Raw genomic sequence first — 57,340 nt, forward strand, 5'->3', positions numbered from 1 at the left:
GGGGGGGGGGGGGCCGGTGTGGGATTCGGGGTGGCGCCGGGCCCGGGGGTGGGCTGCCCGGTGGGGCGGCCGGTGGGGACCGGCGTCGTACCGGGGGCGGCGGAGCACGCGACCGCGTCGATGAGGCAGCCCGTCGGGTCGCCCGCCGCGCCGCCGTCCGCGCCGGTGACGAAACCGACGCCGACCGAGGCACCGGGCGCCAGATCCCGGTTCCAGCTCTCGGGCTCCACCGTCACGTGCCGCCCCTCGACGGTGTGCCGGCCGTTCCACAGCGAGTTCAGACGCGTACCGGCGGGCAGGTCGAACTCCAGCTTCCATCCCGAACGCGTCACCCCGGTGGTGTTGGTGACGACGTACTGGCCGGTGTACCCGCCCGCCCAGGCGCTGGTCCGGGTGTACGCGGCGCTGACGCCGGCGGCCTGCGCCGTGCCGGTGAAGGCGAACGCCGCACCCGCGGCCACCGCCGCCGCGACCAGCGCGCCGACCGCCTTCGCCCTGCCGCCGGCCCTGCGCCGGTGCGTGGTCGTTCCCATCGATGTGCCTGCCTCGTGTCCGGGTGGGGGGTGGGTGCGGCAGCACGCTAGCCGCCACCCACCGGACAAACCGCCCCCCAGGCACGGGACTCGGGGATCTTAGGCTCCGCTTAAGGAAGCCATGGGCGTGGATTAAAGGTGGGTGCCGGGGCGGGGGCGGGGTGCGGCTCGCTGGCCGCGTCGGCCGCGCCGTCCGCGTCGTACGCCCGGCCCCGGGCGGCTGCCGTCGAAGCCGAGCCGGACCCGCACCTCCGTACCGCCCAGGACGGAGCGGCCGATGCGGACGTCGCCGCCCGTCGACTCGGCGACCCGGCGCACGATGTCCAGTCCGAGCCCCGTCGAGCCGTCCCGGGCGCCGCTGTTGCCGCGGGCCAGGGCTGCGCGCGGGTCGGCGATGCCGGGCCCGGCGTCCGAGACGAGGACGATGACGGCGTCGTCGCCGTTGTGGACGTCGACCGAGAAGGCGGCACCCTCGGGTGTGTGCCGGAAGACGTTGCCGAGCAGCGCGTCCAGCGCCGCGGCCAGGTCGGGGCGGGCGACCGGGACCCGTACCGCCCGCTCCACGCCGGCCAGCCGCACCCTGCGGCCCTCGTCCTCGGCGAGCGCCGACCAGAACGCCATCCGGTCGCGGACCACCTCGGAGACGTCGCAGCCGCCGCCCGGCCCCGCCGCCCGCGTCTGCGGCCGCGCCTCCCGCGCGGTGCGGATGATCGTGTCGACCTCCCGTTCCAACTGCTCGACGGCCGCCCGCGTCTGGTCGGCGGCGGGCCCCTCGCCGAGGGAGGCGGCGTTCAGACGCAGCACCGTGAGCGGGGTGCGCAGCCGGTGCGACAGGTCGGCGGCCAGCTCCCGCTCGTTGGCGAGGAGCCGCACGACCTGGTCGGCCATCGAGTTGAACGCGACGGCCGCCGCCCGCAGTTCGGCCGGCCCGTCCTCCGGTACGCGCGCGCCGAGCCGCCCCTCGCCGAGGTCGTGGGCGGCGCGGGCGAGGCGCTGCGCGGGCCGCACCGTCCGTACGCCGAGCCGGTCGGCGACGGCGACCGACCCGATGACGAGCGCGACGCCGACCCCGGCGAGCACCAGCCAGGCCGTGGTGAGGCCGCGGGTCAGCTCGCCCTCGGGGACGAACACCTCGACGACGGCGATCTGCCCGGTGCCGAGCGCGGTGGGCTGGAGCAGGACCGAGCCGCCGGCCACGTCCGTCACCGAGGCGCGCGGCACCCGCCGTACGGTGTCCAGGTCCGCGGCCGTGGCCCGCCCCGCGCCGATCCGCACGGCGCTCGCGGCGGGCCGGCCGGGCGGGGCGGGTACGTGGACGGCCATGCGGCCGTCGGCGCCCGCCTGGGTGGAGGCGACGGCCCGCTCCAGCGCGGCCCGGTCGGTGGTGATGGAGAGGGTGGGGCCGATCGCGGCGGCCTGCCGCTCGGCGTTGCCGAAGGCCCGGTCGCGGGCCAGCTCCTGGGTCACCATCCCGAGGGGGACGGCGAAGGCGATGACCACCATCGTCGTGACCGCCAGCGCCACCTTGACCAGCGCCCACCTCACCGGGGCGGCTCCAGCTTCACCCCGACGCCCCGCAGGGTGTGCAGGTAGCGGGGGCGGGCGGCGGTCTCGCCCAGTTTCCGGCGCAGCCACGACAGGTGGACGTCGATGGTCTGGTCGTCCCCGTACGCCTGCTGCCACACCTCGGCGAGCAGCTCCCGGCGCGGGACGACGACGCCGGGCCGCCCGGCGAGGAAGGCGAGCAGGTCGAACTCCCGGCGGGTCAGGTCCAGGTGGCGGCCGTCGAGCTCGGCGCGGCGGCGCAGCGGGTCGACGGCGAGACCGCCCACCCGGAGCACCGCGTCCGGGACGCCCTCCCCGGCGCCGCCCCGCGCGCGCCGCAGGACGGCGGCGATCCGCGCGGACAGGTGCTCCACGGAGAACGGCTTGGTGAGGTAGTCGTCGGCGCCGTCGTTGAGGAGCCGGACGATCCCCGCCTCGTCGTCCCGGGCCGTCGCGATGATCACCGGTACGTCGGTGACGCCGCGCAGCATCTTGAGCGCCTCCGCCCCGTCCAGGTCGGGCAGACCGAGGTCGAGGATGACCACGTCGAACCGGTTGTGGGCCACCTCGCGCAGCGCCTCCAGGGCCGTGCCGACGCTCCGCACGGTGTGGGAGGCGTCGGTCAGGTGCCGGATGAGGGCGGAGCGCACGAACTGGTCGTCCTCGACCACGAGCACACTTGCCATGGGCGGCACCGTACGCCATCAGGCGGAATGAGGGGGACCGGTGTTGACGCCGTGGCGGCGTGGTGCAGTATGGCCCCGATGCGAAGAGGACTCGTCCAGGCCCTGGCGTGGTCGTCCGCCACGGGCGCGGCGGTCACTCTCTCGTGGTGGGGCGTGCACACGGTGCTGGCGGGGAGCGTGTACGACCGGCCGAGCGCCCTGCCGCTCGCCGCGCCGGGTGACGACGCCCCGGCCACCGCGCCGCCGGCGCCGCCGCGTTCGGCGTCCCGGCCGGGCCCGGGAGCCCCCGCGCCGTCCGCCTCCACCTCCGCCTCCTCGTCGCCGTCCGCCCCGGCGGGCCGCCCGTCGGGGCGGCCCCCGTCGTCGGCGCCCGCGGACCCGGGCGGCTCGCCGTCCGCCCGGCGGCCCGCCCCCGCACCGTCGGCATCCGCGCCGGGTACGGCGACGGGCACGGTCCGCAGCTACGCCGTCGACGGCGGGCGGGTGGCGTTCGACCTGGGCGAGACGTCGGCCGAACTCGTCTCGGCGACCCCGGCGTCCGGGTGGCGGATGCAGGTGTGGAAGCACGACTCCTGGATCCGCGTCACGTTCACCCGGGACGGCCGGGAGGTCTCCGCGTTCTGCGTCTGGCACGACGGCCCGCCCCGCGTGGAGATCGACGAGCGCGACACGTAGGCGGGGCGGGGGTACGGACACCGGGCCGGGTACGCAACGGCACTTGCACCGGCCGCACCCGCCGGCACCCGCCGCGTGCACCGGCGGGGACGGGCACCGGCACCGGGACCGGCCGGTCGTACGGCCCGGGCGCGTACCGGCCGCGGGGCCGTCCGGGCGTCCGTCAGCCCGCCGCGCCGAAGACCTGCGTCCACCACGGGCCGCCCGAGGCGTCGTGCCGGCCGACGCCCAGCTCCTTGAACGAGCAATTGAGGATGTTCGCGCGGTGGCCGGGGCTGTTCATCCACGACTCCATGACGGCCTCGGGGCTCTGCTGGCCGCGGGCGATGTTCTCGCCGTACGTGCTCCACCGGTACCCGGCGGCGGTGATGCGGTCGCCGGGGTCGGTGCCGTCCGGGGAGCTGTGGTCGAAGTAGTCGCGGGCGTCCATGTCCTCGGAGTGCCGCAGGGCGGCCGTGTCGAGCAGGCCGTTTCGGGAGACCGGGCCGCAGCCGGCGCGTGCGCGCTCGGCGTTGACGAGCGCGGTCACCCGGTCGCCGGACGACCCGTCGCCGCCCGAGGGCCGGGTGGCGCTGTACCGGCGGCCCGTTCCCCCGGAGCCGTCGGTGTCGTCGCGCCCGGGGGCGGGGGTGGTGGCGCGCGCGGGCGGGGTGGCGGCGCGGCCGGGCGCGGCGGAGGGGCCGGCCGGCGCCGAGGGCTTCGCCGAGGCGGACGCCGACGCGGACGCGGAGAGGGACGGGGAGGGGGACGCGGAGGACGGCGCCGCCGACGCGCTCGGGCTCGGCCCGGTCGGGGCCGCGGGTGGGAGGGAGCCCACCGCGACGGACCGGGCGCCGCCGTCCCCGGGCAGCGCCGACTGCACGCGCACGGCGTCGGCGTCGCCGTCCCCGGGCAGCAGTACCACCCCGGTCACCGCGCCCGCGCCGACCAGCAGCGCCACCGCGGCGCCCGCGGCCGTACGGCGGCGGCGCGCCCGTGCGGCGCCGCGCTGCGCCGCCCGGCCGCCGACGACGACCGCCGGACCGGCCCCCGGACCGGCCGCCCGGCCGTGCGCCGTACCCGCCGCCGGGGCTCCCGCCGCGCTGACGGCCGGGGTGGCGGCGGTGGTCTCCGCGAGGGACGGGCCTCCACCGCCCGGCAGCGCCGCCAGCAGCCCGGCCGCCACCGGCACGAGGCCGAGCCCGGCGAGCAGGCCCTCGGCGGGCACCAGCCCGGCCTCGTACCCGGAGCAGACCGTGCAGTCGCGCACGTGCCGCGCCAGCCGCTTGCGCCACAGCGCCGACGGCGCCCCGTCCCAGGGGCCGAGCACGTCGTCGAGGAGCACGCACCGCGGCACCGCCGCCAGGGCGCGCACCACCAGCCGTGCCGTCTCCAACCGGCCCTTGGTGCGCTGCACCCGTACGGCGGTGTGCTGCGGCGACAGCTCCAGCGCGGCGGCCACCTCGGCGCGGGTGAGGCGGCCCGCCGCCTCCAGCCACCACAGCGACAGCAGCTCCCGGTCGTCGGGGTCGAGCCACCGCGTCGCCTCGGCGACCTCGCGGCGCTGACCGGACAGGCCCAGCCGGACGATGGTCAGGTCCACGAAGTCCGCGCCGGGGTCCGCGACCTGCTGGACCCGGTCCGGTTCCACCGCCACCGCGCCGGTCCGCCGCGCCGCGTGGTGGGCGCGTATCGAGTTCATGGTGATGGCCACGAGCCACGGCCGGAAGCGGTCGGGGTCACGCAGGGCGTCGAGTCCCCTCAGGGCCCGGATCAGCGACTCCTGGACGACGTCGTCCACGTCGGCGTGGCCGTTCAGGGCCCGTCCGACGATGTTGTAGACGAGGGGGAGGTAGGCGGCGATCAGCCGGTCCTGCGCCCATGACTCCCCCTGCTGCGCCGCTTCGACCACCGCGGCTTCCCGTTCCCTGTGCACGTCGCGCCCCTCACTGTCCCCGGGCGGCGCCCGGTCCTCGTTCGTCTGGCACGAGGGGAGACCCGGCGGCGGGGCGCGGATAACAGAAATGACGGGAACCGCGAAAACCCGTCCGGAAACCGAACCGACGTGCAGGGGCGGCCCGTCCGGGACGCCGGGCCCGGGGCCCCGTCGGCGCCCGCGGACGTCATGCCGTGCGTGGGACAGGGCGGGAGTACGACCGGGCACGATGGGCGAGGAGCCGTCGACGTGGGGCGAGTTGCTGCTCCACGCCGCCGTCGCGGCCCTCCCCACCGCCGTCGGCCGGGGCGTCGGTCCTCTCCCCCGTCGGCTGGCGACGTGGCCGACGGCACCGCTGCGGCTCCGTCGGCGGGCGCGGTCCGCCGACCGCCGGCCCCTTCCGTCCGAGGGTTGCTGTCGTCGGTGCGGACCTCACTTCCGCAAGTGCTGCGTCGACGAGGCAGCGGTCAGGGCAAATGCGGTTCACGCGGGCCGGGTACGACGGAGAAGGCGTCGCCCCGAGCGGAAGCGGTGCCCTCTCCTCACGTTTCGCCCACGTCTCCTTGCGGGCCGGCACGACGGATCAGCACTGCGGGAGCCCGGACAGGCCGTGCTCCCGCAGTGCGCCACCGGACGCAGATGACTTCTCCCGCAGCCGGTCGACTCACTCGCCCCGTCGTGAGGTGAGCTTGGCCCAGGCATACTCGAAGGCGATGGTGGCGCCGAGGACGAGCAGCACGGCCCAATACCAGGCGAGGTCAAGCAGTACGGCCGCGATCAGTACCGTGAAGAAGATGATGGCCCAACCCCACCACGGCCTGGGGTATGACGGCTTGCTCACGATTTTCCTTACGTTCGATCCCGAGTTGCCCGGCCGCTCCGGGTGCTTGACCCTACTTGCAGTTTCCGCTGCTGACCTTGGTGAGCTTGCTGTTACGAGGCAGGATCTTGGTCTGGTAGCACGTTCCGGCGTGGAGGCTCTTGTCCTTGATCTGGCTTCGGAGGAAGGCCCCCCAGTCCTTGACCGTCTTGTACCCGACAGCAGAGCAGATGGCCGTCGCAGCTCGCTTCAATCCAATGTGCGGAATCTTGTCCAGGACTGAGCAGCCGGCAAGGTTGGCGAAGTACCCGACGCTCCCCGCCGCGATCGCGTAGGACTTCCACTCGTAACCCCACGCGTTGAAGTACGCACCCACACCAAACGTGATCTTGGGATCTGCGACCACGGGAAACGTGGTGTCCTCAGACGTCTGCACCGTCTGGACGAGAGTGTTCCCTTCCAGCCGGTAACTGGTATCAATGGGTCGGCCGGTGGCGTCCTTGGCCCACGGCGCGTCGACCGTGGCGATCACCTCACCGATGCCGTCGACCTCCTGGCGGGCCAGAAGGTACCCTCCGTCCCCATCGTCGACCAGACGCACGTCATCCCCCAAGACCAGCGGGAAGCGCTGTTCCTGGGAGGCCGTGGAGTCCTTCAGGGTGACGAGCGTGCGGACGCCGCCATCGGAGGTCGCCTGGACGGCAAGGTCGGTTGCGTGGGCGACGTCCTTGTAGACAACGGTTCCGGACTCCGACGTCATGGCGGTGGCGCTTTCGGATGCTCCCTGGAGCGTCAGCGACACAGCATCGCCGGACGAGGCCTTGGCCTCAATCCGGCCTTCTGCGGTCGGCGGCATGATCACCGTCACACTGCCTTCGCCGGCACCGGTAACTGCCTTTGCGGCGAAGGACCCTTCGACGACCGGTTTGGTCACGTCGACGACTCCAGTCGCCTTCTCGACAACCAGCGCGGACGATCCCGTGCCCGCCGAGCGGACGGAGTCGGCCGAGGCGGGAGAGGCAGTCACGATGAGCACCCCTGCCGAAAGCGCCGATATCCCGTTCAGAAGCATGGAAGAGCGTGCAGACGCGCGCATCTTGTTTACCCCCCACAAGGAAACTTTCGTAACAACGAGGCCGCTTGGTCAGAGCGGCGGACGCCATGGTAGACATCGGGGGCACCGAAGTGATCACAGATTGAGCAAGATCAGAGGTTCGCTCAGCGTTCGGCAGTACCGCTTACGGCAAGGCGGGGTGGTCGATCCGCGATCCGCTCCACGATCGCCCGTGCCTCCGACAGCACCCGCCGCATCGACACCTGCTGCTCGTACCCCGCACCGACGGCATGGAGTTCCTTGAGCGCCTGACCGTCCACACCGCGGCCGACCGCTCCGGCAAGGGCCGCCTCCACCGACCACGCCCCCTCACCGACTGGCCGCCGCTGGGGCCGTCGCGAACGGGCTGAAGCGGCCGGACCGGTCACCTGGCCCGGAACGCGGCGGTCACCACCGTGCGGACACGGCAGAAGTCCGGTTCCCGGGAGCCACCCGACCACCGGCGACGAGCGGCCGGATCTAGGCGTCGAAGGCCGACGGCGGGGGCGGCGGGGAGGGCTTGGCGGAGGCGTCGGTGGTGGGGGTGGCGCCGCCGGTGAAGTCGGTGAGGGCGCGCCCGTGTTCGACCCGGCCGGGGTGCGGGTCGGTGGCGACGCGGCGGGTGAACTCCGCGACGGGCAGCGGGACGTCGGCCGCGACGAGGACCGCGTTGCCGAAGCGACGGCCCCGCAGCACGACGGGGTCGGCGGCGAGCGCCAGTTCGGGGAAGACGGCCGCCGCGGTCGCGATCTGGCCGCGCAGATGGGCCAGGGGCGGCCCGTCGGCGATGTTCGCGGCGTAGTGGCCGCCCGGCTTCAGCACGCGCCGCACGTCGGCCAGGAACTCGGTGCTGGTGAGGTGCGCGGGGGTGCGGGCGCCGCTGAAGACGTCCGCGACGACGAGGTCGGCCCACCCGTCGGGGAGCCGGCCGAGGCCGGCGCGCGCGTCGCCGCCCCGCACCCGTATCCGCGCGGCCGGGTCGAGGGGCAGGGCGCGGCGGACGAACTGCACGAGCGGCGCGTCGATCTCGACGACCTGCTGCGTGGAGCGGGGCCGGGTCGCCGCGACGTACCGGGCGAGGGTGAGGGCGCCGCCGCCGAGGTGGACGGCGTGCAGGGGGCGGCCGGCGGGGGCGGCGAGGTCGATGACGTGGCCGAGGCGGCGCTGGTACGCGAAGTCGAGGTGGGCGGGGTCGTCGAGGTCGACGTGCGACTGGGGTGCGCCGTCCAGCAGCAGCGTCCAGGCGCGGGCCCGCTCGCGGTCGGGGACGAGTTCGGCGAGCCCGCCGTCGACGGTCTCGCTCAGGGTCTCCGGGGCCGCCGTACGCCCGCGCCGCTCTCTGTTCCTCGCCACAGGACCATTATCGGCCGCCCCCGCTTCCCCCCGCCCCGCGGGCCGGGGACGGGGGGCGGGGGGGCCGGGGCGGGGCGAGGGTGGCGTCAGGGCACGCGCCGCGTCTCCGGGGGGTTCTCCCGGATCAGGTCCAGCAGGCCGGGGAACCGGGTTTCCAGGTCGGCCCTGCGGAGCTGGGCCATGCGGCTGTTGCCACGGTCGACCTGACGGATGAGCCCGGCCTCCCGCAGGATGCGGAAGTGGTGGCTGCGGGTCGACTTGGACACCGGCAGGCCGAACGAGGAGCAGTGCCGCTCGGACCCCTCCGGCCCCCGGACGAGTTCCGAGATCACCTCGTACCGCAGGGGATCGGACAGGGCGTTCATCACGGAACGCAGGTGCATCTCTTCCAGCGAGGGGTGCCCCTCTGCGTCGGGCATGACGGCTCCTTCGGAAGGTTCTACTTGCATGGTACCTGCGCCGCATGCCAGGTTAAGGTTCGACACAATCCGAACCTCCCCGGTCGGTCGACGCGGGGACGTCCATGGAGCACGCATGTCCACACAGACCGAGTCCCCCCTCGGCGGCGCACCGGCGCCCACCGAGGCGGCCACCCTCGCACCGCACGCGGGCGCGGGCCCCCGGCAGACGCTTACCCTGATCGCGGTCCTCCTCGCCGTCTTCGTCGTTCCCACCTCGATCTCCGGTACCGCCGTGGCCCTGCCCGGTATCGGCGCTGACACCCAGGCGGGCCTCGTTCCCCTGCAGTGGGTGGTCAACGCCTTCAACGTCTCCTTCGCGTGCTTCACGCTCGCCTGGGGCTCGATCGCCGACATCATCGGGCGCGTCCGCGCCTTCGCCATCGGCGCCGGCGTCTACGCCGTCGCCTCGCTCGGAAGCGCGCTGGCCGGGAACGTACTCCTGCTCGACGCCGCCCGCGCGCTGGCCGGACTCGGCGGTGCCGCGATCTTCTCCTGCGGCAGCGCGATCCTGTCGACCGTCTTCAGCGGCCCGGCGCGCGCCAAGGCGTTCGCGCTCTTCGGGACCGTCGCGGGCATCGGTGTCGCCGTCGGACCCTCCGTCTCCGGCCTGCTCGTCCAGACCCTCGGCTGGCGCTGGGTATTCGCGCTCCACGCCGTGGCCCTCGCCCTCGTGCTCCTCGCCGTTCCGGCCATCGCCCGCTCGACGGCCGAGTCCCGCCGCACCGACGCCCGCGTGGACGTGATCGGCAGCGCCCTGTTCGTCGTCGCGATGCTGCTGCTGACCACCGGCATCGTGCAGGGATCGCAGTGGGGCTGGGCCAGCGCGGGCGTGCTCGGGCTGTTCGCCGGAACACTCGTCGTCCTCGTGGTGTTCACCGCCGTCGAGAAGCGCCGCGAGCACCCGATGCTCGATCTGAGCGTGCTGGCCAACCACCGCTTCCTCGCACTGTGCCTGGTCCCGGTCGCCGCGTCCTTCGGCTTCGTGACGATGCTGACGTACCTGCCGACCTACCTCACCGCCGTGGCGGGATACACGAGTGGCGCGGCCGGGCTGACGATGGTCCTGCTGACCCTCCCGGTCCTCGTCTGCCCCATGCTGGCCGCCAAGCTGGTCTCCCGTGGCGTCCCCGCCCTCACCCTGCTCTACCTCAGCCTCGTCTGCCTGGTCGTCGGCGACCTCGCGCTCACCCTCTTCAGCCCGGACGTCGCCATCGCGGTCGTCGCCCTGCCGATGCTCGTCACCGGCGCGGGCATGGGGCTGTCCGCGGGTCTGGTCGACGGACAGGCACTGGAGAACGTCGCCCCCGAGAAGGCGGGCATGGCGGCCGGCTTCCTCAACACGCTGAGGCTGGGCAGCGAGGCCATCGCCGTCGCCGTGTACGGCTCCATGCTCGCCACCACCCTCGGCACGAGGATCCGCGAGGGTGTCGGGGGTTTCGACGGCGCGGGCGACCCCGCCGCACTCGCCAACGAGGTGGCGGGTGGCGGCTTGACCGCGGCGGCGCGGACCGTCCCCACCGACCAGCGCGACCGGTTCACCGACTTCCTGGTCGGGGCGTACGACTCCGCCTTCGACACGATCCTGTGGGTCCTGGCGGCCGTCTGCCTCGTCCTCTTCGTGGTGATCGTGGCGCTGTGGCGCCGCGGCCGGACCGCACCGGCCGCCACCGGCACCACGGCAACCGGCTGAGGCCGCGGTGGCCCGGGCCAAGGACGAGGAGAATCAGATGTTCCCGACTCGGCACTACGGTGTCGCGATCGTCGGCGGAGGGCCGGTCGGCATGCTGCTCGCAGCGGAACTGGGCCTGCACGGCGTCAGGACCGTCGTACTGGAGCGCCACGCCCGGACCGTGGACCAGCCCAAGGCCGGCACGCTGCACGCGCGCACCGTGCAGTCCTTGGCGCGGCGCGGCCACCTGCCCACCCGGCGCGGTGGCCGCCTGGACGAGCCGGCCACCACCGCCTTCCACTTCGCCGGTATGCCCGGCTTGACCATCAGTGCCCCGGCGGTGGAGGGGCAGCCCATCGCCGGGCGCTCCCAGGCCGACCTGGAGCGGACGTTCGAGCGGAAGGCACGCGACCTGGGGGTCGAGATTCGCCGCGGACATGACGTCGTCGCTCTCGCCCAGGACCCCGGCCGGGTGGAGATCACCGCCGAGCAGGGCGACGGACGGCGCACCAGCCTCACCGCCGACTACGTGGTGGGCGCGGACGGAGCCCGCAGTACCGTGCGCGCCCTCGCGGGCATCAGGAGCGAGGAGTACCTGCCCCGCGTGGCCGCCCTCCTCGGTCAGGTGCGCCTGCTTGACCCGGCGGGGACGCCACCCGGCTGGAACCTCACGCCGCGCGGCTGGACGGTCGTCAACGTCAACCCGTTCGGATACAGCCGTGTCATCACCTTCGACTTCACCGGACCCCACGCGGAGCGGCACGCCCCCGTCACCCTCGACGAACTGCGTTCCACCGCGAGCCGGATCGCCGGGCACGACATCCCGATGACCGACGCGGTCTTCACCAGCCGCTTCAGCGACTACACGCGGCTGGTCCACCACTACCGCGATGGGCGGGTCTTCCTCGCCGGCGACGCGGCGCACGTGCACTTCCCGGTCGGCGGCCAGGGACTCAACCTCGGCCTCCAGGACGCGCTCAACCTCGGTTGGAAGCTGGCCCTCGCGGTGCGCGGCCACGCGGGCAAGGGTCTGCTCGACACATATCACGACGAGCGGCACCCGGCCGGGCGGCGGGTCATCGAGAACACCCGGGCCCAGCTGGCCCTGATGCGACCGGGTGAGGAGAACGAACCCCTGCGGGCACTCTTCGCCGAGTTGCTCAGACTGGACCAGGTCGGAACGCACCTCGGTTACATGATCAGCGCCCAGGACACCGCCTACCCCTCGCACGGCGGCTCCCCGTGGGAAGGACGCTTCCTGCCCAATCTTCCCCTGGCGATACGGGGGACGGACAGCTGCGTGGCAGACGTGTTGCACCCGGGCCGGCCGGTCCTCCTGCTGTTCGGTGACGCCGGTGAGGAGTACGCCCGGACGGCCGCCGCATGGGGGCATGCCGTGGACGCCGTACGGGCCCGGGCGCCGCAGCCCCTGCCGTGGGACGCGTTGCTGCTTCGCCCCGACGGCTACGTCGCGTGGGCGCCGGCGGCGGGTGCCGACCCACCGGGCGGACTGCGGGCGGCGCTGCGGGAGTGGTTCGGCGAGGCGGTGGACGACCGTTGACCCGTCCGGGACCGGACACGTGAGTGCCCCGGACCCTCCGTCGAGGGCCCGGGGCACTCACCGGCTGGCCGGCGCTTGGTTGACGCCTCCGCCGTACGACTACCAGCGCACCGGCAGCGACGTCGGCCGTCTCAGCAGCGTCCCGTGGTCCCAGGCGAGCGTCCGCGGATCCGCGTCCAGTGCCAGGGTGGGGAACTCCTCCGCGAGACGGGTGAGGAGCGCGGTGGCCTCCAACCGGGTCAGCGCCGCGCCCATGCAGTGGTGCATGCCGTACCCGAACTGCAGGTGCCGTCGGCCGTTCCTGTCCGGGTCGATGACCTCCGGGTCGGGGAAGACCTCCGGGTCGCGGTTGGCCGCGAAGGCATCGGCGTACACGACATCGCCGCGGTGGATCGTGCCACCGGTCGTCTCCAGGTCCCGGGTGGCGACCCGGGGGAAGGTGGAGATGGTTCCGAGAGGGAGGACCCGGGCGAGCTCCTCCACCAGGCGCGGCGCGATCGAGGGATCGTCCACCAGTCGCCGCCACAGCGGCGGCGCGCACAGCAGCGTGTACACCGCCTTGGTGAGGACGGAGAGGATGTTCTGATCCCCGCCCAGCACGGAGCCGAGCAGCAGACCGACCAGCTCCTTGTCCGTCAGGCCGGGGTCCGCGCTGTCACGCGCCGCGACGAAGCGGGCTATGAGACCGTCCGGACGGACGGGTCGCTCGCCGGTCACGAGGTCGGTGACGTAGCCGTACACCTTCCAGAAGTGGTCCAGCAGGTGCGGAATGTCCTCGCGGGGTGCCATCTGGACCGTCCGGGAGTACTGCCGGAAGTAGGCGATGTCCTCCACCGGTATGCCCAGGAAGTGGCAGTTGACCATGACCGGGTACAGGTCGAGAACGGTACGGAAGAGGTCCGGGCGGTCCTCGGCACGCAGCGCGGCGAACCGCTCGCCGATCACGGCGTCGACGGTGGGGCGCAGCCGCTCGACACCGGCCGCGCTGTAGTCCGCGGTGACGAAACCGCGCATGCGCGCGTGGTCCGGGGCGTCGAGGTTGAGCAGCAGTTCGGGGGGCATCGTGGTCGGCAGGAAGCTGGGGCCGTCGTCCACGTTCGTCTCGGTGCGGGCGAACGTCGGGTCGGTGAGGACCTTGTGGACGTCGGCGTAGCGCGTCAGATGGACGGCGGTGTGGCCGCTCGGGAGCGCGATCTGCGGGAGGCCACCGGCGGAGCGGCCGGACAGGGGGGTGTACGCGGGCGGCGGGTCGAGGTGGGGGATCTCCGCGAGCGTGGCGGTGGAGCCGGCGGAGACGGTGGTCGTGCTCATGTTTCGTTCGCCTTGTCCTTGTGGTGGTGGGGAGCGGGCCGGCTAGAGGATGCCGGGCAGCCCGGTGATACGGCTCAGGTCGCTCAGCGCCTGCCGGTTGTCGCGGAAGTGCACGGCACGCCAGCCCTGCGCGCGGGCCGCGGCGCAGTTCTCGGCGAGATCGTCGACGAGGACGCAGTCGGCCGGCTCGGCCCCCGCAGTCTTCGCCGCGATGTCGAAGATCGCTGGATCCGGCTTGCGGACCCCGACCATGCACGAGTCGATGAGGCAGTCGACCTCTCCGGCAGGAGCCACGATCGCCTTCCAGTGGGGCTCCCACTCGACGACGTTGTTCGACAGGATTCCCACGGGAAAGCCGTTCTCGCGGGCGTGGCGCAGTGCGCACACCATCAGGGGGTTCGCGGAGACGCCCTCGAACCACTGCTCGCCGAAGGTCTCCAGCCGGGCCCGCGACAGGTCGATGCCGGGGTGCCGGTCGGTCAGGACGCGGGCGAGCCGGCGGCCCCACTCGATCTCGGTGAGCGCCGCGAGCTCGATGGGTGCCAGCGTCGGCATGTCCATCTCCGCAGCGACCACCCTCATGGCCTCCTGGAGTTGCTCGGGCATGATGCCGGTCTTGCGGTGGTACGCGGCGTACAGCGTCTCCAGTGGTGGCGACAGGACGCCGCCGAAGTCGAACCAGATCATGGGCAAGGGCATGCTGAAGCCTTCCTCGGACGGGAAAGGAATGGGAGGAGCGGCGTACTCAGCCGGCCTGGAGCGCCGGCGAGGGCGTGCGCACGAAGCGGCGCCCGAGGCGACTGGTGCACTGAAGCGTGACCTCGGCAGTGGAGATCAACGTGTCCTCCTGCCGCATCTGCAACCGGAACACGGCGGCGCCCGGCACCTGGTCCGGTCCCCCCTCGACGAGCTCGGCGCGGCAGACAGTGGGCAGTTCGAATTCCCCGAACCGGGTGAACACGGCGTCGCAGCGCGTCAGCGACAGACGGCCCGGTGACAGATCCAGCAGCTCGTGGGCGGCGTGCAGAGCCGTCTGCCGGTACGCCTCGAAGAACAGGACACCCGGGATGTGGTCGAGCGGGTGGTCGAACAGGGCCGGGTGGGCCTGATCGACGACGACCTGGGCGACTACTTCGCGCCCGAGGGCGACCGCGTCACCCAGCACCACGTTGGCGGGCGACCGCCGGCCCACGGCGGCGGGGAGGAGCCTGCGGCCGGTGGGGTGTGCCCGTGGGGTGGTGAGGTCGAGTGCGGCCCGGCCCCGCTCCCGCAGCTTGGCCCACGCCGACCCGGGCATCCACTGGATGGTCATCGTCATGGAGGCGGCGTCACGGTCGTCGATGGCCAGGTCCATCCGCAGCGTCACACCGGCGAGTTGGTCACCGCGGCACTTCCGGTCGGTGACGCGCACGGCGAGCACGACCCGCCCGGGCAGCGGCCCGATGTGGAGGGCCTCCGTGGACAGAATGGAGAACTCACCGGTGTTGAAGCTGAACTTGTGGTCCAGCGGTGCGCCGAGGTGCTCGTGGGCGACCAGGATGGAGGTCTGACGGAACACCTCCAGCAGCAGGAGCGGGTCGTAGGCGGCGGGAGTGAGCGTGTGGTCGCTGTAGTAGCTGTGCACACGGGGCAGTTGCGCGGCAACGAGGAAATCGTTGTCGGACCGGCGCCGAGTGTCGGTCAGGAACACCTCGCAGATGGCCGCGCGGTGGACGAGCTGTCGGGAGACGGTCGCGGAGTACGACAGACCGTGATTCCCCGGAACAAGCATGGTTCGGTTCCCCCTTGTGCTGAGCAGGTTCGAAATTCACCGTACCAAGGTTCGATTGATCTCGACCGTGGTCGAGGTCACAGGGAAAGGTCAACAGAAGGTAAGTAACGGGGCCCGACGATGATCGCGCTGGAAACCCGGGCACGGGGGGTCGAGTGCGTTCGTCGCCCCCCACACAGCGTGGGGCGGACGCCCGAGCGTCGACGCCGGCCCGGACGCGGCACAGCACGCCACTGCCCTGCGCGTTCTCGACGGTCAGCGGGGCCGCCACGACGGCTGCCGGTTACTGCGAAGCGGTGGTCACCCTCGCCTCCACCGTTGAGGTGGGCGTGACCTCGGACGCCAGGGACCAAGGCCCCTAACGGCAGTTGTCGGCGGCCTCGATGAGGCGGGCCGCCTCGTCGAGGGCCTCGCGCAGGGCCTCCGGGTCGGTGACCGGGTCGGTGTCGGCGGGCGGGAGCAGCCAGCCGGTGCCGGCGGGGGGCGGGGGCGGCGCGGCGTCGGGGGCGGCGGGCGGGCCGGCGGGGACGCGCAGCCCCCGGCCGTCCGTGCCGGTACAGGCGCTGCCCGGTACGTCCCAGGCCGCGGCCGTGCCCGGCGGGACGACGAAGCCGAGCGTGTCGCTGGCGTCGTCGTGGAGCACGGGGCCGACGGCCGGGGCGACGCGGCGGAGGATGTCGACGGCCTCCAGGCCGCGCCGGGCGGGCACGGTGACCAGGTCGCACGGCAGGCTGCCGCAGGGCGGCGCGGTGTCCGCCGCCTCCGGCGCGTGCTCCCGGGCGCCCTCCGGGGCGCCGGGGCCGGCGGGCCGGCAGGCGCCGCCGTCGGGGACGGGTGAGTGCCGCGCGGTGGTGTCCGGTGCGCCGTGGATGGGTCGTCCCGTCTCCATACCGACCTCCAACAAGGGATTGCCTCCTCGCCCGAGCCCCGAGTGGAGACACGTGCCGTCTCTCCGGGGGGTTCAACGCCCGGCGGCGTCAACAGCTACGGCCGGATGCCGCCGCAAAGGATGGCAGTTCATGGCGGATCGGGGGTGAGATATCCCGTTTGTAGCCAAACCGTGCGTGTGTGCCCCGCCACAGCAGGTACGTTCTTGCATCGCCGGAGCATCGGCAGCACGCAGGAGAGGGCTCGCCATGGCCTCGTCACGGGCAGTTCCGAATCTCGCCTTCCGACGGCTGCGGGGCCTGCGCTCCCCGGCGGAGTTCGCCGCCGCGGTGCGCCGGGCGGGCAGCGAGATCGGCGAGCACGTGGCGTGCGACGCCCGCTACGTCGGACGCGTCGAGTCGGGGGAGATCCGCTGCCCCAACTACGCGTACGAGCGGGTGTTCCTGCACATGTTCCCCGGTCTGTCACTGACCGACCTGGGGTTCGTCGCGCGGGAGCGGGTACGCGGTCGGGGGGCGCGGGCGCGTGCGGCGGCCGCCGCTCCGGAACCCCCCACCACCATCCCGAACGATGAGGAGAGCGACGTGCTGCGTCGCGCATTCATGACGGGCGGCACCGCCACCGTGGCGGCCGTCTCGTTCGGCCTCGCTCCCGCCCGGGCGGCGGCGGAGCGGGGCGGCGGGACGGAGCCGCTCGGGACGATCCCGGCGCCCCGGGCCGGCGGCCGCTTCGGCGAGTCCGAAGTGGCGGCGGTCGAGGAGGCCGTCCGGCGGATCCGGCTGCTGGACGACCGGTATGGCGCCGACGGGCTGTACCGGCGGGCCGCGGAGCCGCTGCGCACGGCGTACGCGCTGCTCGACGCGGGGACGACGGCCCGCCGGTCGACCGCCGACCGGCTCACCGCGGGCGCGGGCGAACTGGCCCTCTCCGTCGGCTGGCTCGCCCACGACTCGGGCCGGCTGGAGGACGCCCGCTCGCACTACGCGGAGGCGCTCGCCACCGCGCGCGTGGGGTCCGATCCGGGGCTGGAGGCGCACGCCTTCTCCAACACGTCGTTCCTCGCGAAGGACGCGGGCCGGTACCGGGAGGCGGTACGGGCGGCGCAGGCCGGGCAGCACGCGGCGAAGCACCTGTCGTCGGCGCGGCTGCTGTCGCTGCTGGCGATGCGGGAGGCGGCCGGCTGGGCGGGACTCGGCGACCGGACGGCGTGCGAGGAGGCCCTGGGGCGGGCGCACGCCCTGTTCGGGCGGGGCGCGTCGGACGCCGACCCCGAGTGGATGTCGTTCTTCGGCGCGCCGGAGCTGGAGTTCCTGGAGGCCCAGGCGTGGTCGCTGCTGGGCGACGGGGTCCGCGCCGTGCGCCACGCCCGCCGCGCCGCCGCCCTGAACGACCCGCACTTCGCCCGCAACCTCGCCCTGTACCACGCCCAGCTGACCGGCGACCTGGCGCGCGGGGGCGCGGTGGAGGAGGCCGCGGCGGTCGGCGGCCGGGTCCTGGACCTGCTGGACGACGTGGAGGTCCGGTCGTCCCGCGTCCAGGCGATGCTCGCCGACACGGCCCGGGTGCTGCACGCCCGGCGCGACGTGCCGGAGGTCGCCGCCTTCCTGGCCCGCCACCGGTCCACGGCCCCCGCCCTCGTACCGGGGGCGGGGGCGGGGGCGGGGGCGGGGCCGGGCGGCGGCTGAAGGCGTGCGACGCCGCGGTGGCCGTGGGGGGCGTGGGGCAGCGGTGGCCGTGGGGCCGCCGGGCGCGCCCGCGCGCGGGTCAGGCTTCCAGGTGGCCCGTGTCGTTCCAGCGCTCGATCGCCGGCGCCCCGTACGCCCAGCCGAGCGCCGACAGGCTCGTCGGGTCGAGGCGGACGCGCGCCGCGAACGAGACGTCCTCGCCCAGCCACCGCGCGGCGATCGACCGCAGGATGTGGCCGTGCGCGAAGACCAGCACGTCCCGGTCGGCGGAACGGGCCCACTCCACGACCTCGTCGGCGCGGGCGGACAGCTGCGCCAGGGTCTCGCCCTCCGGCACGCCGTCGCGCCAGATGAGCCACCCCGGGCGGACCGCGTGGATCTCGGCGGGCGTCATGCCCTCGTACGCCCCGTAGTCCCACTCCATGAGCGTGTCCCACTCCTCGGCGCGGGCGCCGAAGCCGGCCAGGTCGCACGTCTCGCGCGCGCGGGAGAGCGGGCTCGTGCGGATCTCGTACCCCTCCAGGCCCGCCCAGCGCGCCCGGTGGAGCCGCTTGCCGAGCAGCTCGGCGCCCTGCCGGCCCTTGTCGAGGAGGGGGATGTCCGTCCGGCCGGTGTGCCTGCCGAGCAGCGACCACTCGGTCTGGCCGTGCCGGGCGAGCAGGATGCGCGGTGCCATGGGGCGTACTCCTGGGGTGACGCGGGGGGTGCACACTTCGGCGGGTGCAGCGAGGTACCCGTCCATCATCGCGCACGGGGCCGGGGCGGGCCGCGGGGGGCGAGTGGCGCGACCGGGCCCCGCTTGTCAGTGGCGGATGCGAGACTGCGGCGGTGAGCGATTCCCTGGGCGGCGGACCGGTTCCGGCTCCGCGGACCCCGCAGAACCGGCCGGCCCCGCAGGCACCGCGGGACCCGCAGGCACCGCACGCCCCGCAGGTGCCGCAGGTCCCTCCGGGGGTGCTGCGGCGGCGGCTCGCGGAGCTGCGCGGCCCCGCCGCCGTGCCGCACCCGCTGGACGCCCGGGCGCTGGCCGCCCTCGCCGCGAACCCCGGCTGCCGGCGCCGGGCCCTGCTGGACGGCGCCGGGGTCGACAAGGCGGCGCTGGCGACGGCGCTGGGCTCCCCGGCCGGGCTCGGGCAGTCGCAGTTCGCCTTCATGCGCGGCAACGCCTTCGAGGCGAAGGTCAAGGCCGACGGGGGCGCCGAGCTGCTGCGGCTGCTCGGCGCGGACGGGCCGGAGGGCGTGTGGGTGCCGGACCTCGCGGCGGCCGGACCCGAGGGACGGGCGGCGCGGACCGCCCTGGCGCTGCGCGAGGCCACGGCGGGCGGCGGCTGGGCCCTGCTCGACCACCCGCTGCTGGCGCTGGAGGTGGCCGGCTCCCCGGCGTACCTGGAGCCGGACGCGGTCGTGGTGCGGCCGGACGGCCGGTGGGCGGTCGTGGAGATCAAGTCCTTCCCGATGATCGACGGTTCGGCGGACGCGGCGAAGGTCGGCGCGGCCGCCCGGCAGGCCGCGGTGTACGTGCTGGCGCTGGAGCGGGTCGCGGCGGTCACCGACGGCGCCGCCGTGGACCACTCGGTGCTGCTGGTCTGCCCGCGGGACTTCTCCAACGAGCCGACCGGCTCCGTCGTCGACGTCCGCAAGCAGCTGTCGGTCACCCGACGGCAGTTGGCCCGGCTGACGCGGGTGGAGGACATCGCGGCGGCCCTGCCCGAGGGGGTGTCGTTCGACATGTCGACGTGCTCGGCGGAGCAGCTGGCCGACGCGGTGGACGCCGTGCCGCACGCGTACGCGCCGGAGTGCCTGGCCGCGTGCGAGCTGGCGTTCCACTGCCGAGGCAGGGCCCGCGCCGCGGGCGCCGTGGAGGCGCTGGGCCGCTCCGTACGCGGTGAGCTGGGCGGGCTGACTACCGTCGGGGGCGTCCTCGCGGCGGCGCGGGGCGACGGGGGCGACCCGCGCGACCCGGCCGTGGCGGCGCTGCGGCGGGCGGCCGCGCTGCGCGCCGAGGCGCTGGAGGGAGCGGGCACGTGTCGCTGATCTCCACGCTCGCGCGACTGGAGGCCGTCGAGTCCGGGCGCGCCCGGCCGCTGGCCACGGTGCGGCACCGGCACCTGTCGGAGCGGCCCCTCGTCCTCGTCCCGCTGACGACCGCCGGCGAGGCGGGCGCGCCGCTCGGGGCGCTGGTGGGCACGGACCGGGAGGAGCCGCGGCTGCTGGTCGTGCCGCAGCCCCGCGACCGGGACCTGCGCTTCGCGTTCCTGGCGGACCTGGCCGAGGCGGTCCTGCCGTACGTCGACGGGTACGCGGACGACGTCGAGGCCGCCGAGCGCAGCGAGACCGACCCGGAGACCGGCAAGAAGGTCAAGGTCGAGGTGGAGCTGTGCGCGGACGCGCCGCAGCTGATCGTGCCGAGCCGGGCCGGCGTCGAGTACGTGCGCCTGCTGGGCCGGTCGACACGGTTCCGGCGGACGGCCGAGCAGGACCCGGAGACGCCGTTCCCGGCGCCGCCGCGCGTGCCGCTGCTCGGGCGGTGGCTGACGCACTACGGGGAGCGGGCGCGAGTGCCCGGCTCGTCGCTGCTGCTGGCGGCGACGGACCTGCTGAACCGCCACTGGGCGACGGGCCAGTCGTCGCTGGAGGACCAGCACCTGGGGGCGCTGCTCGCCTGGATCGACGCGCCGGAGGGCTCCTCCGGGGCGGAGGCGGCGCTCCGGGCCGAGCTGGGGCGCGACCGGGAGGGGCAGCTGCTGTGCCCGCCGGCCGGCCCCGCCACCGACCCGGCCTTCGACAACCGGCTCCTCGCCCCCGCGATCGAGCGGTACGACCGGGCCCGCCAGGAGCTGGCCTCCGCCGAGGACGGCGAGGCGGCCGACGAGCGGCTGGGCGCCCTTCACCACGCCGAACGGGAGGTCAGGCGGCTGGTCCTCAGCCAGCTGCGGCCCACGTGGCACGCCGTGTGGCGGGCGCTGGACCTGGCGCGGGCGCTGCCGCCGGGGGCGCGCGTGGCCGACCGGTGGACCCGCGACCGCTGGTCGTTCACCGGCCACCGCGACCGGGTGCGGGCGGGCGAGCCGCCGCAGCCGCGCCGGGACGACGCCGTCACGGCGGCGAACAAGCTCGCCGCCCGGGAGAGCGCCCAGACACAGCTGGAGGCGCAGGAGGCGCTCGACGACCCGCTGGTGATGGCGGGGCGGCGGCTAGCCGGGGAGGCGTTCCTCGCCGAGGTGGTCGACGTGACGATGGCCTGGACGGAGTCGAAGCGGCCCTCCCCGCGGCCGCTGCTGACGGTCCGCACGGACGACGACCCGCACGTCGGCGAGCGGGTGAAGGCGTACCGGTCGCTGGACGGCCGGCCGCAGAGCGCCGAGTTCGTCCGGTACGAGGAGGACGGGTCGCTGGTGCTGCGGCTGCTGGACCGGATGGGCCGCGGGAAGGACCCGGCCGAGGGTTCGGTGCCCGAGAAGGGCGACCGGCTGGTGTGGACGCTGTTCGAGCACGACCCGCGGGTGGGTCCGAAGCTGCCGGACCCGGAGGCCACGCCGTGGACGCACGGCGGGCCGCCGCGCTCCGACGCCGCCGAGAGCCCCGACCCCGTGACGCCGGAGGACCTGCTGTGACGTCCGTCCCCTTCGACCCGGCCGCCGAGGCCGCCCGCGCCACCCGGGAGATCCTCGACGACACGCTGCACGGCGAGGCGCGGGGCGTCGTCGTGGACTCGCCGCCGGGTGCCGGCAAGTCCACCCTCGTGGTGCGGGCCGCGCTGGAGCTCGCGGCGGCCGGCCGGCCCCTGATGGTGGTCGCGCAGACCAACGCCCAGGTCGACGACCTGGTGCTGCGGCTCGCCGAGAAGGAGCCCGAGCTGCCGGTGGGCCGGCTGCACAGCAACGACTCCGACCCGTACGACAAGGCGCTCGACGCCCTGGACCACGTCCGCACGTCGGCGAAGGCCGCGGACCTCGCCGGGCTGGACGTGGTCGTCTCCACGGCCGCGAAGTGGGCGCACGTGAAGGGCGCCGAGCCGTGGGGGCACGCCATCGTCGACGAGGCGTACCAGATGCGGTCGGACGCGCTGCTCGCCGTGGCGGGCCACTTCGAGCGGGCGCTGTTCGTGGGCGACCCCGGTCAGCTCGACCCGTTCTCGGTGGTGGGCGCCGACCAGTGGGCGGGGCTGTCGTACGACCCGTCGGCGAGCGCCGTGTCCACGCTGCTCGCGCACAACCCGCACCTGCCGCAGCACCGGCTGCCGGTGTCGTGGCGGCTGCCCGCGTCGGCGGCGCCGCTGGTGTCGGACGCGTTCTACCCGTACACGCCGTTCCGGGCGGGCACGGGCCCGGGCGAGCGGCGCCTGTCCTTCGGCGTGCCGGCGGACGCGTCGGCCGCCGACCGGGTCCTCGACGAGGCGGCGGAGAGCGGCTGGGGCCTGCTGGAGCTGCCCGCCCGGCACACCCCGCGCACGGACCCGGAGGCGGTGCGGGCCTGCGCCCTGGTGGTGCGGCGGCTGCTGGACCGGGGCGCGGTCGCCGTGAGCGAGCGGAGCGAGGGGCCCGTGCCCGTCACCGCGGACCGCGTCGCGGTCGGCACCGCCCACCGCGACCAGGCGGCCGCCGTCCGCGCGGCCCTCGCGGACCTCGGCGTGCGGGGCGTGACGGTGGACACGGCGAACCGGCTCCAGGGGCGCGAGTACGACGTGACGGTCGTCCTGCACCCGCTGTCCGGCCGCCCGGACGCCACCGCCTTCCATCTGGAGACCGGCCGGCTGTGCGTCCTGGCCTCCCGGCACCGGCACGCGTGCGTCGTGGTCTGCCGCGAGGGCGTGACGGACCTGCTGGACGAGCACCCGTCGACGGAGCCGGTCCAGCTGGGCGTCACGGTGAAGTTCCCCGACGGCTGGGAGGCGAACCACGCGGTCCTCTCCCACCTCGCCGAACACCGCGTCCGCCACCGCCCCTGACCCGCACGCCGCCCCGCCCCGCCCCGCCCCCCGGCCGGACGCCGGCGGTACGGGCTCCGGGTGTCCCGCGGTACGGCGGCGGGACCGGCTTCGGCGGGGCCCGCGGTACCGGCTCAGGCATGGCCCCGGCGCGGGCGGAGGGGCGGGCGGAGGGACGGGCGGCGGCGGGGCGGGCGGCGGGCGGGGACGTGGTCTTGTGGGAGGCGGGACAATGGTCGGTGGCCGTCGGTACGTCCGGACGGCGGCCGGCACGGCACGGCAGCAGCGGATGGGAGTTCACCGATGGCGGAGACCGAGCGGAGCGAGCAGCAGCGGCGGTTCAAACCGGCGCCCCTGCTCTTCGAACCTGCGGAGGCCGCCGCCGACCCGGAGCACTTCTTCGACCTGGAGTCCATCGAGGACCCGCGCGAGCTGCTCTCCCGGTCCACGGAGCTGACGCTGGCCTTCCGCGCCGCGGCCGACCGGGCGGTGGAGTACCAGGCCATGGCGGCGGCGCAGCTCGCCGACCCCCGCCGGTTCGACCGGCTGACCACGGCGGACATCGCGCACCGCGCCGAGTGGACCGAGGACTACGCGAAGAAGATGGTCGAGTTCGGCCGGGACCTGCTGCGCGGCGGCGGCCGGGCCGGCGAGGACTGAGCCGCACGGGCACGCCACACGGGCACGCCCTGGGCATATGCCGAGGGGGAAAGATACTCCTCCCGCTCCCCGCCTGTCCCCGTTTCCCGGAACTCAGCGAGATCGCTTCGTCACCTTCGGTAGACCGGTACGCATGAGGACCTGGTTGCGAGACGAGACCCCGCTGAGCCCCTTCCACGGCGACGTCGACGAGCGCCGCGCCGACCTCCTCCCCCGCCCGGCGGGCGACGGGCCCCACCACGCCACGCGGATCACCGCGGACGGCGCGGAGTGGCTGGTGTCCGGCTCCTCGTACCCGGCCGCCGCGCTCCTGCGGTGGGAGGCCCGCCCCACCGCCCCCGCCGTGCTGCCCTGCGGCTCCGCCTTCGACGTGGTGAACGTGCCCGCCGTCTTCGGGCGGCGCCTGCTGGACCGGCTGTGGGAGGAGGGGCCCGGCTCAGGCCCGGTCGCGGCGCACCACGGGCGGATGCTGCTGTTCACCGCCCCCGGGACGAGCCAGCGGCTGCCCTCCCTGCTGGGCTGGGAGGAGTGGGGCGACGCGGTGCCCCCGCTGCTCTGCCACGGCCTCGGCGACGCGGTCACCGTCCCCCCGCTCGTGCGCGGGGCGGACGAGGGCCCGCGCTGGGTCGTCGCTCCCGACACCCGCCGCCCCTGGCTGCCGGGGCCCGAGGTGATCCTGTGGGCGTGCGTCCGCGTGGCCCGCGCCACGCCGTCCGGGGCCGTGCGGGTTTCGATTTCACCCGACCCGGAGCAGGGTGCTAAGGTCTACGACGTCAGCAGGCGCCGCTAGCTCAGTTGGTTAGAGCAGCTGACTCTTAATCAGCGGGTCCGGGGTTCGAGTCCCTGGCGGCGCACAGACGGAAGAAGCCCCTCGCGGAAGCGGGGGGCTTCTTCGTGCGCCGGGCGGGGGCCGGCGGGCTACGGCGCGATCCGGACCGTCCAGTCACCCGCAGGGGTCCGGCGCCCCACCTGTACGCGCACGCCCTCCCCCGGCACGGTGAACGACTCGCCCTCGCCGAGCGGCGCGTCCGCCAGCGGCGGGTACACCGAGCGGTCCCGGCACGCCGCCGTCAGCGGGTGCGCGTCGACCACCTCCACCGGCCCAGCGCCGGACTCGGCGCCGGCCCGCACCCGGTAGACCAGTACGCCCTCCGCGCAGGTGCCGCTGTCGTTGCCGAGCGCGCCGCGCGCCTCGACGGCGAGTACGCGGTCGCGGCCGGTGCGCACCACGGCGAGCCGCGTCCCCGCTCCCGGCCCCGGTCCGTACGGTGCGGCGGCGCCGGCACCCGCGCCCGCGCCGGCTCCCGTACCGCCCGCCCCCGCCCCGGCGCCCTCCGCGCCGGCGCCGCCCGGGCCCGCACCACCCGCGTCCGTACCGCCCGGTCCCGTACCGCCCGACCCCGTACCGACCGGATCGGCGCCGTCCGGGCCGGCGCCCTCCGAGGCCGCCTCCTGCGGGCCGTGCCCGCCCGCCAGCGGGCGCAGCGTCACCCACTGCGGGGTGCGCACGCAGCGCACCTGCGGCTCGTCGAGCCAGCCGAGCTTCCACTTGTGCCAGCCGAAGGGCTCGGGCGCCATGGCGAACTGGCTGCCCATGACGTCCCAGTCGCCCACGTGCGTGTCCCAGTCGCCCTTCCCGTCCACCGGCCGGTTGTACAGGTCGGGCAGGTCGAAGACGTGGCCCGTCTCGTGGGCGAGGACGTTGCGGTCCGGCGGGTGCCGCTCGAAGACGGTGACGACGCGGTCGATGTCGGTGCCGTCCGCCCGCAGCGGGGTCCGCAGGTTGACGACCTTCGTCGCGTCCGAGTCGACGCCCGGCGCGTCGGGATCCGCGACCAGGTAGACGATGTCGTACCGGGAGAAGTCCACCACGGGGTCCGCGACGGCCAGCGCGTCACGCAGGTAGGCGGCCCGCCGGTCCGGCGCCCAGTCCCGCCGCACGGCGTACGCCGTGGAGGGGCGCGGCATGCGCAGCCAGCCGTGCCGGGGCTCGGCGCGCAGCGCGAAGCGGCCGTACGAGGCGCGCGCGAAGAACTCGCTCGTGCCGGGGAAGTGGTCCGCGGCGATCACCTCGGTGCCGTGCGCGGGGGTCGCGTCGGGGAAGGAGAGGAAGAGCATCACCGCGTCGAGCGACCGGTCGGGCCGCGGGTAGGCGGTGTTCCAGGTGTCCAGCCCCAGGGAGTGGTGGGCGTCGGTCCGGGGCAGGGCGCACGGGCCCGTGGACGGGACGGCCGCCACCGGGCCGGCGGCGAGGCCGGTGGCGGCGATGGCGATCAGGGAGAACACACCGGCGGCCGTGGAGCGCAGGCTCGGCCGGTGCACTCCCCCGGGTGGCTGCGCAGGCGGCTGCTGACCCTGCACGTCGACCTCCGGGTGCGAGATGCGGAACGTCATCCCACCCTGTGCGGGTTTGACAGGTTTCGTCCTGTTCCGCTGCACCACTCGGGTGAGCAGCGACACTCCCGGACCACACCGGTCACTTCACTGACAGTCACAACCGGTCATACCAGGACCGGGCGCCGCCACACCCGCGCAGAAACGATCGTCCCTGCCCGATGGGCGGACACGGGGCCCAGGGCGGCCCGGCGGTGGCGCTGGAACGGCCCAACGGCAGCCTCTATGATCGGCACACTTTCCTTGGCTGACCTCGCCCGACCACATCTGTACGTCACAACTGCCCTGCGGGAGCGAGCGGTGAGCGGAACTCCAGAAGGACCGGGACACACGGCAGTCGCACAGCCCTGCACCGCTCTCCACGTGATCACGGAGGGTGACGGCGGGGCGGCGGGCGGCTCCGGTATCCGCCGGTACGCGGCGCGGGCCGAGCCGCCGCCCCGGCCCGGCCCCGTCGCGGCGGGCGAGTTGCGGGACGTCCACGCGGCGTTCAACGCCGCACAGCTCGCCATGGCCGTGGTCGACCCCGACGGCCTCGTCCTCAGCGCGAACGACGCGCTCGCCGCGCTCCTCGGCACGGACCCGGCCTCGCTGCGCGGCCAGGTCGCCGCCGACCTCGTCGACCTGGCCGCGGACCCCCGCACCTGGCACGCCTACCGGGAGGTGCTGCGCGGCCACCGCTCGCGGTTCCGCTGCACGCGCCGGATCAAGCACCCCGACGGCCGCTCCCTGTGGGCGGAGGTGACCGTCGCGCCGGTGCCCCGCGGCCACAACGTCCTGCTGTCCATCGCCGACATCAGCGACCGCCGCGAGCTCCAGGCCCGGCTGCGCCACCTCCAGATGCACGACCCGGTCACCCGCCTGCCCAACCGGACCCTGTTCTTCGAGCGCCTCACCGCCGCGCTGGAGAACTCCTCGTACGACGCGTACGAGTCCTACGACTCCTACGGGGACGGCGGCACGGGCCGCATCGGCCTGTGCTACCTCGACCTCGACGGCTTCAAGGCCGTCAACGACACCCTCGGCCACCGCGTCGGCGACCGGCTCCTCGCCGCCGTCGCCACCCGCCTCACCGAGTGCGCCGACAGCGACGGGCAGGCCCGCGGCGGCGGCCACCTCGTCGCCCGCCTCGGCGGCGACGAGTTCGCCATCCTCGTCGAGGACTCCTCCGGCACCGACCAGCTCGCCGGGCTCGCCGGGGCGGTGCTCGCCGCCGTGCAGCAGCCGTTCGACCTGGCGGGGCAGCGGCTGTCCGTCTCGGCCTCCATCGGCGTCGTCGAGCGGCTCGCGGCGGGCACCACCGTCAACGGCCTGATGCAGGCCGCCGACACGACGCTGTACTGGGCCAAGGCCGACGGCAAGGCCCGCTGGACCCTCTTCGACCCCGAGCGCAACGCCCACCGCATGACCCGGCAGGCGCTCAGCTCGACCCTGCGGCCGGCCGTGGAGCGGGGCGAGTTCGCCCTGGAGTACCAGCCGCTGGTGGGCATGGCCGACGGGACCGTGCGGGGCGTGGAGGCGCTGGTGCGCTGGCACCACCCGCGGTTCGGCGCGCTGGCGCCGAATCGGTTCGTCGGGATCGCCGAGGAGGACGGCTCGATCGTGCAGCTCGGGCGCTGGGTGCTGCGGACCGCGTGCCGCCAGGCCCGCCGCTGGCAGCTCGAACACCCCAGGGAGCGGCCGCTGTTCGTCAGCGTCAACGTCGCCGTGCGGCAGGTGTGGGACTCCGACCTCGTCGCGGACGTCGCCGGGATCCTCGCCGAGACCGGGCTGCCCGCCCACCTCCTCCAGCTGGAGCTGACCGAGTCCGCGGTGATGGGCTCGGCCGGGCGCCCCCTCCAGGCGCTCCAGGCGCTCAGCGACATGGGCGTGCGGATCGCCATCGACGACTTCGGCACCGGGTACTCCAACCTCGCCTATCTGAGCCGGCTGCCCGTGTCGGTGCTGAAGCTCGACGGGTCGTTCGTCCGCGGCTTCCAGGACGAGGCGCACCCCAACCCGGCCGACGAGGTGATCGTCGAGACGATGGTGGACCTCGCGCACCGGCTGGGGCTGACCGTCACGGCCGAGTGCGTGGAGACCGCCGGGCAGGCGGCGCGGCTGCGCCGCATCGGCTGCGACACCGGGCAGGGCTGGCTGTACTCCCGGGCGGTCGCCCCCGAGCGGATCGCCGACATGATCCGCGTGGGCGCGAAGGTCGCCTGAGCCGGGCGGCCCCGGCATGGGAACCGCCCCTGACCGGGAGGCCGCGGCTCTCCGGTCAGGGGCGGTGGTGTGGGGGGTGGCGCCGGGGGGTGTCAGCAGGCGCCGAGGTCCTGCCAGACCCCCCACTCGCCGGTGGTGCCGGGCTCCTCGCCCTGCGTCCACCACTTGGCCTTCCAGGTGCGTCCCTGGTGGGAGACCTGCGCGCCGCCGCCGTAGGAGGCCGCCCGGTCCCAGCCCCGCGCCGTGCAGCCGCCCGGGGCCGTGGGCGTCGGGGTCGGCGTGGGAGTCGGGGTCGGGGTCGGCGTGGGGGTCGGCTGCGTCGGGGTCGGCGTCGGGTCCGGGGTCTGCGGGGTGCCGCCGACGGCCGCCGCGATCTCGTTCAGCAGCGTCGTGTCGGCGTCCAGGCCGAGGAGCGAGTACATCATCGCCCCCGCCAGGCCCCGGCTGCGGCCGTACTCGGCGCGCGCCTGGATCGACCGCTTGTCGAGGCCGGTGAAGAACTCCCCGTCCTTGTGGAAGTAGCTCGCCTTCGCCCGGTCGTCCCAGAACGTGGTCGCCGGGTTGTCGACGATGCCGCCGAGCTCCTTGTAGTGGGCGATGCCGGCCTGCTGACTCACCGGGCGGGCCGCCGAGGCGCCGGTCGCCGGCTGGGCGAGACCGCCCGTCGCCCCGGCCGGGACGCCCTTCCAGCCGCGGTAGTAGAACTCGTACCCGAGGGTCAGCTTGTCCGCCGGGAAGCCACCGGCGATGCCGTAGGCGGGCTTGCCGTCGATCCAGGCGTCGATGGCGTTGTCGATCGAGTACTTCTCGGTGCCCGGCTTGATCGGGTCCGTCGGGTCGTCGGAGCCGGAGTACAGCGGGGACTGGTGGTACGTCGGCCCGTCGCCGTCCCAGGCGCCGTGCATGTCGTACGTCATGATGTTCGCGTAGTCGAGGTACGCGCCGATCTTGTCCGTCTCGATGTGCTTGATCTTGTCCTGGCCGGCCGGCAGCGCGGCGGTCAGCAGGTACTTCTTCCCGCCGTTCGCCGCGCCGTACGCGTCGAGCTGCTTGCGGAACTCGGCGAGCAGCAGCGTGAAGTTCCGCTTGTCCTCCGGCCCGTGGTGGTTGCCGAGGTGGCCGTCGGGCGAGCCGGGGTACTCCCAGTCGACGTCGATGCCGTCGAAGATCCCGGCCGCCGTGCCGGGGCCGCCGAAGCCGCCCTCGACCGGCAGGTCGCCCTGGATGTACTGCTTGACGCACGACGAGACGAACTTCTTGCGGCTCGCGTCCGTCTTCGCGGCGTCGTGGAAGTACTTGGAGTACGTCCAGCCGCCCAGCGAGATGTTGATCTTCAGGTGGGGGTGCTTCGCCTTCAGCTCCTTGAACTGGTTGAAGACGCCCATGATCGGCTGGTCCCACTTGTCGGCGACGCCGTCCACGCTGTCGGCGGCCGCGAAGGAGCGCTGGTAGTCGGCGTAGGAGTCACCCGCGCCGTCGCCGGCGTTGGGGTTGTTGTCGTCCCCCGCCGCCTTGTTGGCCATGAAGCAGGTGTGCTCGGTCGGGTGGATGTTGCCGAACGAGTAGTTGATGACGTCCAGTTTGGCGGCGATGCCCCGGGTGTCGAGGTGCTTGGGGTAGAAGGCGTTGCCGTAGACGCTCCACTGGTCGTAGTAGGCGATCTTCACGCCGCCGGAGGCGGCGGCGGGCGCGGACTGCGCCGCGCGGGCGGTGTCGGGGCCGGCGACGGCGGCCAGCGCGCCGGTGGCGGCGACCGCCAGCCCGGTGAGCGCGGCGAGCAGGGGTTTGCGGGCGGGCACGAGCGGCCTCCGAGGGGGGTGAAGCGCGGTGCGCGGAGCTGAAGTCGAAGAATTGATAACCGCCGCGCGAACACCCCGTCAATGGTCTGCACCAAATTGCGGACTAGACCAATCTGCGGGTAAAACCCCTCATCAGAGCCTTGCCGGGCCAGGGAGGACCGCTCGCCGCCCGCGGTGACGAGCGGTTTAAGCCTCCCTTAGGAATCTTGTGCGCCGCTTCCCGAGGAGGAACCACCGCGGGAGGCTTCGGAGGAACCTCCGGACGGCATCCCGTACGCGTCCGCGATCAGCTCGTACGACCGCAGCCGCGCCTCGCCGCCGTGGACGCTCGCCGTGATCATCAGCTCGTCGGCGCCCGTGCGCTCCCGCAGGCCGTCCAGACCGGCGCGGACCGCGTCGGGCGTGCCGTGCACCACGTTGGCGAGCCAACCGTCCGCGAACTCCCGCTCCGCCGCGCCGAAGGGGTAGGCCTCCGCCTCCTCGGGCGTCGGGACGAGGCCGGGCCGGCCGGTGCGCAGCCGCAGCATGGACAGCACCCCGGTGAGCGCCTGCCGCCGGGCCTCCCGCTCGTCGTCCGCGGCGAGGGCGGAGACGCCGATCAGCGCGTACGGCGCGTCGAGGACGGCGGAGGGCCGGAAGGAGTCCCGGTACAGCTCCAGCGCGGGCACCGTGTTGCGCGCGGAGAAGTGGTGGGCGAAGGCGAAGGGCAGGCCGAGCGAGCCGGCCAGCCGCGCGCTGAAGCCGGACGAGCCGAGCAGCCACACCGGCGGGCGCCCCTTCGGGCCCTGCACCGGGCCGGGCACGGCGTGGATCCGGGCGTACGGGTGCCCGTCGGGGAAGTCGTCGTCCAGGAAGCGGACCAGCTCGGCGAGCTGCCGCGGGAACTCGTCGGCGCCCTCGTCCAGCCGGTCGGCGCGGCGCAGGGCGGCGGCGGTGGCCCCGTCGGTGCCGGGCGCCCGGCCCAGCCCGAGGTCCACGCGGCCCGGCGCGAGCGCCTCCAAGGTGCCGAACTGCTCGGCCACCACGAGCGGGGCGTGGTTGGGCAGCATGACGCCGCCGGAGCCGAGGCGGATGCGGCGGGTGTGGGCCGCCAGGTGCGCCAGGATCACGGCCGGGGACGACGAGGCGACGCCGGGCATGGAGTGGTGCTCGGCGACCCAGTGCCGGTGGTAGCCGCGGTCCTCGGCGAGCCGCGCGAGCCGCACGCTGGTGGTCAGGGCGCGGGCGGCGGTCGACCCCGCCCCCACGGTGACCAGGTCCAGTACGGACAGCGGCACGGGGGCGGTGCCGCGCGCCGTCCCGCGTGTCGCGTCCCCGGGCGCGACAGCGCGCTCCGCCGCCTCGCGGGCCGTCTCCCGTGTCGCCTCGTCGTCGCTCACCGCTGGGTCCTCCTGAACATGACGTCGGTACGCCACGCACTAACAGGAGGGACCGTCCGCTTATTCCGCCGCGCAGGCGCCGCACCTCACCCCGTCAGGGCCGGGCCGCCGCCGGGCCGCGTCACCCCGCCGGTTCCGCCGCGTGCGCCGCCGCCGGGCCGCGCCGGGCGAACAGCGCGCCCAGCTCGTCGGCCCACGCGCCGCGCCGCTCGGCGAGGCGCAGCCCCTCCCAGACCGTCACCTGCGTCCCCGTGAGCACCGGCTTGCCGACCGCCGCCTCGGCCGCCGCCACCTCCGCGACGCACGGCGTGGCCGTGTCCGGGACGAGGACGGCCTGCGCGAGCGGGCCGTCCGCGGCCCGCACCAGCTCGGGCAGCGACATCGCGGCGGAGCCCCCGCCCGACCCGACCACCTCGACGCCCGCGGCCGCCAGGAACCGGGCGACCTCCTCCAGGACGTCGCGCGGGTACCCGCCGGCCACGGCGACCTTCGCGACGCCGAGCTCCCGCAGCGCGCGGGCGAAGCCGATCGCGGTGCTGGACGCGGGGACGCCCGCGGCCACGGCGAGCGTGCGCGCCTGCTCCAGCGCGGCGTCCCACCCGGGCGCGAACGACGCCCCGGCGGCCGCCCACACCACGGCGTCCGCGCCCGCCAGGCGCAGCCGCTCGCCCTCGGCGGTGAGCGGCGCGGCCTCCCCGCCGCCGCTCGCGCCGCCGGGGCCCGGTTCGCCGTACGCGACGGAGTCGACGCGGATGTCGCCGCCGAGCAGCGTCTCGATGCGGCGGTAGTCGTCCTCGGGGGTCCCCTCGGGGAGGAGAAGTCCGACGGTGGTCATGCTGGCCTCCTGTCCTCGGCCTGTCCTCGGCGCGGATCACGCATACCCCATCGGCGTTCGGGTAGCCGCGCGGCCATGGCTCGAACAGCTCACCCAACGGAAAACAGACGACCGGGGGCCGTGGGGCGCCGCTCACTGCTGCTGGGGACCGCCGCGCTCGGCGCGACCGGCGCCCTCGCGGCCGCGGGCTGCGCCCGGGTCCCGTCGGGGGACGCCCTGGCGCGGCTCAGGTCACAGGGCACCGTACGGCTCGGCATCGCCGGCGAGGTGCCCTACGGGTACGTCGACGAGAACGGCGCGTTCACGGGTGAGGCGCCCGAACTCGCCCGCGCCGTCTTCAAGCGGCTCGGCGTCGACCGCGTGCAACCCGTCGCCACCGACTTCGGCTCCCTCATCCCCGGTCTCAACTCCCAGCAGTTCGACGTGGTCTCCGCCGGGATGTACATCACCCCGGAGCGGTGCCGTCAGGTGCTCTTCTCCGATCCCGAGTACCAGATGCTCGACTCCTTCATCGTGCGCCGCGGCAACCCGCTCGGGCTGCGCTCCTACGCCGACGTGGTGCGCAAGGGCGCCCGACTCGCCACCGGCACCGGGTACGCCCAGGCGGGCCACGCCGTGGCGGCCGGGTACCCCGAGAAGCGGCTCGTCATTCTCCAGGACCAGGTCGCCGGTCTGAACGCCGTCGAGTCCGGCCGCGTCGACGCCTTCGCCGGGACCGCGCTCACCGCCCGCCAGGTGGCGCGGGGCAGCAGCCGCGCCGAGTCCGTGCCGCCGTTCGCCATGGTCGTGGACGGCGAGAAGCAGATCGACGGCGGCGGCTTCGCGTTCCGCCTCACCGACCGCACCCTGCGCGACGCCTTCAACGACGAGATCCACCGGATGAAGAAGAGCGGGGAGCTCTTCCGGATCCTGCGGCGCTTCGGCTTCACCCGCTCCGAGATGACCACCCTTACCGCCGAGGAGCTGTGCCGATGACCGCCGGACTCTGGCAGAACTGGGTGCTGCCCGGCATCTGGACCACCCTCCAGCTCCTCGTCTACGGCGCCGCGCTCGCCGCCGTCGTCGCCTTCACCGTCGGCACCGCCCGCACCCACCGCTCCCGGTTCGTACGCTTCGCCGCCGCCGCGTACACGGAGGTCTTCCGCGGGGTCTCCGCGCTGGTGCTGATGTTCTGGCTGTTCTTCGTCGTGCCGCCGCTGGCCGGCTGGCAGCTGCTGCCCATGTGGGCGGCGGTGCTCGCGCTCGGCCTGTCGTACGGGGCGTACGGCGCCGAGGTGGTGCGCGGCGCCCTGAACGCCGTCCCCACCGCCCAGCGGGAGGCCGCCGTCGCGCTGAGCCTCACGCCGTGGCAGCGGCTGCGGCTGGTGCTGCTGCCGCAGGCGCTCCCCGAGATGCTGCCGCCGCTGTGCAACCTGCTCATCGAACTGCTCAAGGGCACCGCGCTCGTGTCGCTCCTCGGCGTCGGCGACGTGTCGTTCGCGGCGTACCTGGTGCGTCTGGCCACGCAGGAGAGCGCGCAGATCTACGGCGCCGTCCTCGTCGTGTACTTCGTCATCGCGATGGTCATCATCCGCGCCATGAAGGCGCTGGAACGCCGCGCGAAGACCCGCGTCGGGGCGGTGGTCCGGTGAACTGGGACTGGTCCGCCGTCGCGGACTTCATGCCGCGCTTCGCGGACGGGCTGCTGGTCACCCTCCAGGTCCTCGTCCTCGGGTCGCTCATCGCCTTCTCCCTCGGACTCGTGTGGGCGGCCGGACTGCGCTCGCACTCACGGCTGGTGCGCTGGCCGGTGACGGCCGCCACCGAGTTCGTCCGCACGACACCGCTGCTGGTGCAGCTGTTCTTCCTGTACTTCGTGCTGCCCGAGGCCGGGGTGCGGTTCTCGGCGTTCACCACCGGCGTCGTCGCCATCGGGCTGCACTACTCGACGTACACCGCCCAGGTGTACCGGGCCGGCATCGACGCCGTACCGGCCGGGCAGTGGGAGGCGGCGACCGCGCTCAGCCTCCCCGCCCACCGCACGTGGTTCGCGGTGATCCTGCCGCAGGCGCTGCGGCGCGTGGCGCCCGCGCTCGGCAACTACGTCGTCGCCATGCTGAAGGACACGCCGCTGCTCGCCGCGATCGGCGTGCTGGAGATGCTCCAGCAGGCCCGGTTGGAGAGCGCCGGCACCTTCCAGTACACCGAGCCGCTGACCGTCGTCGGCGTCGCCTTCGTCCTCGTCGCCTACCCGGCTTCCCTTCTCGTCCGAGCCCTGGAGCGCCGCCTTGTCCACTGAACTCATCCGCTTCTCCGGCGTCGGCAAGAGCTACGGCGGCAACGCCGTCCTGCGGGACCTGTCCTTCTCCGTGGACGCCGGCCGGCACGTCACGCTCATCGGCCCCTCCGGGTCCGGCAAGACCACGATCCTGCGGATGCTGATGACGCTGGAGCGGCCCGACCACGGGACGATCGACGTCGACGGCGACCGGCTGTTCCCGGCCGACGACCGGAGCCGCCGGGAGGTGCGCAAGCGCATCGGGATGGTCTTCCAGCAGTTCAACCTCTTCCCCAACATGACCGTGCTGCGCAACCTCACGGAGGCGCCGGTCCGCGTGCTCGGCCTCGGCCGCGAGGAGGCCGAGCAGCGCGCCAGGGAACTGCTGGAGCTGGTGGGCCTCGCCGACCGGGCGGACGCCCGGCCCACCACCCTCTCCGGCGGCCAGCAGCAGCGGGTGGCCATCGCCCGCGCCCTGGCGATGCGGCCCAAGGTGCTGCTCCTGGACGAGGTCACCTCGGCGCTCGACCCGGAGTCCGTGGCGGGCGTGCTGGACCTGCTGCGGGACATCGCCCGGAGCACCGACATCACGATGGTGTGCGTGACGCACGAGATGAATTTCGCCAGGGACATCTCGGACGAGGTGCTCATGTTCGACGCCGGACGGGTCATCGAAAGCGGTTCCCCGGAGAAGATCCTGTCCGATCCGGAGCACGAACGGACCCGCGAGTTCCTCGGTGCGGTGCTCTGAGGACCCTCGCCACCGGCCCGGATGGCCCCTGGCATGTGCCAGGGGCCATCCGGGCCGGCGCGGGCGGCGGGGTCGCGGCCGGTTCTCGTCAACAGGTGGCCCGTAACCGGCCCTTGGCGGTTATCGTGGTACGGAAGCTTGCGGTCACAACCTGGTAGGGGGAAACCGTGGCGCTGAAGCCTGAGCCGACCACGCCGTTCCACTCGGTGCAGTACGCCCTGCGCGTGCTCGAAACGGTGTCCCGGCACGGCAGCGGGGTCACCGACGTCCAGATCGCGCGCGAGACCGGGCTGCCCACGGCGCACCTCACCCCGCTGCTGCGGATGCTGCGCCGCGAGGGGTACGTGGAGCAGGTCGCCGACGGCGCGTACATCGTGGGGGACTCGCTCGTCCTGCTCGGCTCGGGCGTCACCCGCCGCGAGGCCCTGCAGGCCAAGCTCCAGGAGACCCTCACCGAACTGCGCGACTCGGTCGGCGCCGCCGTCTACATCAGCCGGTACATCGACGGCGAGGTCAAGATCACGCAGATGGCGGACGGCCCGCACACCCCGAAGGTCAACGAGTGGGTGGACTTCCGCTCCGCCGCGCACGCCAGCGCGGTCGGCAAGTGCCTGCTGACCCAGCTCGACCAGAACGGCCGGCGCGACCACCTCGCCCGCCACAAGATCGCCCGCCTGACCTCGCGGACGATCACCAGCGAGCGGGTCCTCTTCTCCAAGCTGGACAGCCAGCCGCCGACCGTCCCCGTCCTGGACCTCCAGGAGTACGCCGTCGGCACGGTCTGCGCGGCGGTGCCGCTGACCGCCGGCGCGTCGGTCGGCTGCCTCGCCCTGTCGCTCCCCATCGAGCACGCCCACCGGCTGCGCTCGGCGGCCGACACGCTCAACCGCAAGGCGGCGCCGGTGGTGCTCTCGCTGGCGCTGTAGGGGGTGGGGGCCGCAGGGGTGCGGGGCTCTGCGAGCAGAGGCCGGCGCCGACTCCCACGGAGCCGCCCGCGCGGCGGGTGGCCCGCTAAACCTCCCGAGGCCCGGATGTGATCCGGATCACGGCCGTGCGGTCCGAAGCACCCCTCGGACCAGGTAGTATTTACTCCGTCAGCAGGCGCCGCTAGCTCAGTTGGTTAGAGCAGCTGACTCTTAATCAGCGGGTCCGGGGTTCGAGTCCCTGGCGGCGCACAGACACGGGAAGGCCCCTCGCGGAAGCGAGGGGCCTTCCCGCATGTCCGGCGCGTCCCCCGGCTGCCGCCCGGGAGCCGGGTGGGGCGGGCCGGGCGGGCCGGGTGGGGTCAGGAGCCGTCGGTGCGGCCGCCGTGCCCCGTGTAGAAGGCGACCGTGAGGTCCTTCACCAGGGCCTTGCGCTCGTAGTCGTCCAGCTCCACCAGGCCCCGGTCGGTCAGCCGGTGCACCATGTCGTCCACGGCGTCCACCACCGAGGTGAGGACCGCGTCCCGGTGCTCCGCGTCGATCGCCGCGATACGGCGGCGGCGCATCGCGGACGCGATCTCCGGGGCGTACTCGATCCGCGTCGGCTGCGCCGAGAACACCTCCACACCGACCGGGGCGCACTCGGCGGCCACCGTCCGGGTCAGCGCCTCACCCACCGACTCGGCGTCCCGCAGCGTCGGCGTGCCGCCGCCGCCCTGGAAGGCGTCGGCCGGCAACTGCGACACCACCCGTGCCAGCGCCGCCTCCACCTGGTCGCGCAAGTACTCCTCGTGGTCGGCGACCGCCAGCGCGGCCCGGGCCGTGTCCCCGACCCGCCACACCACCAGCACCACCACCCGCAGGGCGGTGCCGTTCGCGTCGACCGCGGGCAGCGGCTCGCTGCGCCAGTGACGCAGCCGCACGTCGATCCGGCGGCGCACCAGGGCCGGGTTCAGCCACACCAGGCCCGTCCGGCGCACCGTGCCCCGGTAGTCACCGAACAGGGTGAGCACCCAGGCGTGCCCGACCCGGCCCCGCGCCAGTCCACCGAGCGCGAACAGCGTCAGCAGCGCACCGCACACCAGCAGACCGGACGGCCCCGCCGTCAGGCCCGCCGGAGGCACGCGCGGCAGGCCGAACACCCGCCCCACCAGCTCAGGGAGGACGCCCGCCCACCACAGGGCCATGCCGCACGCGACGAGCGCCGCGGCCCCGGCGAGCACGCCCACCCAGCCCGGCAGCACCGCCCCGGGCCGCTCGGCGAGCCGCGGCTCGGCGCCGGGCACGGGACGTGTGCGCCGTCGGCCGACCGGCGCGACCGCGGCGTGCCGTCCGCGTCCGACCCCGGCGGACCGCCCTTCGGCACGCGGCGCCGTGGCGGCGGGGTCTCCCGGCGCCCCGCCCCCGCGCGCCTCGCGCGTCACGGTGTCGGGCCTGCGGGGACCGCCGTCCTCCGGGCGCCGCGCCCAGGAGGGGCCGCCGGTACCGCCGCCGGAGTACGCCCCGTACTGCGGTACGCCCCATGCCGGGGCGGCGTCGGCGGCGCCCCGGGCCTCGCCCGGGTGCGGCCCCGGCAGGGGGCCGGCCGGCGGGGGCGGGGCGCCCGGCGCGCTCCGCGCGGACGGGCGGGTCCCGGCACCGCCGTCCGGCGGAACCCGGTCGCCGTGCCCGGCGGCCACGCCGCCGTCCGCCTCCGCCACGGCGGCGGCCCACGGGACACGACCGGGCTCCTCGGCACCGCCGGGAACCCACCGGCCGCGGTCATCGGCGCCGGCGGCCGCCTCGGCCGGTACCGCGGCCGGCTCACCGGCCGCGCCCTCGACCGCCCGGCCGACCGGGCCGGCAGCCGTCCGCGACGCGTCGGCGGGCCGCTCACCGGCAGCCGGCGCCTCCGCACCGGACCCGCTCTCGGCCATCCGGGCGCCCGGGCCGGGGGGTGTCCCGGGCGCGGCCGGGGTCTCCGGCGCGGCCAGTCTCTGCGGCTCGTCGGGCGTCTGCGCTGCGGGGGACCTCTCCGGCTCGTCGGACGTCTGCGGCTCGTCGGGTGTCTGCGGCTCGTCGGCGGGCCGGTCGGCGTCCTCCGCCGACTCCCGGCGGGCCGGGGCCTTGCCCGTACGGTGGAACAGCCCACCGAGGACACCCGCGAGGGGGCGTCCGGTGGACGCCGACGCCTCAGGTTCCTCCACGTCCTCCGCCGCCCGACCACGTGAACCGCCGGACGCCTCCGGCGCGTCGGCGGGCCGCTCACCGGCGACCGGCACCTCCGCGTCGGGCCCGGTCGCCCGGGCGACCGGACCGGGGCGCGTCTCCGGCGCGGTGGCGGGCGGGCCGCCGGGCACCGCCGGCGCCCAACCGAGCGGGACCTCGCCCTCCCTGGTGGACGGGCCCGTAGGGGCCTCGGCCGCCGGACGTCCGCCGGACACCGCCGCCTCAGGGGCAGCGGCGTCCTTCACCACCCGGGCGACCGGACCGGCGGGCGTCTCCGACGCGTTGGAGACCCCACCGGCAGTCGACATCCCGGCACCGGCCACACCCTTCGCCGCCCGGGCGGCCGGGCCCGCGGGCGTCTCCGGCGCGGTGGCGGGCGGGTCGCTCGGTACCGCCGGCACCCGACCGGCCGGGGAGTCGCCCTCACGGGCGGACGGGCTCGATGGCCCCTCGGCCGCGGGGCGCCCGCCGGACACGTCCGCATCGGGTCCGGTGACCCGGGCGACCGGACCGGGGCGCGTCTGCGGCGCGGTGGCGGGCGGGCCGCCGGGCACCGCCGGCGCCCAACCGGCCGGGACCTCGTGCTCACGGGCGGACGGGCCCGTAGCGGCCTCGGCCGCCGGACGTCCGCCGGGCACCGCCGCCTCAGGGGCAGCGGCGTCCTTCACCACCCGGGCGACCGGACCGGCAGGAGTCTCCGCCACGGCGGGCGTCCCACCGGCAGCCGGTGCCTCCGCGCCGGCCACGTCCCTCGCCGCTCGGGCACCCGGACCGGCGGGCGTCTCCGGCGCCGCGGCGGGCCGCTCGTCCGGCGGCGTCGGCGCCCAGCCGGCCGGTGCCTTGCCCGTACGGGCGGACGGGCCGGTAGGGACACCCGGCCGTACGGGGGCGGACGGGCCGGTGGGGGCGTCCGCAGCAGGACGGCCGGTGCCCGACACCGCCTCCGGGGCGGCCGCGTCCTTCGCCGGCCGGGTGCTCGGGCGGGTGGGACTCCCCGGTGCGGTGGGCGGCCGGTCGCCAGGTGCCGCCGGTCCCCCGTCCGTCGGGGCGTGCGCCTGCGGCGGGCGGGTGGGTGCCTTCGGCTCGCGGACGACGGACGGCGCCCCTTGCGGCCGCGCCGAGGTCGTGCCCGTGGCCGCGCCGGCCGCGGCCTCGTGCCGCTCCGGGCCCGCCGGGGCCTTCGCCGGACGGGCGGTCGAACCGCTCGGTGGTTCCGGCGCAGCCGTGGGCCGGGGGGCCGAAGCCGCCTCGGGGGCCGGAGCCTCGGCCACGGAGGGGAACCAGCCGGTCAGGGCCTCCGCCGGAGCAGTCGCGCCCGCGGCGGTGGCCGGCGCCGCCGCAGACCGGTCCACGGCCGGGGGCGAGGCGACGGGTGGGGGCGTGGCGGGGGCCGGGGGCGAGGCCGGGCGGGTCGGGGCCGGGGTCCGGTCCGCGGTCATGCCGCGCGTCGAAGCGGTGGCCGTGCCCCCCGCCGTCCGGGCGGCGGAACCGGTGGACGTCTCCGGCGCCGTCGCGGGCCGGTCGGCGGCCCCGGCCGCCGCTGCCGGGCGTCCGACGCGCACCTCCGTACCCCGGCGCAGCGACTCCGCCGGAGTGCGCAGCGAGGGGCCGCGCCCCGTGGGCGGGTCCGTGGGGGGGCGCTCGCCGCGCGGGTCCCCGTGGTCCTCGCCCTTCTTCGGGGTGGAGCGGGAGGCGGACGGGCGGAGGAAGTCCGGCAGCCGTCGGGCCGTCCGCGCGGGAGCGTCGCCGGGTGCCGGACGGCCCCGGTCGGTGCCCCCGACCGGGGACGCGGTGGGCGGCGCGGGCGGCTCCGGGCGGACCGGGGACGCGGTGGGCGGCGCGGGCGGCTCCGGGCGGACCGGGGGTGAGTCGGGGCGGGGCGGCGCGGTGCCCCGGGGGTGGGACGCCGCCTGGGCCGCGGCCACCGGCGGGGGCGACCCCGCTCCGGGCGGGGCCGACGCCGCGGCCCCGGTCGGCGTCTGGGCCGTCCCGGCCGCAGGGCAGGCCGGTGTCGACGTCGGCCGGGCCGGTACCGGGCGGGTGGCGCCGGGTGCCGGGGGCGGGGCCGGGCGGGTGTGCTGCGGGTGGGGCGCGGGGGTGAAGCGGGGTGGTCTGCGGGTCGTCGTCTCGGGGTTCAGCAGGTCCGGAAGGTACGGGTCCGGGTCCGGGGCGGCGGGCGGCGGGGCCACCGGGGGCGGCGCGTCGAGGAGCATCCGCGCGCCGTGGCCCAGCAGGTCCGGCACCTGGGGCTCGGGCGGGGTGTGGTGCTCGGCGCGGAAGAACGGGTGGGCCGGGATCGGGCCGGTTCCGCCCGGGCCGGTCACACCCGGGCCGGCCGTGCCGCCGGTCGTGCCCGGGCCGGCCGTGCCGCCGGTCGTGCCCGGGCCGGCCGTGCCGCCGGTCGCGTCCGGGCCGGCCGTGCCGCCGGTCAGGGGGGCGCGGCGGCCGGGCGCGGGCCCGTCCGTGGGTGCCGCGGTGTCGGGTGCGTGTCCACGCTCGTCGTGCTCGGTCATCGGAAGAGCCGCCTCCATGTCTCCGGGCCCGGGTAGCCGTCGGCGGCGGCGCCGCGCCAGCCCTGGGCGCGCTGGAAGTCCTGGACGTTGCGCCGGTCGGCCTCGCTCCAGCGCGGGCCGGGGCCGTCGGTGTAGTGCCTGCCGTGGCCGCGCTGCACCAGCCGGCGGCCCAGCGTCTCGACGTGCTTGCTGGACCGGCCCGGGCGGAAGTGGGCCCGCCCGGGGTAGGGGGGCGCCGTCGCCCGGCTCTTGGCCTGGGGGATGTCCCGGCCGCGGCCCGTGGTGAGCAGGCGCCAGGTGTGCGGACCGGGCAGGCCGTTCGCCTCGGCGCCCCGCCAGCCCTGCGCCAGCTGGAACGCCCGGGTCGCCCGCCGGTCGGCGTCGCCCCAGCGTGGGCCGGGCCCGTCGGTGTAGAAGCGGGCGCCGCCGCGTGCGACGAGCATCCGGCCCAGGCGGGTGACGTGGGGGTTGTGCGCGCCGGGGCCGAAGTGGCCGGCGCCGGGGTAGGCGCTCGACGCGGGGGCGCCGCCGACGGGCGTGACGCCGGACTCCGCGACGAGGCCCAGGTAGCGGTAGGCGACGTACCGGTCGGAGTTGGTCCAGTACGCCAGCGGGGTCGTCTGGCGGCGGGTGTGCGGCTTGGTCTGCTCGTACGCGGTGTAGTGCGTGCGCTTGTGGTCCGTCCAGCCGCCGAAGATCGTGACGTGTGAGCCCTTGGTCGGGTTGTCGGGGTTGTGGAACAGGAGGATGTCGCCCGGTTCCAGGTCAGCCCAGGCGATCTTCTCGCCGAAGCGGTGGAGGCTGCCGGTCCACTCGTTGGCGGGCAGGTTCCACGCCATGGAGACGTAGCCGGAGCAGTCCTGCCGGTAGCCGTCGGTCCAGTACTTCTCCATCGAGTACGGGACCTTCGCCGTGACCCACTTCTTGGCCCGGTTGATGATGTCGGCGCGGGTGGTCTCGGGGAGCTGCCGCACGGTGACGGGCCCGGTCGTCGGCCCCGCCAGCGGTCGGCCGTGCAGCCCGGCGGCGCCGCCTTGCGGGGTGTCGCCGTCCGCCGCGTGGCGGGCGTGGCCCACGGCGCCGGCGGCCGGGAGCCCCGGCGGCGCCGCGTGCGGCGGGTGGCCGGCCGGGTGGGCGGCGCCGCCCGCCGTGGTGGTGCCGCCGCCGAGGACGGCCCCCGCGGCCGTCGCCAGCACGAGCGCCCGGCGGGCGCCGTGGGCGGCCGGGTGGCCCCCCGCGCGCACGGCCGGGCGGAGGGCGTGCTCCCGCCGCTGCCGGGCGCAGCCGGGGCAGGGGCAGTCGGCGGCGGGCACGTACTCCTCGAAGACCGGGACGGTCATACGGTTCCCCTCCACACTGGGCAAGTTCTCTCCGTACTGGTGCACGCGCGCCAGCCTCCCAACTGTCCGGACACCTCGTATTTTGACGGTCAAAAGGGAAAAAACGACCATCCGACAGGCGCATCGGGGCGGGAATTTTCCGACCGCCTCCCGGCGGGCGGCCCGGAGCACCCCGCAGCGTCGGGTAGAGTTGTGCAGGTCAGCAGGCGCCGCTAGCTCAGTTGGTTAGAGCAGCTGACTCTTAATCAGCGGGTCCGGGGTTCGAGTCCCTGGCGGCGCACGCGAGATCGAGGCCCCCTCACGGCGAGTGAGGGGGCCTCGATCGTTCCCCCACCCGCCCGGCAATCGCACATGCGTCCGGGTATGCCGGTTTTTCACCCTTGCGAACATGAATGTGCTCGTCCACGCTGTGTTCCAGCCGTGACCCCCCGCAGCTGACCCGAGGGGGTGTCAGGTCACCGGCGCGTCCCGACCGCCGTCCCCGTCCCCGCTCCCGGGTGCGGGCGGTCGCCGCGCTGTGACCGGTCAGCAGCGACGCGCGTGCGGGGGGATGGCCCATGACGTGGACGCCGAAGGGCGCCCGGCGGGACGGCGGCACGCCCCCGGCCCCGCCCCCGCGAACGGCCCCGCACCCCGCCCCGCCACCAGGCACGCCCCGCCCGACGGCCCGCGCCCGTACCGCGCCCGGCCCCCCGCCGCGGTACGACTACGAGCACCACAGCAGACTCGCCGGCCCCCTCACCCACCCCGACCCGGCGGCGGGCCCCTACCGGGTCCGCTACCGCTCCCTGCTCGCCGCGGAACCGCACCGCGTGCGCGCGGCGCTGCTGCTGTGCGCCGCCCCGCTGGTCTCACTCGGGCTGTTCGGCTGGCTCGTCCAGCCGCGCCACTGGTCCGTCGGCGGGCCCCGCGCCGCGGACGGCCGCCTGTTCGCCCTGGACCTCGTCATGCTCGTGTCGATCGGCCTGATCGAACTGTTCCGGGCCCTGAACGTCCTGTCGGTCGCGCACGCCACGCTCGTCGCCCGCGACCCCGTGCCCGTGGTGCCGGAGGCGGGCACCCGCGTCGCCTTCCTCACCTCCTTCGTCCCCGGCAAGGAGCCCCTCGCCCTGGTGACGCGGACCCTGGAGGCCGCCGTCCGGGTCCGGCACCGCGGCGTGGTGCACGTGTGGCTGCTCGACGAGGGCGACGACCCGGACGTCCGGCGGGTCTGCGCCCGGCTCGGCGTACGCCACTTCTCCCGCCGGGGCGTCGCCCGCTGGAACCGGCCCGCCGGCCCGTACCGCGCCCGGACCAAGCACGGCAACTACAACGCCTGGCTGGAGGCGCACGGCGCCGGCTACGACCTCCTCGCCTGCGTCGACACCGACCACGTGCCGCTCCCCAACTACCTGGAGCGGATGCTCGGCTACTTCCGCGACCCCGACGTCGCCTTCGTCGTCGGACCGCAGGTCTACGGCAACTACGACACCTTCGTCACCAAGGCCGCCGAGTCCCAGCAGTTCCTCTTCCACGCCCTCGTCCAGCGCGCCGGCAACCGCTACGGCGCCCCCATGTTCGTCGGCACCTCCAACGCCGTGCGGGTCAGCGCCCTGCGGCAGGTCGGCGGACTGTACGACTCGATCACCGAGGACATGGCGACCGGCTTCGAACTGCACCGCCACCGCAACCCCGCGACCGGCCGCCCCTGGCGGTCCGTCTACACCCCGGACGTCCTCGCCGTCGGCGAGGGCCCCACCTCGTGGACCGACTTCTTCACCCAGCAGCTGCGCTGGTCCCGCGGCACGTACGAGACGATCGCCCGCCAGTACCGCAAGGGCTGGGGAACGCTCCGGCCGGGCCGGCTGCTCCACTACACCGCCCTCATGGCCTTCTACCCGACGGCCGCCCTCAACTGGCTCCTCGCCGCCCTCAGCTGCGCCCTGTTCCTCGGCGCGGGCGCCTCCGGACTGCGCATCGACCCCGTCGTGTGGACCATGCTGTACGGCAACGCCTCCGCGCTCCAGCTCGGCCTGTACGTCTGGAACCGCCGCCACAACGTCTCCCCGCACGAACCGGAGGGGTCCGGCGGACTGGCCGGGATGGTCATGTCCGCGCTCTCCGCCCCGCTCTACGCCCGCTCCCTGACCGACGCCGTGCTCCGCCGCCCCAGCACCTTCGTGGTGACCCCCAAGGGCGAATCCGCCAGCCCCGACACGCTCCTCGGCACCTTCCGCACCCACCTCTGCCACGCCCTGCTCTTCGGCGGGTGCCTCACCGCGTCCGCCGCGTCCGGCCACCACCACCCGGCGATGACCGCCTGGGCCGTGCTCGCCCTGGGCCTCTCGCTCGCCCCGGTCGTCGCCTGGCGCTGCTCCGCACACGCCGCCCGCCGCGCCCGGCGCCGCGAACGGCGACGCACCGCCGGTACCGCCCGCACTCCCCGCACCACCGGTACCGCCCGCACTCCCCGCATCGCCAGTGCCGCCCGTACCGCCGCGCCCCCCGCGGCCGCGCTCCGGGCACGGCCACGTCCCCGGCCGCGGCCGGGTTGGGCGGTCGCCGGGGACGAGGGCCCCCACGCCGCCCTGGGAGGCCACGACCGATGAGCGCCCCGCCCGTACGGCCCCACCACCGCAGGAACCGGGCCCGGCGGCTCCTCGCCACGGCCGCGGTGGCCGCCGCCGTCGTCGGGTTCAACGGCCCCGCCCTGTACCGGTACGGCGCCGAGCGGTACCGCGACCACGCCGTCGACCGGCCCGCGTACAAGGCCGGCCACGGCCACTGGGACCTCCTCGACGTCCCCGCCGGCGTCCGCGTCAACGCCATCCACGCCGCGCTCCTGCACACCGGCAAGGTCCTGCTGATCGCCGGATCCGGCAACGACCAGCGGAACTTCGACGCGAAGCGGTTCGAGTCGCTCCTGTGGGACCCGCGCACCGGCCGCTTCCGCAAGGTCCCCACCCCGGCGGACATGTTCTGCTCCGGCCACACCCAGCTGCCCGGCGGCCGGCTGCTCGTCGCGGGCGGCACCAAGCGGTACGAGACGCTGGAGGGCGACGTCACCCGCGCCGGCGGCCTGATGATCGTCCACAACGAGGACCCGGACAAGCCGGTCACCCTGCCCGCGGGGACCCGCTTCACCGGCCGGACCAACGGCAGGACGTTCGTGTCGCGGGACCCCGTCCTCGTCGAACGGGCCCGCAAGGTCCTCGACCCGCGCACCGGCAGGTTCCTGCGCACCGAGGCCGGGCTCGGCCGGACCTACGTCGAGGCCGGGCGGCCCGGCAAGCGGTACGCGACGGGCGCCGAGGACACCTACCGCGTCCACGGCCTCACCGGCGCCGACGCCCGCAACGTCTACGGCACCGCGCAGAAGCTCGCCCTGGACAAGAAGGACTTCCAGGGGATCCGCGACGCCTTCGAGTTCGACCCGGTCGCCGAGCGGTACGTCCCGGTCGACCCGATGAACGAGGCCCGCTGGTACCCCACGCTCACACCCCTCGCCGACGGCACGGTCCTCGCCGTCTCCGGCCTCGACGAGATCGGGCAGGTCGTCCCCGGCAAGAACGAGGTGTACGACCCGGCCCGGCGGACGTGGACGTACACGCCGACCGAGCGGCGCTTCCCCACCTACCCGGCGCTGTTCCTCCTCGACGACGGCCGGCTCTTCTACTCCGGGTCCAACGCCGGGTACGGGCCCGCCGACGTGGGCCGCGCCCCCGGAGTGTGGGACGTCCGCCGGAACACCTTCCGCGAGGTCCCCGGCCTGACCGACCCGCACCTGATGGAGACCTCCGCCACCGTCATGCTGCCCCCGGCGCAGGACCAGCGCTTCCTCGTCGTCGGCGGCGGCGGGGTCGGCGAGTCACCCCGCTCCAGCGCCCGCTCCCGCCTCGTCGACCTGAAGGACCCCTCGCCCCGGTTCCGCGACGGCCCCGCGCTGGAGCGGGGCACCCGCTACCCGAGCGCCTCCCTGCTCCCCGACGACACCGTGCTGGTCACCGGCGGCTCCGAGGACTACCGGGGGCGCGGCGCGTCCGACATCCTCCAGGCGCGCACCTACGACCCCCGGACGGGCCGGTTCCGGCGGGTGGCCGACCCGCGCGTGGGCCGCAACTACCACTCCGGGTCGGTGCTGCTGCCCGACGGGCGCGTCATGGTCTTCGGCTCCGACCCGCTCTTCGCGGACCGCGAGAACACCCGGCCCGGCACGTTCGAGCAGCGCGTCGAGGTGTACAGCCCGCCCTACCTCTTCCGGGGGCCCCGGCCGCGGGTGGTGTCCGCGCCGCGGCGGGTCGCCCGGGGCGACAGCGCCGTGCTGCGCACCCCGGACGCGGCCCGGGTGCGGACGGCGCGGCTGATGCGGCCGAGCGCCGTCACGCACGTCACCGACGTCGACCAGCGGTCCGTCGCCCTGGCCGTCGAGCGGACCGGCCCCGACACCCTGCGCGTGACCGTGCCGGCCAACCGCGCCCTCGTCCCGTCCGGGCACTACATGCTGTTCGTCGCCGACGGCCGGGCCATCCCCTCGGAGGCGGTGTGGGTGGAGGTGCCGTGACCCGCCGCGCTGGGGCCCCGGGGCGGCGCGGGCCGGGCGGCGTGCGGGCGGCGCGGGGGTGCCGGGGGGCGGCGCGGGGTGGGGGCGGCGGTCGGGGCGCGGGGTGGCGGCGGTCGGGGTCCGGTGCGGGGGTGGCGCGAGGGCCGGGGCCCGGTGCGGGGTGGTGATGGCCGGGGTGACCTGCGGGTGGCGGGAGCCGGGGCGTGGGGTGGCGGGAGCCGGGGCGTGGTGCCGGGGGGGGGAGAGCCGGGGCCCGGTGCCGGGTCAGTGACCGTTGCGGGCCAGTTCCAGGGCGTACGGCGCGAACCACTCGCCCGCCCGCGGGCCGCCCCGGCACGGGCCGTCCGACTCGCCCGGTCGCTTGACCCACAGGTGGGCGTCGACGAGCGGGTCGCCGGTCCGGGTGGTCGGCGGCTCGCCGAGGGCCCGGCCGGGCGGGTTGCACCACTCGCCGGCCGGGTGCGGGCCGTTGCCGTTGCGGCCGGTGTCGATGACGAAGTGCTTGCCGCCGGTCAGCGCGGAGATCCTGCGGCCGTACGCCCGGGAGGCCGCCGTGGTGTGGAAGTTGGCGACGTTCACCGCGAAGCCGTCCGCGTCGGCGAGGCCGGCGCGCAGGAGCGGGCCGGGCAGCGCCTCGGGGCGGCTCCAGCCCGGGTTGCCCGCGTCCAGGTAGACGCGGGTGTGCGGGAGCCGCGCCAGCCGCCGCACGGCGCCGGCGAGGAGCGCGTACCGCTCCTCGTGGTATCGGGGGCCGGTGCAGCCGTCGACCATGTGCATCACCGCGTCGGGCTCCAGGACGACCGCGGCGCGATGGGCGCCGACGCCCCGGGCGACCGCCTCGACCCAGGCCCGGTACGCCGCGCCGTCGGGGGCGCCGCCCGCGGAGTGCTGCCCGCAGTCGCGGTGCGGGATGTCGTACAGGACGAGGAGGGGGGTGCGGTCCGCGGCGGCGGCGGCCGCGGTGACCCGGCGGGCCTCACCCTCCGGGTCGCCGGTGCCGATCCACACGCCGGTCGGTCGGGACGCGATCCGGTGGACGAGGGCGGCGGCGCGCGGCTCGCCGGCGCGGCGGTGGCCGGCCGCGCGGCGGGCGGCGTTGCCGTCGGGGTCGACCCAGAACCGGTCCGCCGCCCTGGGCCGGTGGTCCGGGTCGCCGCCCGGTCCCCCGGTGCCCCCGCCGTCCCCGTCGGAGGAGGTGCAGGCGGCCATGAGCAGGACCGCCACCGCCCCGACGGCGGCCATGCCCGCCCGGACCCAGCCGCCGCGACTGCCGTACATCGACTCCCCCTTGGGTACGTCTGACGACCCGTTCGGCGGCCATCCTGGCACAGCGGGGGCGGCCCGGCCCCGGCCCGGTCACCGGGGCCGGCGGCGGCGGTCGGCGGGGCTGCCCGGGCGGCCGGTGGGTGGGTGGCGGGGGCGCCCGCGGCCGGTGGGGGGGCGGCGGGGCTGCGGGGGGTCGGTGGGTGGGGTCGGGGCCGCGGCGGCCACGGGAGCGGCGGCGAGAGCCGTGGCGGGCGCTTCCCGGCCCCCTGCGGGGGAGGGGGGTGCCCGGGTCCGTCGCGGGGGTTCCCCGGGCAGCTCAGCGCACGGCCGTCAGGTACGCGGAGACGACGACGTTCGCCGTGTACGTCTCCGTCGCCCGGTCGAAGGTGCCGCCGCAGGTGATCAGGCGCAGTTCGGCGCGGGACGGGTCGCGGGGCCCGTACGCCTGGTCCGGGTCGAAGCCGTGCCGGGACAGGACGCGCACCTGCTCCACGGTGAACTCGGCGACGGAGCCGTCGGCGCGGCCCACGCGCACGAGCGAGCCGGGAACCAGCCTGTCCAGGCGGTGGAAGACCGCCGGCGCGGTGTCGGTGTCGACGTGGCCGACGAGGAGAGCGGCGCCGCGCGCGCCGGGCCGGGTGCCGGCGGCGTACCAGCCGACCGTCCTCGGCATCTGGAACGGCGGCGGTTCGACCGCCCCGCTCTCCTCCAGGCCGCGCGGGACGACGGGGGCCTCGACGCCGAGCGAGGGGACGTCCAGGCGGAGCGGCCGGGACGCCGCGACGGGCTCGTGCGGGGGTGGCAGGGGCACGCCGCGGGGACGGCCCACGGCGGCCACGTCACCGGTGGTCGGGGCGGACAGGCCGCCCTGGCCCGCGGTGACCTCCTTGCCCCACAGCCACATCAGGACCAGGACGAGCGCCCAGGTCACGCCGACGAAGAGGCGACCGGTGCCCGTACCGGAGGTCGCGCCGCCCCGCACGGTCAGTCCGCGCCGGGTTCGCTGCGCCGGCGCGTGGAGCGCACGGCGACGGCGACGGCCGCGACGGCGGCGAGCGCCAGGCCGACCAGGGTGTGGCGGGTCCCGGGGCCCTGCTCGGCGACGCTCGGCGCGGCCGTGAGGGGCGCGGCGACGGCCGCGCCGCCGCCCCCGGCGCGTACCGGGGCGTGGGGGCTGGGCGGCGGTTCGGGGGAGACGTGGACGCGGCCCGCGTCGCGGTGCTCGCGGCCGCCGCAGACGACGGTGAGGGGGTGGCTGCCGGCGGCGAGGTCGGAGCGGACGGTCGTGTCGCCGTACAGCGGTCCGCCGTCGCCCTTGCCGCCGGACAGCTCCGCGTCGGCGACGAAGGCCGGGGAGCGGACCGCGCCGCCCGGGCCCGCGCAGCCCTCGACGCGGAGGTCCACGTCGGCGCCGGGCGCCGCGGTCGCCGGGGTGACCGCGGCGGTGACGCGGGGGCCGCCGTCGGCGGCCGGGTCGCCCGCGGGGGCGGCGGCGAGGGCGGTGGGGGCGAGGGCGACGACGAGGGCGACGGCCGCCCCGGCCGCGGGACGGACTGCAACCAGTCGTGGACGCATCGTGAACCTCCTGGGGCAAGATTCGCCCCGTTCGGCGCACCGCGCATCCGCAGGGGCCGCCCGCCCCGGGCCCTACCGGCCGGTAGGGCCGGTTGACCTGGCGACTCGGCGGCTCAGACGCGTTCGACCAGATCGGCGATGGAGTCGACCACCGACGAGGGCCGGAACGGGTAGCGGTCGATGTCCGCCGGGGTGGTGAGCCCGGTCAGGACGAGGAAGGTCTCCATGCCGGCCTCCAGGCCGGCGAGCACGTCGGTGTCCATCCGGTCGCCGATCATGGCGCTCGTCTCGGAGTGGGCGCCGATGGCGTTGAGGCCGGTGCGCATCATCAGCGGGTTCGGCTTGCCGGCGAAGTACGGCTCCTTGCCGGTCGCCTTGGTGATCAGCGCGGCGACGGAGCCGGTCGCGGGCAGCGGGCCCTCGGTCGACGGGCCCGTCTCGTCGGGGTTGGTGCAGATGAAGCGGGCGCCGGCGTTGATCAGGCGGATGGCCTTGGTGAGCGCCTCGAAGCTGTAGGTGCGGGTCTCGCCGAGGACGACGTAGTCGGGGTCGTGGTCGGTGAGCACGTACCCGATGTCGTGCAGGGCGGTGGTCAGCCCGGCCTCGCCGATGACGTACGCGGTGCCGCCGGGACGCTGGTCGTCGAGGAACTGCGCGGTGGCGAGCGCGGAGGTCCAGATGTTGCGGACCGGCACGTCCAGGCCCATGCGGTACAGGCGGGCGTGCAGGTCGCGGGCGGTGTAGATGGAGTTGTTCGTCAGGACGAGGAAGGGCCGCTCGGTGTCCCGCAGTTTCCTGATGAAGGCGTCGGCACCGGGGATGGGGACGCCCTCGTGGATGAGGACGCCGTCCATGTCGGTCAGCCAGGATTCGATCGGCTTGCGCTCTGCCATGGGGCGGGACTCCTGCCGTACAGATACCGCATGTGTGCTGGGGGCGCCGCGACAGCGCTGTGGCGGCGCCCCCAGCGTAGTCACGATGTGCGGATCTCGACCCCGTCGACCACCCAGTACCAGTTGTTCGACCCGGTGTAGTGGAAGCGGAAGGAGACGGCGGAGGCCCCCGCGGGCACGTCGACGGTGAGCGCCTGCGGCTGGGCGACCGCGTCGGCGGTGTAGGCGCGGACGAGGACGGGGGTGCCGCCGTTGAAGGAGGCGAGGACCTGAGCGGTCTGCCCGGCCTCCTGCCGGTAGTGGGTGGTGAAGTGGAGCGTGACGCGCTTGCGGCCGGCCACGTCGTACGCGGGGGTGACGAGCGTCGAGTCGAACCGACCCGAAGTGGCCTTGTCGGCCCATTCGTCGGAGTCGGCGACGGCGAAGACGCCGCGGGAGCGGACGTTCAGCTCCCGCCACTGGTCGCGCTGGGTGCGGGACCAGAAGTCGTCGGTGGCGAAGGTCCAGCCCCGCCACTCGGCGACGCCGCCGGTGCCCATGGCGCCGCCGACGACCGACCAGCCGCGGGGCGGGGTGTGCGTGTGGCCGAGGACGCCGGCCGGAATGCCCGTCTCGTCGACCCGCCCGGACAGCGAGCCGTACAGGGTGTCGAACGGGTCGGTGGAGCGCTGCTGGATCGGGCGGCCGTCCAGCCCCCAGGACGGGTCGGGGGCGATGCCGAGCTGGTGGAAGACGGTCGCGGCGACGTCGACGAGCCGGGTGTCGTGCGGGCGGGCCCCGGCGGCGATGCCCGGCCCGGTGGCGAGGACGAAGGTGGACCGCTCGGCTATGGAGCTGCCGCCGTGGCCGCCCGCGTCGAGGTGGCCGTGGTCGGTGCAGACGATGACCGTCCAGCGTTCGGCGGCGCGGTTGGGGCGCGCCTCGATCGCGGCGAGCATCCGGCCGAGTTGGGCGTCCTGCACGGCGAGGGCGTCGAGGTAGCGCTGCCCGGTGCCGTGGGAGTGCGCCACGACGTCGGTGTTGCCGAGGTAGACGAAGGCCACGTCGGGGTTCTGGTCGCGCAGCACGGAGACGGTGGTCGCGGTGATCGTCTCGTCGTGGGCGACGTACCCGTCCCGGTCGCCGTCCAGGACGACCTTGGCGTCGGCGCCCGCGGTGACCGTGCCGTGGGTGTCGAGCGGCTTCCAGTCGACGGCGGCGTACAGGGACAGCTGCGGGCGGACCTGGTGGAGGCGGGCGAGGAAACCGGGATAGCGGCCGTAGTCGCGGCCCGCGAAGGAGTTGTCCCGCACGCCGTGCTTGTCGGGCCAGACACCGGTGGAGACCGTCGACCAGCCGGGGCCGGAGGAGGTCGCGGCCATGGGCGGGGCGTAGAGCAGCGACGTCCCGAGGGTGCCGGCCGCGGCCATCGCCTTCAGGTGCGGGGCGGTGGCGGCGCCGACGCGGTCGTGGCGCAGCCCGTCCATGCCGACGACGAGCACCTTGTCGGCGCTCGTACCGGCGGGCAGCTCGGGCGCCGCGACCGCGCCGGCCGCCCGCGCGGCAAGGCGGCCGCGACGCCTCCACCGGCCGCACCGGCGGCGACGGCGAGGGCGGCGGACGCGGTGAGCACGGTACGGCGGGGTATGCCGGGGATCGGCACGGTCTCCTCCAGGGGATGTGACGGTATGGGGGGTGGGGGCGGTGCGGGTGTGCGGTCGTGCCGGGACGGGGTGCGGGGGTGCCGGCGGGGTGCGGGCCGGGGCGTCGCGGGGGCCCATGGTCGCGCCGGTCGGCCGCGGAGACCAGGTACGCGCGGTGAATTCCTGACGGACGGTCACCTTCCGGGGAGTGGCCGCGTCCCGGCGGGGCCCGTACGCCCGCCCCGGGGGCTCGACGGGAGGTCAGCGCGCCCCGGTTCGGCGGCGGAGCGCCTCATGGGTGGCCGGCCGTCACCGGCCGGCGGGGAGCCCGGCTGCGGCACACGGACCGAGCGCCGCGGGCCGGTCGGCCGGCGGGCGGCCGGTCAGCGGCGGCGGTGGTGGCGGGTGAGGTAGACGGCCGTCGCGCCGAGGGCCACGCAGGCGGCGGCCGTCGCGGACAGGGGGACGACGTGTGCGGCGGCGCGGCGGCCCGTGCTGGCCAGCTCCTCGGGGAGGATGCCGGGCGGGCGCTGGGGGGCGACCAGGGTGAAGCGGTACGACGGGGAGGAGCCGACCCAGTCGCCGTCGTCGCCCCTGCGCTGTACCACCGCGGCGTGCGCGGTCACCTCGTCGAGGCGGGCGTCGGCGGCGAACGCGAGGTGCACCGGGACGCGGACGGTGCCGCCCGCCGGGACGGCGAAGCCCGCGAAGGTCCGGTCCGTGTCGTCGTCGAGCACGGCGACGATCTCGTCGTGGTCGGTGTGCTCGACCCGCACCGGGCGCGGCGGGCCGTCCGGAGCCGTGGAGAAGCCGAGCCGGACCTGCGCCGGGGTCAGCGTGCCGGACCCGCCGGCGAGCACGATCACCGGGTGGATGTTGCGGCACGGGTGACCCGTGGTGTTGGTGAGGTCGACGTACCAGGTGCTGGGCGCCGCGCCGGGGTGGTACTCGGCGGGGCCGGCGGAGATCCGGGTACGGAGGGGGAAGTCGCGGGCGGCGGTGTCGCCGCAACTCGCCTCGCGGCCGGCGACGGTCACGTCGCGGGGCGGGCGGCCCGTGGCGGCGACGTCACGCGGCGGCTGCGCCAGGGCGAGCGCGGGGCCCGCGACCACCGCCGCCGCGGAGACGGCCGCCGCCGCGGCGGCCAGGGCGGTGCGCAGTCGCATGGGAGGGCCTTTGCTGCTCGCCGACGGTCGTCCCCACAGGTCTCCCACCGCCTCCGGGGCGGCCCCCGCCGGTACGGCGGGATCCGCCCGAACAGCGCAACGGTCAGCGGCCGAACAGCGGCGCCAGGACCAGTTGGGCCGCGCCCTCGGCGACCAGGTCGGGCGTGCCGGCGGCCAGGGCGACCGGCACGGGCGGCTCGCCCGCGCGGCGCGCGCGGTCGGCGAGGGCCGCGCCGACGCCGCGTACGAAGGGGTCGGGCGCCGCCGCGACGACGCGGCCCCCGAGCAGGATCCGGTCGACGTCCAGCAGCCCGGCCAGGTTGGCGGCGCCCGCGCCCAGGACGCGCGCCGCCTCGTCGAGGTCGCCGCGGGCGACGGCGGCCAGGCACAGCGCCTCCAGGCAGCCGCGCCCGCCGCATCCGCACTCCGGGCCGTCGAGCTGCACCGTCTGGTGGCCGAACTCGCCCGCGCCCGTGCGCGCGCCCCGGTGGAGCGTGCCGCCGAGCACGAGGCCGGCACCCAGCCCCGTACCGACGTGGAGGTACGCGAACGAGGCGGCGGGGACGTACGCCGCGCGGTCGGGCCCGTCGGCGGGGGTGCCGCCGGGGCTGCCGTGGAGGGTGCCGGGCCGGGCCGGGTCGCCGCCGTCCCCGCCGGGGGTGCCGTCGCGTCCGGAGGTGCCGTCGCGTCCGGCCCGGGCCTCGCCCCCGGCCGCCTCGGCGTCGTCCGCTCGGAGGGCGAGGGCCAGGGCCGCCGCGTTCGTGTCCTTGTCCAGCGCCACCGGCACCTCCTCCCCCAGCCGCTCCGCGAGGGCGCCGCGGGCCGCGGCGCGCAGCGGGAAGCCGTCCCACGCGGGGAACCCGGTCACGCGGTGCGGCACCCCGGCGGAGTGGTCGAGCGGTCCCGGCATGGCGATGCCCACACCCGTCAGGCTGCCCTCCCGGCGCAGGGCGGCCACCTCGTCGACGGCCGCCGCGAGGACCGCTTCGGGGCCCGCGCCCAGGTCCAGCGGCCGGGTGCGCGCGGCGACGGTCCCGCCCGCGAGGTCGAGGAGGACGGCGGTCAGCTCGTCCCGGTCCAGGTGGAGCCCGACGGCGTGGGCGGCGTCCGGGACGAGCCGCAGCAGGGTGCGGGGCTTGCCGCCGGTGGGGGCGCCGCGCCCGGCGCCGGCGGCCAGGCCCTCGTCCCGGAGCCGTGCGGTGATCTTGCTGACGGCCTGCGGGGTGAGCCCGGTGCGCTCGGCGAGCTCCAGTCGGCTGACGCCGGCGGCGCCCGCCGCGCGCAGCAGGCCGAGGACGCGGGCGGTGTTGTGGCTGCGCAGGCCGGAGAGGTTCACCCGGCCATTCTGCGGGCCCGGCTTGCGGTAACGCAACAGTGTTGCTTAAGTGGCGGCATGAGCACTCCACCTCCGCTGCGCGTCGGACTCGTCGGCTACGGCCTGGCGGGCTCCGTCTTCCACGCCCCGCTGATCGCCGCGACCGAGGGCCTGGTGCTCGACACGGTCGTCACCTCGGACGAGGAGCGGCGCCGGCAGGCCCGCCGGGAGTTCCCCGACGTCCGCCTCGCCGGGTCGCCCGACGAGCTCTGGGACCGGGCCGGCGAGCTGGACCTGGTCGTCGTCGCGTCCCCGAACCGCACCCACGTCCCCCTCGCGACGGCCGCGCTGGAGGCGGGCCTGCCGGTCGTGGTCGACAAGCCCGTGGCCGGCACCGCGGCCGAGGCGCGTGGCCTCGCGGCGCTCGCCGAGCGGCGCGGCCTGCTGCTCTCCGTCTTCCAGAACCGCCGGTGGGACGCCGACTTCCGCACGCTGCGCGCCCTGCTGGACGCCGGGGAGCTGGGCGAGGTCCAGCGCTTCGAGTCGCGCTTCGAGCGGTGGCGTCCGCGGCCGAAGGGCGGCTGGCGGGAGTCGGGCGCTCCGGAGGAGATCGGCGGCCTGCTGTACGACCTGGGCAGCCACGTCGTGGACCAGGCGCTGGTCCTGTTCGGCCCCGCGGTGCGGGTGTACGCGGAGGTCGACGTGCGGCGGCCCGGCGCCGAGGCGGACGACGACACGTTCGTGGCGGTGACGCACGCGAGCGGGGTGCGCTCGCACCTGTACGTCAGCGCGACGACAGCCCAGCTGGGCCCGCGCTTCCGGGTGCTGGGCGCCCGCGGCGGCTTCGTGAAGTACGGGCTCGACCCGCAGGAGGCGGCCCTGCGGGAGGGCGCGCGGCCGGTGGCGGGCGAGCCGTGGGGCGTGGAGCCCGAGGCGCTGTGGGGCCGGGTCGGCGCGGGCGAGTCGTCGCTGACGGGCGGCGGGCGGCCGGTGCCGACGCTGCCGGGCGACTACCCGGCGTACTACGCGGCCGTCGCCGCCGCGCTGCGGGACGGCACGCCCCCGCCGGTCACCGCCGGCGAGGCCGCGGCGGCGCTCGACGTCCTGGAGGCCGCGCGCCGCTCGGCCCGCGACGGCTCGGCGGTGGCGCTGTGACCGCCCCGACCGTCGCCGAACTGGTCGAGCAGCAGGCCCGGCTGACCCTGCCGCGGTTCACGCACGACGACGCGTGGCGGCTCGGCACGGTCCTGGTCGACCTGGCCCGCGAGCGGAACGCCCCGGTAGCCATCGACGTCCGGCGGGGCCCGCAGCAGCTCTTCCACGCGGCCCTGCCCGGGTCGAGCGCGGACAACGACGCCTGGATCGACCGCAAGCGGCGGGTCGTGGAGCGGTACGCGGAGAGCTCGCTCCTGGTCGGCACGCGCTTCCGCGCCAAGGGCGGCTCGTTCGACGCGGACTCCCGCCTGGATCGCGACCGGTACGCGGCCCACGGCGGCTCCTTCCCGATCACGGTGGCCGGCGCGGGCGTCGTCGGCTCGGTCACCGTCTCGGGCCTGCCGCAGCTGGAGGACCACGCGCTGGTGGTGGCGGGGCTCGAACGCCTCCTCGCCGGCGCCTGACGGGCGCACGCGCCCACCCGGACCGGCGGGCCGCCCTCCCCCCGGGGGCGGCCCGCCCCGCCCGGCGCCCTCCGCGCCACGCACGCGGCGCGGAGGGCGGCCGCGGCCTCGACCGAGAAACCGCGCCGTGGGCCGCCCTCGACCCGCCGGTGCGCGTGTCAGGCGTCCTTCAGCTCCTGCCGCTGGCGTCCGAGCCCGTCGATCTCCAGCTCCACCACGTCCCCGGCCCGCAGGTACGGCTTCGGCTCGGGCTGCCCCATGGCGACGCCCGCGGGAGTGCCGGTGGTGACGACGTCGCCCGGGTGGAGCGTCATGAAGTGGCTGACGTAGCGCACGACCTCCCCGACGGGGAAGATCTGGTCGGCGGTCGAGCCGTCCTGCCGCAGCCGCCCGTTGACCCACAGCCGCAGCCTCAGGGCCTGCGGGTCGGGCACCTCGTCGGCGGTGACCAGCCAGGGCCCGAGCGGGTTGAACGTCTCGCAGTTCTTGCCCTTGTCCCACGTGCCGCCGCGCTCGATCTGGAACTCCCGCTCCGAGACGTCGTGGCCGACCGCGTACCCGGCGACGTGGGCCAGCGCCTCCTGCGCCGAGTCCAGGTAGCGGGCGGTGCGCCCGATGACCACGGCGAGCTCGACCTCCCAGTCCGTCTTGCGGCTCCCGCGCGGGACGAGGACGGTGTCGTTCGGGCCGACGACGGTGTCGGCGGCCTTGAGGAAGACGACCGGTTCGGCGGGCGGCTCGGCGCCGGTCTCGCGGGCGTGGTCGAAGTAGTTCAGCCCGATGCACACGACCTTGCCGATCCGGGCGACCGGGGGCCCCACCCGCAGTCCGGTCGCGTCCAGCGCGGGCAGGACGCCCGCGCCCGCCGCGGCCCGTACCCGGTCCAGCGCGCCCGCGTCCGCGAGCAGGGCACCGTCCACGTCCGCGACGAGCGCGGACAGGTCGCGCAGGGTGCCGTCCGGGTCGAGCAGGGCGGGCCGCTCGGCACCCGCCGGTCCGACGCGCAGCAGCTTCATGGTCAGTCTCCCGGTGGTCGAGGGTGATCCCCGGCCGATGGGGTGCGGCCATCGTCAGGTTTGGCTGATCCTCCAAGAAGCCGGACCACTCCGCAAGCCCGTGTTCACGTACTGGACCGCTCGCGCCCGCGCTCCGGCCGGAACAGGACCGCCCGCTCGACCGCGCTCCAC

The 57,340-nt window shown here is 75.7% G+C and carries 47 protein-coding genes, 3 tRNA genes and 1 pseudogene (1 of these 51 cut by a window edge); 22 read left to right on the plus strand and 29 right to left on the minus strand.

Features of this window, described 5'->3' with window-relative positions; translation table 11 throughout:
- From LPA54_RS13005 to LPA54_RS13015, 3 genes are all read right to left on the minus strand, one after another.
- Positions 1-533 (minus strand): cellulose binding domain-containing protein (locus LPA54_RS13005; protein WP_228977012.1); only part of this gene is annotated, 533 nt, incomplete at its 3' end.
- Between the two features lie 132 nt (positions 534-665).
- On the minus strand, positions 666-2,078 hold the full coding sequence (locus LPA54_RS13010; RefSeq protein WP_228977013.1) for a HAMP domain-containing sensor histidine kinase: 1,413 nt from the start codon (positions 2,076-2,078) through the stop codon (positions 666-668).
- Positions 2,075-2,764 carry a response regulator transcription factor gene (locus tag LPA54_RS13015; RefSeq protein WP_228977015.1) on the minus strand — a complete coding sequence of 230 codons (690 nt, stop codon included), beginning with the start codon at positions 2,762-2,764 and terminating at the stop codon, positions 2,075-2,077. The genes LPA54_RS13010 and LPA54_RS13015 overlap by 4 nt, the downstream gene beginning before the upstream one ends.
- 69 nt (positions 2,765-2,833) lie before the next feature.
- Here LPA54_RS13015 and LPA54_RS13020 point away from each other — a divergent pair, with 69 nt between their 5' ends.
- Entirely contained in the window at positions 2,834-3,439 is a 606-nt protein-coding gene (locus tag LPA54_RS13020) for a hypothetical protein (protein WP_228977017.1), read from the plus strand.
- A 163-nt stretch (positions 3,440-3,602) separates the two neighbouring features.
- On the opposite strand, the gene LPA54_RS13025 is transcribed toward LPA54_RS13020, so the two are convergent.
- From LPA54_RS13025 to LPA54_RS13050, 6 genes are all read right to left on the minus strand, one after another.
- Positions 3,603-5,354 (minus strand): sigma-70 family RNA polymerase sigma factor, encoded by a 1,752-nt coding sequence (locus LPA54_RS13025; protein ID WP_228977019.1) that lies wholly within the window; start codon positions 5,352-5,354, stop codon positions 3,603-3,605.
- 664 nt (positions 5,355-6,018) lie between these two features.
- Complete coding sequence (locus LPA54_RS13030) at positions 6,019-6,195, minus strand: hypothetical protein (protein ID WP_228977021.1); 177 nt, start codon at positions 6,193-6,195, stop codon at positions 6,019-6,021.
- A gap of 52 nt (positions 6,196-6,247) precedes the next feature.
- The gene (locus LPA54_RS13035) at positions 6,248-7,246 is read right to left on the minus strand and encodes a hypothetical protein (RefSeq protein WP_228977024.1); all 999 of its coding nucleotides are present in this window, start codon (positions 7,244-7,246) and stop codon (positions 6,248-6,250) included.
- A 146-nt stretch (positions 7,247-7,392) separates the two neighbouring features.
- The gene (locus LPA54_RS13040) at positions 7,393-7,584 is read right to left on the minus strand and encodes a hypothetical protein (RefSeq protein ID WP_228977026.1); all 192 of its coding nucleotides are present in this window, start codon (positions 7,582-7,584) and stop codon (positions 7,393-7,395) included.
- A gap of 163 nt (positions 7,585-7,747) precedes the next feature.
- On the minus strand, positions 7,748-8,620 hold the full coding sequence (locus LPA54_RS13045) for a spermidine synthase (protein WP_228977028.1): 873 nt from the start codon (positions 8,618-8,620) through the stop codon (positions 7,748-7,750).
- Between the two features lie 86 nt (positions 8,621-8,706).
- A complete protein-coding gene (locus tag LPA54_RS13050) occupies positions 8,707-9,039 on the minus strand; it encodes a helix-turn-helix transcriptional regulator (RefSeq protein WP_228977030.1) in 333 nt (110 codons plus the stop codon).
- A 115-nt stretch (positions 9,040-9,154) separates the two neighbouring features.
- Between LPA54_RS13050 and LPA54_RS13055 the strand changes: the two genes are divergently transcribed.
- Both LPA54_RS13055 and LPA54_RS13060 read left to right on the plus strand, forming a co-directional pair.
- Complete coding sequence (locus LPA54_RS13055) at positions 9,155-10,771, plus strand: MFS transporter (protein ID WP_228977033.1); 1,617 nt, start codon at positions 9,155-9,157, stop codon at positions 10,769-10,771.
- Positions 10,772-10,808: 37 nt separating this feature from the next.
- The gene (locus LPA54_RS13060) at positions 10,809-12,311 is read left to right on the plus strand and encodes an FAD-dependent monooxygenase (RefSeq protein ID WP_228977034.1); all 1,503 of its coding nucleotides are present in this window, start codon (positions 10,809-10,811) and stop codon (positions 12,309-12,311) included.
- A 99-nt stretch (positions 12,312-12,410) separates the two neighbouring features.
- Here the strand turns inward: LPA54_RS13060 and LPA54_RS13065 are convergent, their stop codons facing one another.
- The 4 genes from LPA54_RS13065 to LPA54_RS13080 all read right to left on the minus strand — a co-directional run bounded on the left by LPA54_RS13065 (position 12,411) and on the right by LPA54_RS13080 (position 16,282).
- Complete coding sequence (locus LPA54_RS13065) at positions 12,411-13,622, minus strand: cytochrome P450 (protein WP_228977036.1); 1,212 nt, start codon at positions 13,620-13,622, stop codon at positions 12,411-12,413.
- 42 nt (positions 13,623-13,664) lie between these two features.
- Positions 13,665-14,321, minus strand: a complete 657-nt coding sequence (locus tag LPA54_RS13070; protein ID WP_228977038.1) for an HAD family phosphatase — start codon at positions 14,319-14,321, stop codon at positions 13,665-13,667.
- Between the two features lie 46 nt (positions 14,322-14,367).
- A complete protein-coding gene (locus tag LPA54_RS13075) occupies positions 14,368-15,393 on the minus strand; it encodes a ScbA/BarX family gamma-butyrolactone biosynthesis protein (RefSeq protein WP_228977040.1) in 1,026 nt (341 codons plus the stop codon).
- A 358-nt stretch (positions 15,394-15,751) separates the two neighbouring features.
- Positions 15,752-16,282, minus strand: a complete 531-nt coding sequence (locus LPA54_RS13080) for a hypothetical protein (protein WP_228977041.1) — start codon at positions 16,280-16,282, stop codon at positions 15,752-15,754.
- A gap of 247 nt (positions 16,283-16,529) precedes the next feature.
- On the opposite strand from LPA54_RS13080, the gene LPA54_RS13085 reads away from it, so the two are divergent.
- The gene (locus LPA54_RS13085; protein ID WP_228977043.1) at positions 16,530-17,966 is read left to right on the plus strand and encodes a tetratricopeptide repeat protein; all 1,437 of its coding nucleotides are present in this window, start codon (positions 16,530-16,532) and stop codon (positions 17,964-17,966) included.
- Between the two features lie 79 nt (positions 17,967-18,045).
- Here the strand turns inward: LPA54_RS13085 and LPA54_RS13090 are convergent, their stop codons facing one another.
- The gene (locus LPA54_RS13090; protein ID WP_228977045.1) at positions 18,046-18,642 is read right to left on the minus strand and encodes a histidine phosphatase family protein; all 597 of its coding nucleotides are present in this window, start codon (positions 18,640-18,642) and stop codon (positions 18,046-18,048) included.
- 257 nt (positions 18,643-18,899) lie between these two features.
- On the opposite strand from LPA54_RS13090, the gene LPA54_RS13095 reads away from it, so the two are divergent.
- From LPA54_RS13095 to LPA54_RS13120, 6 genes are all read left to right on the plus strand, one after another.
- On the plus strand, positions 18,900-20,000 hold the full coding sequence (locus tag LPA54_RS13095; protein ID WP_228977278.1) for a hypothetical protein: 1,101 nt from the start codon (positions 18,900-18,902) through the stop codon (positions 19,998-20,000).
- Entirely contained in the window at positions 19,991-21,580 is a 1,590-nt protein-coding gene (locus LPA54_RS13100) for a hypothetical protein (RefSeq protein WP_228977046.1), read from the plus strand. The genes LPA54_RS13095 and LPA54_RS13100 overlap by 10 nt, the downstream gene beginning before the upstream one ends.
- The gene (locus LPA54_RS13105; RefSeq protein ID WP_228977048.1) at positions 21,577-22,914 is read left to right on the plus strand and encodes an AAA domain-containing protein; all 1,338 of its coding nucleotides are present in this window, start codon (positions 21,577-21,579) and stop codon (positions 22,912-22,914) included. The genes LPA54_RS13100 and LPA54_RS13105 overlap by 4 nt, the downstream gene beginning before the upstream one ends.
- A 282-nt stretch (positions 22,915-23,196) precedes the next feature.
- Positions 23,197-23,553, plus strand: coding sequence for a hypothetical protein (locus tag LPA54_RS13110; protein WP_228977049.1), 357 nt, complete (start codon positions 23,197-23,199; stop codon positions 23,551-23,553).
- Between the two features lie 133 nt (positions 23,554-23,686).
- Positions 23,687-24,343, plus strand: coding sequence for a hypothetical protein (locus LPA54_RS13115; protein WP_228977051.1), 657 nt, complete (start codon positions 23,687-23,689; stop codon positions 24,341-24,343).
- A tRNA-Lys gene (locus LPA54_RS13120) sits at positions 24,334-24,407 on the plus strand. Before LPA54_RS13115 ends, LPA54_RS13120 begins: the two co-directional genes overlap by 10 nt.
- A gap of 64 nt (positions 24,408-24,471) precedes the next feature.
- Here LPA54_RS13120 and LPA54_RS13125 read toward each other — a convergent pair.
- Positions 24,472-25,947, minus strand: a complete 1,476-nt coding sequence (locus LPA54_RS13125; RefSeq protein WP_228977052.1) for a M6 family metalloprotease domain-containing protein — start codon at positions 25,945-25,947, stop codon at positions 24,472-24,474.
- 225 nt (positions 25,948-26,172) lie between these two features.
- Between LPA54_RS13125 and LPA54_RS13130 the strand changes: the two genes are divergently transcribed.
- The gene (locus LPA54_RS13130; protein ID WP_267487087.1) at positions 26,173-28,152 is read left to right on the plus strand and encodes an EAL domain-containing protein; all 1,980 of its coding nucleotides are present in this window, start codon (positions 26,173-26,175) and stop codon (positions 28,150-28,152) included.
- Positions 28,153-28,244: 92 nt separating this feature from the next.
- Here LPA54_RS13130 and LPA54_RS13135 read toward each other — a convergent pair whose 3' ends face one another.
- From LPA54_RS13135 to LPA54_RS13145, 3 genes are all read right to left on the minus strand, one after another.
- Positions 28,245-29,951 (minus strand): glycosyl hydrolase family 18 protein, encoded by a 1,707-nt coding sequence (locus LPA54_RS13135; protein ID WP_228977054.1) that lies wholly within the window; start codon positions 29,949-29,951, stop codon positions 28,245-28,247.
- 197 nt (positions 29,952-30,148) lie between these two features.
- Complete coding sequence (locus LPA54_RS13140; protein ID WP_228977280.1) at positions 30,149-31,228, minus strand: LLM class flavin-dependent oxidoreductase; 1,080 nt, start codon at positions 31,226-31,228, stop codon at positions 30,149-30,151.
- A gap of 223 nt (positions 31,229-31,451) precedes the next feature.
- A complete protein-coding gene (locus tag LPA54_RS13145; protein WP_228977055.1) occupies positions 31,452-32,165 on the minus strand; it encodes a decarboxylase in 714 nt (237 codons plus the stop codon).
- A gap of 75 nt (positions 32,166-32,240) precedes the next feature.
- Between LPA54_RS13145 and ehuB the strand changes: the two genes are divergently transcribed.
- From ehuB to LPA54_RS13175, 6 genes are all read left to right on the plus strand, one after another.
- A complete protein-coding gene (gene ehuB, locus LPA54_RS13150) occupies positions 32,241-33,140 on the plus strand; it encodes an ectoine/hydroxyectoine ABC transporter substrate-binding protein EhuB (RefSeq protein WP_228977056.1) in 900 nt (299 codons plus the stop codon).
- On the plus strand, positions 33,137-33,796 hold the full coding sequence (gene ehuC, locus LPA54_RS13155) for an ectoine/hydroxyectoine ABC transporter permease subunit EhuC (protein ID WP_228977058.1): 660 nt from the start codon (positions 33,137-33,139) through the stop codon (positions 33,794-33,796). Before ehuB ends, ehuC begins: the two co-directional genes overlap by 4 nt.
- Entirely contained in the window at positions 33,793-34,443 is a 651-nt protein-coding gene (gene ehuD, locus LPA54_RS13160) for an ectoine/hydroxyectoine ABC transporter permease subunit EhuD (RefSeq protein WP_228977060.1), read from the plus strand. Before ehuC ends, ehuD begins: the two co-directional genes overlap by 4 nt.
- A complete protein-coding gene (locus tag LPA54_RS13165; RefSeq protein ID WP_228977062.1) occupies positions 34,433-35,173 on the plus strand; it encodes an amino acid ABC transporter ATP-binding protein in 741 nt (246 codons plus the stop codon). The genes ehuD and LPA54_RS13165 overlap by 11 nt, the downstream gene beginning before the upstream one ends.
- Before the next feature lie 167 nt (positions 35,174-35,340).
- Positions 35,341-36,099, plus strand: coding sequence for an IclR family transcriptional regulator (locus tag LPA54_RS13170; protein ID WP_228977063.1), 759 nt, complete (start codon positions 35,341-35,343; stop codon positions 36,097-36,099).
- Between the two features lie 175 nt (positions 36,100-36,274).
- A tRNA-Lys gene (locus LPA54_RS13175) sits at positions 36,275-36,348 on the plus strand.
- 110 nt (positions 36,349-36,458) lie between these two features.
- On the opposite strand, the gene LPA54_RS42645 is transcribed toward LPA54_RS13175, so the two are convergent.
- On the minus strand, positions 36,459-40,817 hold the full coding sequence (locus LPA54_RS42645) for an SPFH domain-containing protein (RefSeq protein ID WP_306806495.1): 4,359 nt from the start codon (positions 40,815-40,817) through the stop codon (positions 36,459-36,461).
- A complete protein-coding gene (locus LPA54_RS13185; RefSeq protein ID WP_228977066.1) occupies positions 40,814-42,157 on the minus strand; it encodes a peptidoglycan-binding protein in 1,344 nt (447 codons plus the stop codon). Before LPA54_RS13185 ends, LPA54_RS42645 begins: the two co-directional genes overlap by 4 nt.
- Positions 42,158-42,363: 206 nt before the next feature.
- On the opposite strand from LPA54_RS13185, the gene LPA54_RS13190 reads away from it, so the two are divergent.
- The 3 genes from LPA54_RS13190 (at position 42,364) to LPA54_RS13200 (ending at position 46,697) form a co-directional block, all read left to right on the plus strand.
- Positions 42,364-42,437 (plus strand) — tRNA-Lys (locus tag LPA54_RS13190).
- A gap of 277 nt (positions 42,438-42,714) precedes the next feature.
- A complete protein-coding gene (locus tag LPA54_RS13195; protein ID WP_228977068.1) occupies positions 42,715-44,745 on the plus strand; it encodes a glycosyltransferase family 2 protein in 2,031 nt (676 codons plus the stop codon).
- Positions 44,742-46,697 carry a galactose oxidase early set domain-containing protein gene (locus LPA54_RS13200; protein ID WP_228977070.1) on the plus strand — a complete coding sequence of 652 codons (1,956 nt, stop codon included), beginning with the start codon at positions 44,742-44,744 and terminating at the stop codon, positions 46,695-46,697. Before LPA54_RS13195 ends, LPA54_RS13200 begins: the two co-directional genes overlap by 4 nt.
- A 264-nt stretch (positions 46,698-46,961) precedes the next feature.
- On the opposite strand, the gene LPA54_RS13205 is transcribed toward LPA54_RS13200, so the two are convergent.
- The 7 genes and pseudogenes from LPA54_RS13205 to LPA54_RS13235 form a co-directional block, all read right to left on the minus strand.
- Positions 46,962-47,975, minus strand: a complete 1,014-nt coding sequence (locus LPA54_RS13205) for a glycoside hydrolase family 6 protein (RefSeq protein ID WP_228977073.1) — start codon at positions 47,973-47,975, stop codon at positions 46,962-46,964.
- A 304-nt stretch (positions 47,976-48,279) separates the two neighbouring features.
- Positions 48,280-48,945, minus strand: a complete 666-nt coding sequence (locus LPA54_RS13210) for a class F sortase (RefSeq protein WP_228977074.1) — start codon at positions 48,943-48,945, stop codon at positions 48,280-48,282.
- A 2-nt stretch (positions 48,946-48,947) separates the two neighbouring features.
- Positions 48,948-49,538: a hypothetical protein gene (locus LPA54_RS13215; protein WP_228977076.1), complete on the minus strand. Its 591-nt coding sequence runs from the start codon at positions 49,536-49,538 to the stop codon at positions 48,948-48,950.
- 113 nt (positions 49,539-49,651) lie between these two features.
- Positions 49,652-50,431, minus strand: a complete 780-nt coding sequence (locus tag LPA54_RS13220) for an HAD-IIA family hydrolase (protein ID WP_228977078.1) — start codon at positions 50,429-50,431, stop codon at positions 49,652-49,654.
- An 80-nt stretch (positions 50,432-50,511) separates the two neighbouring features.
- Positions 50,512-52,073: pseudogene (locus LPA54_RS13225) on the minus strand (alkaline phosphatase family protein).
- A 363-nt stretch (positions 52,074-52,436) separates the two neighbouring features.
- Positions 52,437-53,219 carry a hypothetical protein gene (locus tag LPA54_RS13230; RefSeq protein ID WP_228977080.1) on the minus strand — a complete coding sequence of 261 codons (783 nt, stop codon included), beginning with the start codon at positions 53,217-53,219 and terminating at the stop codon, positions 52,437-52,439.
- A gap of 103 nt (positions 53,220-53,322) precedes the next feature.
- Entirely contained in the window at positions 53,323-54,591 is a 1,269-nt protein-coding gene (locus tag LPA54_RS13235; RefSeq protein WP_228977082.1) for an ROK family transcriptional regulator, read from the minus strand.
- A gap of 21 nt (positions 54,592-54,612) precedes the next feature.
- Between LPA54_RS13235 and LPA54_RS13240 the strand changes: the two genes are divergently transcribed.
- The gene (locus LPA54_RS13240) at positions 54,613-55,689 is read left to right on the plus strand and encodes a Gfo/Idh/MocA family oxidoreductase (protein ID WP_228977084.1); all 1,077 of its coding nucleotides are present in this window, start codon (positions 54,613-54,615) and stop codon (positions 55,687-55,689) included.
- A complete protein-coding gene (locus LPA54_RS13245) occupies positions 55,686-56,153 on the plus strand; it encodes a heme-degrading domain-containing protein (RefSeq protein ID WP_228977086.1) in 468 nt (155 codons plus the stop codon). Before LPA54_RS13240 ends, LPA54_RS13245 begins: the two co-directional genes overlap by 4 nt.
- Positions 56,154-56,311: 158 nt before the next feature.
- Here LPA54_RS13245 and LPA54_RS13250 read toward each other — a convergent pair whose 3' ends face one another.
- Together LPA54_RS13250 and yidC are read right to left on the minus strand one after the other, a co-directional pair.
- A complete protein-coding gene (locus tag LPA54_RS13250) occupies positions 56,312-57,169 on the minus strand; it encodes a fumarylacetoacetate hydrolase family protein (protein WP_228977088.1) in 858 nt (285 codons plus the stop codon).
- Between the two features lie 104 nt (positions 57,170-57,273).
- Positions 57,274-57,340 carry the 3' portion of a membrane protein insertase YidC gene (yidC, locus tag LPA54_RS13255; protein ID WP_228977282.1) on the minus strand. The gene runs 593 nt beyond the window's last position, so only the last 67 of its 660 coding nucleotides appear in the window; its start codon lies off the right edge, out of view — the gene reads right to left on this strand; the stop codon is at positions 57,274-57,276.

This window comes from Streptomyces sp. DH12 (genome assembly GCF_020873895.1).
Taxonomy (GTDB): Bacteria; Actinomycetota; Actinomycetes; order Streptomycetales; family Streptomycetaceae; genus Streptomyces.

Excerpts from the sequence above, each read along its gene's own strand:
- LPA54_RS13015 (WP_228977015.1), bottom strand. The coding sequence starts at position 2,764 with ATGGCAAGTGTGCTCGTGGTCGAGGACGACCAGTTCGTGCGCTCCGCC.
- LPA54_RS13020 (WP_228977017.1), top strand. The coding sequence starts at position 2,834 with ATGGCCCCGATGCGAAGAGGACTCGTCCAGGCCCTGGCGTGGTCGTCC.
- LPA54_RS13035 (WP_228977024.1), bottom strand. The coding sequence starts at position 7,246 with ATGCTTCTGAACGGGATATCGGCGCTTTCGGCAGGGGTGCTCATCGTG.
- LPA54_RS13050 (WP_228977030.1), bottom strand. The coding sequence starts at position 9,039 with ATGCCCGACGCAGAGGGGCACCCCTCGCTGGAAGAGATGCACCTGCGT.
- LPA54_RS13055 (WP_228977033.1), top strand. The coding sequence starts at position 9,155 with ATGTCCACACAGACCGAGTCCCCCCTCGGCGGCGCACCGGCGCCCACC.
- LPA54_RS13060 (WP_228977034.1), top strand. The coding sequence starts at position 10,809 with ATGTTCCCGACTCGGCACTACGGTGTCGCGATCGTCGGCGGAGGGCCG.
- LPA54_RS13065 (WP_228977036.1), bottom strand. The coding sequence starts at position 13,622 with ATGAGCACGACCACCGTCTCCGCCGGCTCCACCGCCACGCTCGCGGAG.
- LPA54_RS13070 (WP_228977038.1), bottom strand. The coding sequence starts at position 14,321 with ATGCCCTTGCCCATGATCTGGTTCGACTTCGGCGGCGTCCTGTCGCCA.
- LPA54_RS13075 (WP_228977040.1), bottom strand. The coding sequence starts at position 15,393 with ATGCTTGTTCCGGGGAATCACGGTCTGTCGTACTCCGCGACCGTCTCC.
- LPA54_RS13080 (WP_228977041.1), bottom strand. The coding sequence starts at position 16,282 with ATGGAGACGGGACGACCCATCCACGGCGCACCGGACACCACCGCGCGG.
- LPA54_RS13085 (WP_228977043.1), top strand. The coding sequence starts at position 16,530 with ATGGCCTCGTCACGGGCAGTTCCGAATCTCGCCTTCCGACGGCTGCGG.
- LPA54_RS13090 (WP_228977045.1), bottom strand. The coding sequence starts at position 18,642 with ATGGCACCGCGCATCCTGCTCGCCCGGCACGGCCAGACCGAGTGGTCG.
- LPA54_RS13110 (WP_228977049.1), top strand. The coding sequence starts at position 23,197 with ATGGCGGAGACCGAGCGGAGCGAGCAGCAGCGGCGGTTCAAACCGGCG.
- LPA54_RS13115 (WP_228977051.1), top strand. The coding sequence starts at position 23,687 with ATGAGGACCTGGTTGCGAGACGAGACCCCGCTGAGCCCCTTCCACGGC.
- LPA54_RS13125 (WP_228977052.1), bottom strand. The coding sequence starts at position 25,947 with ATGACGTTCCGCATCTCGCACCCGGAGGTCGACGTGCAGGGTCAGCAG.
- LPA54_RS13130 (WP_267487087.1), top strand. The coding sequence starts at position 26,173 with ATGATCGGCACACTTTCCTTGGCTGACCTCGCCCGACCACATCTGTAC.
- LPA54_RS13145 (WP_228977055.1), bottom strand. The coding sequence starts at position 32,165 with ATGACCACCGTCGGACTTCTCCTCCCCGAGGGGACCCCCGAGGACGAC.
- ehuB (WP_228977056.1), top strand. The coding sequence starts at position 32,241 with ATGGCTCGAACAGCTCACCCAACGGAAAACAGACGACCGGGGGCCGTG.
- ehuC (WP_228977058.1), top strand. The coding sequence starts at position 33,137 with ATGACCGCCGGACTCTGGCAGAACTGGGTGCTGCCCGGCATCTGGACC.
- LPA54_RS42645 (WP_306806495.1), bottom strand. The coding sequence starts at position 40,817 with ATGACCGAGCACGACGAGCGTGGACACGCACCCGACACCGCGGCACCC.
- LPA54_RS13185 (WP_228977066.1), bottom strand. The coding sequence starts at position 42,157 with ATGACCGTCCCGGTCTTCGAGGAGTACGTGCCCGCCGCCGACTGCCCC.
- LPA54_RS13195 (WP_228977068.1), top strand. The coding sequence starts at position 42,715 with ATGACGTGGACGCCGAAGGGCGCCCGGCGGGACGGCGGCACGCCCCCG.
- LPA54_RS13200 (WP_228977070.1), top strand. The coding sequence starts at position 44,742 with ATGAGCGCCCCGCCCGTACGGCCCCACCACCGCAGGAACCGGGCCCGG.
- LPA54_RS13205 (WP_228977073.1), bottom strand. The coding sequence starts at position 47,975 with ATGTACGGCAGTCGCGGCGGCTGGGTCCGGGCGGGCATGGCCGCCGTC.
- LPA54_RS13215 (WP_228977076.1), bottom strand. The coding sequence starts at position 49,538 with ATGCGTCCACGACTGGTTGCAGTCCGTCCCGCGGCCGGGGCGGCCGTC.
- LPA54_RS13220 (WP_228977078.1), bottom strand. The coding sequence starts at position 50,431 with ATGGCAGAGCGCAAGCCGATCGAATCCTGGCTGACCGACATGGACGGC.
- LPA54_RS13230 (WP_228977080.1), bottom strand. The coding sequence starts at position 53,219 with ATGCGACTGCGCACCGCCCTGGCCGCCGCGGCGGCGGCCGTCTCCGCG.
- LPA54_RS13240 (WP_228977084.1), top strand. The coding sequence starts at position 54,613 with ATGAGCACTCCACCTCCGCTGCGCGTCGGACTCGTCGGCTACGGCCTG.
- LPA54_RS13250 (WP_228977088.1), bottom strand. The coding sequence starts at position 57,169 with ATGAAGCTGCTGCGCGTCGGACCGGCGGGTGCCGAGCGGCCCGCCCTG.